This window comes from Escherichia sp. WS2035, from assembly GCF_046487065.1.
In the GTDB taxonomy this organism is placed as follows: domain Bacteria; phylum Pseudomonadota; class Gammaproteobacteria; order Enterobacterales; family Enterobacteriaceae; genus Escherichia; species Escherichia coli.
In genome coordinates, this window is the sequence record NZ_JBJQKD010000008.1 from 57672 (window position 1) to 115342 (window position 57671).

At 47.0% G+C, this 57671-nt stretch carries 46 protein-coding genes, 1 tRNA gene and 1 pseudogene (1 of these 48 only partly in view); 15 read left to right on the plus strand and 33 right to left on the minus strand.

All coding sequences use genetic code 11. The features are described from left to right. A protein-coding gene (locus ACJHX4_RS14630; RefSeq protein ID WP_001531284.1) for a glycerol dehydrogenase crosses the window boundary here: on the minus strand, positions 1–866 show its 5' portion. The gene continues 217 nt to the left of window position 1, outside the view; 866 of the gene's 1083 nt are visible here — the first part of the coding sequence; the start codon lies at positions 864–866; its stop codon lies beyond the left edge, outside the window. Between the two features lie 325 nt (positions 867–1191). On the opposite strand from ACJHX4_RS14630, the gene dhaK reads away from it, so the two are divergent. The 3 genes from dhaK to ptsP are packed head-to-tail and all read left to right on the plus strand — an operon-like array spanning position 1192 to position 5286. After that, positions 1192–2256, plus strand: coding sequence for a dihydroxyacetone kinase subunit DhaK (gene dhaK / locus ACJHX4_RS14635; protein ID WP_001531283.1), 1065 nt, complete (start codon positions 1192–1194; stop codon positions 2254–2256). A gap of 12 nt (positions 2257–2268) precedes the next feature. Beyond that, the gene (dhaL, locus tag ACJHX4_RS14640; protein ID WP_001531281.1) at positions 2269–2901 is read left to right on the plus strand and encodes a dihydroxyacetone kinase subunit DhaL; all 633 of its coding nucleotides are present in this window, start codon (positions 2269–2271) and stop codon (positions 2899–2901) included. Positions 2902–2904: 3 nt separating this feature from the next. Then, the gene (gene ptsP / locus ACJHX4_RS14645) at positions 2905–5286 is read left to right on the plus strand and encodes a phosphoenolpyruvate--protein phosphotransferase (RefSeq protein ID WP_001531280.1); all 2382 of its coding nucleotides are present in this window, start codon (positions 2905–2907) and stop codon (positions 5284–5286) included. Positions 5287–5333: 47 nt separating this feature from the next. Here ptsP and iraD read toward each other — a convergent pair whose 3' ends face one another. The 4 genes from iraD to uxuA all read right to left on the minus strand — a co-directional run bounded on the left by iraD (position 5334) and on the right by uxuA (position 9844). Next, complete coding sequence (iraD, locus tag ACJHX4_RS14650) at positions 5334–5717, minus strand: anti-adapter protein IraD (RefSeq protein WP_001531279.1); 384 nt, start codon at positions 5715–5717, stop codon at positions 5334–5336. A gap of 413 nt (positions 5718–6130) precedes the next feature. Beyond that, the gene (gene uxuR / locus ACJHX4_RS14655) at positions 6131–6904 is read right to left on the minus strand and encodes a Uxu operon transcriptional regulator (RefSeq protein ID WP_000833684.1); all 774 of its coding nucleotides are present in this window, start codon (positions 6902–6904) and stop codon (positions 6131–6133) included. Between the two features lie 214 nt (positions 6905–7118). Beyond that, complete coding sequence (locus ACJHX4_RS14660) at positions 7119–8579, minus strand: fructuronate reductase (RefSeq protein WP_000208180.1); 1461 nt, start codon at positions 8577–8579, stop codon at positions 7119–7121. Positions 8580–8659: 80 nt separating this feature from the next. After that, the gene (uxuA, locus tag ACJHX4_RS14665; RefSeq protein WP_000438571.1) at positions 8660–9844 is read right to left on the minus strand and encodes a mannonate dehydratase; all 1185 of its coding nucleotides are present in this window, start codon (positions 9842–9844) and stop codon (positions 8660–8662) included. Between the two features lie 341 nt (positions 9845–10185). Here uxuA and gntP point away from each other — a divergent pair, with 341 nt between their 5' ends. Continuing rightward, positions 10186–11529: a gluconate permease GntP gene (gene gntP, locus ACJHX4_RS14670; protein WP_000558242.1), complete on the plus strand. Its 1344-nt coding sequence runs from the start codon at positions 10186–10188 to the stop codon at positions 11527–11529. Positions 11530–11771: 242 nt separating this feature from the next. Here gntP and fimH read toward each other — a convergent pair whose 3' ends face one another. From fimH to fimB, 9 genes are all read right to left on the minus strand, one after another. After that, positions 11772–12674, minus strand: a complete 903-nt coding sequence (fimH, locus tag ACJHX4_RS14675) for a type 1 fimbria D-mannose specific adhesin FimH (protein WP_001531278.1) — start codon at positions 12672–12674, stop codon at positions 11772–11774. Positions 12675–12693: 19 nt separating this feature from the next. Beyond that, positions 12694–13137, minus strand: coding sequence for a fimbrial protein (locus tag ACJHX4_RS14680; protein ID WP_077897989.1), 444 nt, complete (start codon positions 13135–13137; stop codon positions 12694–12696). A gap of 72 nt (positions 13138–13209) precedes the next feature. Next, complete coding sequence (gene fimF / locus ACJHX4_RS14685) at positions 13210–13740, minus strand: type 1 fimbria minor subunit FimF (RefSeq protein WP_001244821.1); 531 nt, start codon at positions 13738–13740, stop codon at positions 13210–13212. A 9-nt stretch (positions 13741–13749) separates the two neighbouring features. Then, the gene (fimD, locus tag ACJHX4_RS14690) at positions 13750–16386 is read right to left on the minus strand and encodes a fimbrial usher FimD (protein WP_001531276.1); all 2637 of its coding nucleotides are present in this window, start codon (positions 16384–16386) and stop codon (positions 13750–13752) included. 65 nt (positions 16387–16451) lie between these two features. After that, the gene (fimC, locus tag ACJHX4_RS14695) at positions 16452–17177 is read right to left on the minus strand and encodes a type 1 fimbria chaperone FimC (protein WP_000066559.1); all 726 of its coding nucleotides are present in this window, start codon (positions 17175–17177) and stop codon (positions 16452–16454) included. A 36-nt stretch (positions 17178–17213) separates the two neighbouring features. After that, positions 17214–17753: a fimbrial protein gene (locus ACJHX4_RS14700; protein WP_077249425.1), complete on the minus strand. Its 540-nt coding sequence runs from the start codon at positions 17751–17753 to the stop codon at positions 17214–17216. A 64-nt stretch (positions 17754–17817) separates the two neighbouring features. After that, the gene (gene fimA, locus ACJHX4_RS14705; RefSeq protein ID WP_001531274.1) at positions 17818–18366 is read right to left on the minus strand and encodes a type 1 fimbrial major subunit FimA; all 549 of its coding nucleotides are present in this window, start codon (positions 18364–18366) and stop codon (positions 17818–17820) included. Between the two features lie 480 nt (positions 18367–18846). Next, complete coding sequence (gene fimE / locus ACJHX4_RS14710; RefSeq protein ID WP_000044708.1) at positions 18847–19443, minus strand: type 1 fimbria switch DNA invertase FimE; 597 nt, start codon at positions 19441–19443, stop codon at positions 18847–18849. A gap of 477 nt (positions 19444–19920) precedes the next feature. Continuing rightward, entirely contained in the window at positions 19921–20523 is a 603-nt protein-coding gene (gene fimB, locus ACJHX4_RS14715; protein ID WP_000790574.1) for a type 1 fimbria switch DNA invertase FimB, read from the minus strand. A gap of 1463 nt (positions 20524–21986) precedes the next feature. Here fimB and nanC point away from each other — a divergent pair. The 3 genes from nanC to ACJHX4_RS14730 all read left to right on the plus strand — a co-directional run bounded on the left by nanC (position 21987) and on the right by ACJHX4_RS14730 (position 24874). Then, on the plus strand, positions 21987–22703 hold the full coding sequence (gene nanC, locus ACJHX4_RS14720; protein ID WP_001531273.1) for an N-acetylneuraminic acid outer membrane channel NanC: 717 nt from the start codon (positions 21987–21989) through the stop codon (positions 22701–22703). A 19-nt stretch (positions 22704–22722) separates the two neighbouring features. Continuing rightward, entirely contained in the window at positions 22723–23829 is a 1107-nt protein-coding gene (nanM, locus tag ACJHX4_RS14725; protein WP_001531272.1) for an N-acetylneuraminate epimerase, read from the plus strand. Positions 23830–23893: 64 nt separating this feature from the next. Continuing rightward, positions 23894–24874 carry a sialate O-acetylesterase gene (locus ACJHX4_RS14730; protein ID WP_000338790.1) on the plus strand — a complete coding sequence of 327 codons (981 nt, stop codon included), beginning with the start codon at positions 23894–23896 and terminating at the stop codon, positions 24872–24874. 137 nt (positions 24875–25011) lie between these two features. Here ACJHX4_RS14730 and ACJHX4_RS14735 read toward each other — a convergent pair whose 3' ends face one another. From ACJHX4_RS14735 to ACJHX4_RS14790, 12 genes and pseudogenes are all read right to left on the minus strand, one after another. Then, on the minus strand, positions 25012–27243 hold the full coding sequence (locus tag ACJHX4_RS14735) for a hypothetical protein (protein ID WP_001531271.1): 2232 nt from the start codon (positions 27241–27243) through the stop codon (positions 25012–25014). After that, positions 27240–31955 carry a hypothetical protein gene (locus tag ACJHX4_RS14740; protein ID WP_001531270.1) on the minus strand — a complete coding sequence of 1572 codons (4716 nt, stop codon included), beginning with the start codon at positions 31953–31955 and terminating at the stop codon, positions 27240–27242. The genes ACJHX4_RS14735 and ACJHX4_RS14740 overlap by 4 nt, the downstream gene beginning before the upstream one ends. A gap of 985 nt (positions 31956–32940) precedes the next feature. Then, a pseudogene (locus ACJHX4_RS14745) lies at positions 32941–33112 on the minus strand (integrase); the annotation flags it as partial. 410 nt (positions 33113–33522) lie between these two features. Then, a complete protein-coding gene (locus tag ACJHX4_RS14750) occupies positions 33523–34320 on the minus strand; it encodes a helix-turn-helix transcriptional regulator (protein ID WP_001531269.1) in 798 nt (265 codons plus the stop codon). Between the two features lie 113 nt (positions 34321–34433). After that, positions 34434–34709, minus strand: coding sequence for a type II toxin-antitoxin system RelE/ParE family toxin (locus tag ACJHX4_RS14755; protein WP_001531268.1), 276 nt, complete (start codon positions 34707–34709; stop codon positions 34434–34436). Between the two features lie 3 nt (positions 34710–34712). Continuing rightward, the gene (locus ACJHX4_RS14760) at positions 34713–34961 is read right to left on the minus strand and encodes a CopG family ribbon-helix-helix protein (RefSeq protein WP_024187601.1); all 249 of its coding nucleotides are present in this window, start codon (positions 34959–34961) and stop codon (positions 34713–34715) included. Between the two features lie 76 nt (positions 34962–35037). After that, positions 35038–35871: a DUF4942 domain-containing protein gene (locus tag ACJHX4_RS14765; protein WP_001531266.1), complete on the minus strand. Its 834-nt coding sequence runs from the start codon at positions 35869–35871 to the stop codon at positions 35038–35040. Positions 35872–36001: 130 nt separating this feature from the next. After that, positions 36002–36337 (minus strand): TA system toxin CbtA family protein, encoded by a 336-nt coding sequence (locus ACJHX4_RS14770; protein WP_001531265.1) that lies wholly within the window; start codon positions 36335–36337, stop codon positions 36002–36004. Positions 36338–36367: 30 nt separating this feature from the next. Next, positions 36368–36703, minus strand: a complete 336-nt coding sequence (locus ACJHX4_RS14775) for a type IV toxin-antitoxin system YeeU family antitoxin (protein ID WP_032143152.1) — start codon at positions 36701–36703, stop codon at positions 36368–36370. Further along, positions 36703–37176, minus strand: a complete 474-nt coding sequence (gene radC, locus ACJHX4_RS14780) for a RadC family protein (protein ID WP_001531261.1) — start codon at positions 37174–37176, stop codon at positions 36703–36705. Before radC ends, ACJHX4_RS14775 begins: the two co-directional genes overlap by 1 nt. A gap of 29 nt (positions 37177–37205) precedes the next feature. Next, a complete protein-coding gene (locus ACJHX4_RS14785; protein ID WP_001531260.1) occupies positions 37206–38024 on the minus strand; it encodes a DUF932 domain-containing protein in 819 nt (272 codons plus the stop codon). 235 nt (positions 38025–38259) lie between these two features. Continuing rightward, positions 38260–39213, minus strand: coding sequence for a hypothetical protein (locus ACJHX4_RS14790; RefSeq protein WP_001531259.1), 954 nt, complete (start codon positions 39211–39213; stop codon positions 38260–38262). Between the two features lie 592 nt (positions 39214–39805). On the opposite strand from ACJHX4_RS14790, the gene ACJHX4_RS14795 reads away from it, so the two are divergent. Both ACJHX4_RS14795 and ACJHX4_RS14800 read left to right on the plus strand, forming a co-directional pair. Further along, on the plus strand, positions 39806–40420 hold the full coding sequence (locus ACJHX4_RS14795) for an inovirus Gp2 family protein (protein WP_001531257.1): 615 nt from the start codon (positions 39806–39808) through the stop codon (positions 40418–40420). A gap of 117 nt (positions 40421–40537) precedes the next feature. Next, entirely contained in the window at positions 40538–40756 is a 219-nt protein-coding gene (locus tag ACJHX4_RS14800; RefSeq protein ID WP_001531256.1) for a helix-turn-helix transcriptional regulator, read from the plus strand. A 220-nt stretch (positions 40757–40976) separates the two neighbouring features. Here ACJHX4_RS14800 and ACJHX4_RS14805 read toward each other — a convergent pair whose 3' ends face one another. The 4 genes from ACJHX4_RS14805 to ACJHX4_RS14820 all read right to left on the minus strand — a co-directional run bounded on the left by ACJHX4_RS14805 (position 40977) and on the right by ACJHX4_RS14820 (position 44804). Then, positions 40977–41762, minus strand: a complete 786-nt coding sequence (locus ACJHX4_RS14805) for a hypothetical protein (RefSeq protein ID WP_001531254.1) — start codon at positions 41760–41762, stop codon at positions 40977–40979. A 12-nt stretch (positions 41763–41774) separates the two neighbouring features. Next, positions 41775–42788: a GTPase family protein gene (locus ACJHX4_RS14810; RefSeq protein ID WP_001531253.1), complete on the minus strand. Its 1014-nt coding sequence runs from the start codon at positions 42786–42788 to the stop codon at positions 41775–41777. A gap of 39 nt (positions 42789–42827) precedes the next feature. Further along, entirely contained in the window at positions 42828–43511 is a 684-nt protein-coding gene (locus tag ACJHX4_RS14815; protein WP_001531252.1) for a WYL domain-containing protein, read from the minus strand. 315 nt (positions 43512–43826) lie between these two features. Continuing rightward, entirely contained in the window at positions 43827–44804 is a 978-nt protein-coding gene (locus tag ACJHX4_RS14820; RefSeq protein WP_001531251.1) for a toll/interleukin-1 receptor domain-containing protein, read from the minus strand. A gap of 213 nt (positions 44805–45017) precedes the next feature. Here ACJHX4_RS14820 and ACJHX4_RS14825 point away from each other — a divergent pair, with 213 nt between their 5' ends. Genes ACJHX4_RS14825 through ACJHX4_RS14845 form a run of 5 tightly spaced genes read left to right on the plus strand, consistent with a single transcriptional unit; the run spans position 45018 to position 53021 of the window. Next, positions 45018–46724: a type I restriction-modification system subunit M gene (locus ACJHX4_RS14825; protein ID WP_001531250.1), complete on the plus strand. Its 1707-nt coding sequence runs from the start codon at positions 45018–45020 to the stop codon at positions 46722–46724. Further along, complete coding sequence (locus ACJHX4_RS14830; RefSeq protein ID WP_001531249.1) at positions 46714–48138, plus strand: restriction endonuclease subunit S; 1425 nt, start codon at positions 46714–46716, stop codon at positions 48136–48138. Before ACJHX4_RS14825 ends, ACJHX4_RS14830 begins: the two co-directional genes overlap by 11 nt. Beyond that, positions 48125–49318, plus strand: coding sequence for a DUF4268 domain-containing protein (locus ACJHX4_RS14835; RefSeq protein WP_001531248.1), 1194 nt, complete (start codon positions 48125–48127; stop codon positions 49316–49318). Before ACJHX4_RS14830 ends, ACJHX4_RS14835 begins: the two co-directional genes overlap by 14 nt. Before the next feature lie 15 nt (positions 49319–49333). After that, complete coding sequence (locus ACJHX4_RS14840) at positions 49334–52468, plus strand: type I restriction endonuclease subunit R (RefSeq protein ID WP_001531245.1); 3135 nt, start codon at positions 49334–49336, stop codon at positions 52466–52468. A gap of 55 nt (positions 52469–52523) precedes the next feature. Beyond that, positions 52524–53021 (plus strand): hypothetical protein, encoded by a 498-nt coding sequence (locus tag ACJHX4_RS14845; protein WP_001531244.1) that lies wholly within the window; start codon positions 52524–52526, stop codon positions 53019–53021. A 691-nt stretch (positions 53022–53712) separates the two neighbouring features. Here the strand turns inward: ACJHX4_RS14845 and ACJHX4_RS14850 are convergent. The 3 genes from ACJHX4_RS14850 to ACJHX4_RS14860 form a co-directional block, all read right to left on the minus strand. Continuing rightward, positions 53713–54591 (minus strand): phosphorothioated DNA-binding restriction endonuclease, encoded by an 879-nt coding sequence (locus ACJHX4_RS14850; RefSeq protein ID WP_001531242.1) that lies wholly within the window; start codon positions 54589–54591, stop codon positions 53713–53715. A 215-nt stretch (positions 54592–54806) separates the two neighbouring features. Next, positions 54807–56075 (minus strand): tyrosine-type recombinase/integrase, encoded by a 1269-nt coding sequence (locus ACJHX4_RS14855; protein ID WP_001531241.1) that lies wholly within the window; start codon positions 56073–56075, stop codon positions 54807–54809. A 200-nt stretch (positions 56076–56275) separates the two neighbouring features. Then, positions 56276–56360, minus strand: a tRNA-Leu gene (locus ACJHX4_RS14860). A 195-nt stretch (positions 56361–56555) separates the two neighbouring features. Between ACJHX4_RS14860 and ahr the strand changes: the two genes are divergently transcribed. After that, on the plus strand, positions 56556–57575 hold the full coding sequence (gene ahr / locus ACJHX4_RS14865; RefSeq protein ID WP_001531240.1) for an NADPH-dependent aldehyde reductase Ahr: 1020 nt from the start codon (positions 56556–56558) through the stop codon (positions 57573–57575). Positions 57576–57671: the final 96 nt, after the last annotated feature.

Below are 57671 nucleotides of genomic sequence, written 5' to 3' on the forward strand. Positions count from 1 at the left end.
GGTGCGTTTTCCAGTACGAGCTGTACCAGGACGCCAAATGCCACTTTTTCACCGTGGTAGCAATGATGGCATTCCTCCAGTTGCGTCATGCCGTTATGAATGGCATGAGCTGCCGCCAGGCCGCTACTTTCAAATCCAATGCCGCTAAGATAGGTATTAGCTTCGATAATATTCTCTACCGCTTTGGTACTAACACATTGTTCAACCGCGACTTTTGCCTTATAGCCATCTTCCAGTAGCGTGGTATAACAGAGTCGGGCAATAGCCAGTGCCGCCAGTGTCGACGCCCCACCTGCCATTGTGGCTTTTCCTGACGCCTGATTGGCTCTCGCCTCAAACCAGGTTGACAATGCATCTCCCATACCGGCCACCAGCAGACGCACTGGCGCGGCTGAAATGACGCCAGTATCCATAATCACCATATCCGGGTTTTTCGGGAAAAACAGATATTCGCTAAACTGGCCTTCCGGGGTGTAAATTACTGCCAGAGAACTGGTTGGCGCATCTGTGGAAGCAATTGTCGGCACCACCACCACCGGAATTTTTTGGTAATACGCTACGGCTTTTGCCGTATCCAACGTTTTACCGCCGCCAATACCAATAACGACATTATATTTACGCTGATTAAATTTCTCACGAATTCGAGAAATTTCATTTTGCGAGCATTCACCGCAAAAAACATCAAAATCCGCAATAATGTTTTCTCTTGCAAAGCTCTGGCTTACTCTGTCACCAACCAGACCGGTCACAAATTCATCTGCAATAATTAATGGTTCTGTTCCCAAACTCGCCGCATACGTAGCAATATTATCCAGAGAACCATTTCCCTGGATATATTTAGCCGGACTTATAATAATCTTATCCATATCATTCCTCGCGTAACTTGTTTTGCTTCACTGTTAACCTACTCGTTGCATCCAGTGGCGGCAAACATTTCATTCGCGAAAAATTATGTTTTATGATCGCGCTGTAAAAAACATCATCTGCAGATGATAATAAAAAACACTTTTCATGCCTTAATCACAATATATCAATATCCACGCTGGTCCCATTTCATTTTGGAACAACACAATGAATTAACTGTTTCATTATGAATCTTATTATCGTGCGATTTGTTTTATTGCGGCTGGAGAATTAATCTCGAAAGCATATTTAGCGCGATTTACGTAATTTATCAGAACAGGAATGACTATGAAGAAATTAATTAACCAGATTGATTCTGTTGTCACAGAACAAATGGAAGGACTCATCGCCACCTGGCCACACCTGCAGGCAAATTACGCGCCCCGATATGTGTGGTGCAAACAAACCGATAATGCAGTGGCGCTGATTTCAGGCGGCGGCTCAGGCCATGAACCACTGCATGCAGGTTTTGTCGGTATGGGAATGTTAACCGGTGCATGTCCTGGTGAAATCTTCACATCGCCCACGCCAGATCAAATGATCGAATGTGCCAAAGCGGTTGATAATGGTTCTGGCGTTCTGTTTTTCATCAAAAATTACACTGGCGATATTCTGAATTTCGAAACGGCAGTCGAGATGTTACACGAAGAAGGCATCGCCGTTGGGACCGTCATTATTGATGATGATGTAGCGGTAAAAGATAGCCTGTATACAGCCGGACGTCGCGGTGTTGCGGGTACAGTTTTTGTTGAAAAGATTGTCGGTGCGGCTGCACTTCAGGGATATAACCTGGGGCAGTGCGAGCAACTTGGCAAAGATGTTAACAATGCCACACGTTCTTTTGGCATCGCACTGTCAGCCTGTACGGTTCCCGCCGCGGGAAAACCCTCATTTGAACTGGCTGATAATGAAATCGAATTTGGTGTCGGAATCCACGGTGAACCCGGCATTGAACGCCGCACTTTGCAAGATCTGGACACTTTAATCGACAGCGTGATAGCGCAATTACTGGATAATACCCCCTGGCGACGCACATTACGCCATTGGGATCGCCATGCGGGGGGATGGATTGACGCATCATCAATGAATGAGTCATTCGATCAAAATGCCGAATATATTGTGTTAATTAACGGACTTGGCAGCACGCCTGAATCAGAGTTATATGGTGTAGCCAGGGTATTTATGTGCGCCGCACAGCGCCAGGGAATTAAAATTAGCCGCCAGTTGGTCGGTAATTATTGTACATCATTAGATATGGCCGGATTTTCCATTAGCCTGCTGAAATGTACCCCAGAGTTTTTGCAACTTTGGGATGCCCCGGTCAATACGCCAGCGCTTCGTTGGGGATGTTAATAAGGACATTATATGAAAATTCAAAACAAACATGTTATTGCCTGGCTGGAGAGTTGTGCTGCACATCTTACTGAACAACAAGATTTTCTAACCGCACTTGACAGAGATATTGGTGATGCCGACCACGGCCTCAATATGAATCGTGGTTTCAGTGCCGTGAAAGCGACGTTGCCCGACATTGAACGTCAGCATATTGGCAATATCCTTAAAAATACTGGCATGAAACTACTTTCCAGCGTTGGCGGTGCCAGTGGTCCTCTTTACGGCACATTATTTATTCGCGCTTCTGCGGCAGTGGGAGCCAGAACAGAATTAACTCTGGAAGAGTGGCTGGCGTGTCTGGAAGAAGGGATTGCAGGCGTTATCGCACGAGGAAAAGCAGAACAAGGGGATAAAACACTGTGTGATGTCTGGGTTCCAGTCCTCCACGAAGCCAAAAAGAACCTGCAAGCCGGAATGTCGCCTTCCCTTCTGCTGAATACGATGGTGCAAGATGCGGCAACAGCCGTCGATAACACCATCAATATGCAGGCGAAAAAAGGACGTGCCAGTTATCTCGGCGCTCGCAGTGTGGGCCATCAGGATCCAGGCGCGACCTCCTCCTGGCTGATGATTAAGGCTATGCAGGAAGAATTCGCGGGATAAATTATGGTTGCCATTGTTATTGTTTCTCATAGTCTACGTCTCGCCCAGGGGATTGAGGAATTAGCACTACAGATGTCTGGAGGGGACGTTCCTCTGGCCATTGCTGCAGGTATTGATGATCCGCAAAATCCGATTGGCACTGATGCTATTGCCATTATGTCTGCGATTGAATCGGTCTGGTCACCGGATGGCGTTCTGGTACTCATGGATATGGGCAGTGCGCTGCTTAGTACCGAGATGGCGCTGGAGCTGCTTTCTGAAGAGCAAAGAAGTGCAATTTATCTGCTCGCCGCCCCTGTAGTGGAAGGTGCCATGTCAGCGGTAACGTCTGCCGCAGCGGGGCTTTCGGTGACGGAGATTATCGCTGAAGTGGATCTTGCGCTGTGCGCTAAACAGCAGCAGCTCATGCCATCCCCGCCTGCAGGCGAGGTTATTCCAGCAATATCACCAGTCAATCATTCCGGTGAATGGCAAACTTTTTGCTGGACGATATGTAATCCCCACGGCATTCATGCTCGTCCGGCAGCCAGCATCCTGAAAGTATCAGCACAATATTCGGCAAACATTATCGTCATCAAAGGCGATAAACGCGCCAGCACCCGCAGTCTCAACGAACTGGCAATGCTGGGCGTCCGCTGTGGCGATGAAATCATCTTCCAGGCCGAAGGCACCGATGCCAGTGACGCTCTCAAGGCAATTGAAACGTTGGCGAAAAATCATTTTGGTGAAGCTCACCTGCTCGCTTCTTCAGAGATTCCGCTAACGGAAACGCCGGTGGTCAGCGCCCCTGTCGATGGCGCAATATCAGGCTTGTCAGTACAAAATGGTATCGCTATTGGTCCTGTTAAATGGTTTACCTGCGAACGACCAGAAATTACGCAGCGCACCGTCGATTCTCCGCAAGAAGAGCTGTCGCGAATCGAGTCTGTTATCGACATTGTTGTTTGTGAACTTGCCGATAAAGCGGCAGGCCCTGAAGGCGATATTTTTGCCGCCCATAAAATGATGCTTGAAGATCCAGAGATTAACCGGCAACTACAACAAAGTCTGGCAAAGGGTCAACAGGCAGAATTCGCATGGTTAGAAGTCATGCAGGCACTGGCAGAGCAATATTGTCATGCGGAAACACTGTATTTACGTGAACGCGAGGCAGATATCCGTGACCTTACACGTCAGGTACTGAACCAGCTTTGCGGGGTAAGTGAACAACACTTTATCACTACCGCGCCCTGCATTTTGTTAGCCAACGATCTGTTGCCATCACAGATAACCAGCCTGAATAAAGCACACATTCTTGGCATTTGTCTTCATAATGGCGGAACAACTTCACATACAGCGATCCTTGCCAGAGCAATGGGAATCCCCGCTATTGTGAAAGCGGCGATTACCCCGCAAAACGTCCGCGATAACGATACGGTCATTCTTGATGGTGAAACAGGCCGTTTGTGGCTACAGCCGGATGAGGTCACCCGCCTGGATTTACTGCAACGCGCCGAAGCATGGCGGCAACAAAGGGATCGTCAGTTAGCTGATGCCATGCTGCCCGCTGTCACGCAAGGTGGGCGTAACATCAGCGTGCTGGCGAATATTGGTGATCTGCAAGATATTGAGGCTGCGCTATCTCACGGCGCTGAGGGCGTTGGCTTGCTGCGTACCGAGTTTTTATTCCACGATTCTGCGACATTACCTGATGAGGAAGAGCAGTTCCGTGTGTATTGTTCTGTCGCCCGAGTTTTTGGCGACAAACCAGTCACGATCCGGACTCTGGACATTGGTGGTGATAAACCGCTACCTTCATACCCTTTACCCACAGAGGACAACCCCTTCCTGGGACTTCGAGGTATCCGGTTGTGTCTGGCGCATCCACAAATATTTATTCCTCAATTGCGCGCACTTATCAGGGCCGGGAAAGAATACCCAACGTTGCAAATTATGCTGCCGATGGTTTCAACGCTCGAGGAGGTCAGGGCCGTCAAAACATTGATACATGCTCAGGCAAAACTGCTGGGACTTACTGCAGAAAATCTTCCGGCGCTGGGAATTATGATTGAGGTTCCTGCTGCAGTCATGATTGCAGAAAAATTAGCCAGTGAAGTCGATTTCTTTTCCATCGGCACCAACGATCTGACGCAATATATTATGGCGGCAGACAGAGGAAATAGCACCGTCGCGGAACTGGTCGATTATCGTAATGACGCGGTGATTAACGCTATTGCTATGGTGTGTCAGGCCGGACGTAATAATGAAATTCCGGTCAGTATGTGCGGCGAAATGGCTGGAGATATCCAGCAAACAGCACGACTGCTCACCATGGGGATTGATAAGCTCAGTGCCAGTCCATCCCGGCTTCCGGCCTTGAAAGCAGCAATCAGAACCTCCCACTAATTGTGACCTAACGCGATACGTCTTGCGCGTATCGCGTTTCCCGTCATTTACTGCGGCATCGTGCGATGCCAGCTCCCCTTCTGCCAGACCAGGTCAAACGTTAGCGGCTCATCATCGTGGTACAGCATCATCTCCAGACTAATGGCCAACTCGTGGCAATAGGCTTCTTTCAGATTGACCTGCAATGCCGCAATACGTGGATCATGAAATAAAAGCGCGGAACGCAACTGGCGGCAATACCAACTCTGGAGAAGCTTGTCGCTCTGATTATGCCCTTGCCACTCAGGCATGCCTGAAACAAGTAATATTGGTAGCGGTGAATGGGGAGAACTAAAAAGTTGAAAGAGATCCCGGCATACGGAATCACGCAGCGATAACGTATTGTTTCCTGTACTTTCAGGTAATACCGTCTGAACTGATTGGCGCATCATTTTGCGCACTCCTGACGTTTAGTGGCATCTGTATCCTGCCCTGGCTGCCGGACACCACTGGGTTGATGCTCATATTCCATAATCATTCCTTTATGCTCATTGCGTCCCTGGCACTTTCATAAGGGATTTATAAGATCCGCCAAAGATAAAACACTGTACAGAAAAGAATATCCACTGACTTTTAATTTAAAAAGGTATCATTTGACAAAAGTCATTAAACATAACGGAAATACGTTAACATATTCTGATTATTCCGAATAATTTTTCAGCGTTAAACTGATATATAATTATTCCAAAACAATATATCGTACGTAATGATTAATTTACGCATAATATATTCTGCAGAACATAATTAACTATTCAGGGAACATACATAGTGCAAAGCGGTTAAACTTTGCACCAGAAATGAGGGATCAGGCGTCGACTTTATCCAGCGGCCATGAATCAAACAGATAGCCATCGAAATAGATGTCATCAACATTAGAGAACTCCAGCAAGCGCTGCTTCACATTCTCCAGATGCTGCCACATTGCCAGCTTCGCCGCTCGGGCATCTTTTTTGATTAACGCGGCGAGGATCTGTTTGTGATCGCCCAACCACTCTTTGCGATACAGGCTGTCATCCAGGTGGCTGTGCAACTGGATCCACATTGGATTGTTTTCCCGCCACTGCCAGGACTGACGGAATAACTCCACCAGCATGCTGTTATGCGTTGCTTCGGCAATAGCGAGATGGAACTGCATGTCACCGCTTTCGCTGCTGCCCGGCGCGCTGGAAGCCAGTTCACGCTCTTCCAGTTGCAATGCCTGGCGCATTTTGACGATATCTTCGCGGGTAGCCTGCAGGGCGGCAAACTCGGCGATGTTACTTTCCAGTAACTGCCGCGCCTGTAACAGCTCAAAAGGACCGGCATCGTTGCAGACGTTGGCATCCGGACTGTCTGCGTTGTGGCTGCCTGAGCTATCAAGAACATAGATACCTGCACCCCGACGCACTTCCACCAGCCCTTTGATCTCCAGCATGATCAGCGCTTCACGTACCACCGTCCGCGTGACATCAAGCATTTCTGCAATTTCACGCTCCGGTGGCAGCCGTTCGCCAGGATTGTACGGCGTCTTTATGATCAGATCGCGGATCATCGCCCCGACTTCCTGGTAAGGTCTTTGCGCAGAGGTGGCAGATTTCATGGTGTTGTGTCCGTTAGGTGCGGTTAATCAAATTTTTTCCGGATGCGGCGTGAACGCCTTATCCGACCTACAACGGGCAATTTTACGGCACCCGTTAAGCTCAAACTATACCATTAGCACTGGATGTTGGCACGTACAGGTGGGCAAAAAAACGAAAACTGGTCAACCAAATATTAGTTTGATTGACCAGTAAGTCTGTAGGGTAATCAGTTAGTTACAGCGCAGCCACACACTCGCGCGCACCGCGCTCACACAGCTGCTGATATGCCGCCGTCACCGCGCCAACAAAGTCGGCGTTCTGCGGCAGATCATCGGCAAAGATACCGCTCAGGCCCAGCAGTGCTTTCACGCGGTCTGCACCCTGATACTGCGCGTTGATCTTCTGGAACTCCGCCAGCATCGGGTCAACCACGTCAATGGCATTACCCTGCTCATCCACGCCCTGGGTGTAGCGCATCCAGCCCGCCACGCCCAGCGCCAGGTGACGCCAGCTGCCGCCGTTTTGCAGGTGCAGACGCACAGGGTCCAACAGACGCTGCGGTAACTTCTGGCTGCCGTCCATTGCAATCTGCCAGGTACGGTGACGCAGAGACGGGTTGCTGAAACGCTCGATCAGCAGCGTCGCATAGGCGTTCAGGTCCGTACCTTCCGGCATCGACAGCGTTGGCGCTTGTTCCTGCATCATCAGGGCAAAGGCCGCTTTGCGATAAGCCGGGTTAGTCATGGTGTCGGCAATAGTTTCATAGCCGCCGAGGTAACCGAGGTACGCCAGGAAAGAGTGGCTACCGTTCAGCATACGCAGCTTCATCATTTCGAACGGTACAACATCCGCAACAAACTGCGCGCCGACTTTATCCCAGTCCGGACGACCATTAACGAAGTTATCTTCAATTACCCACTGACGGAACGGTTCGCAGGCAATGGCGCACGGGTCGTAAACACCCAGCTGGTCGGCAATTTCCTGTAAGGTTTCTGGCGTCGCCGCCGGAACGATGCGGTCAACCATGGTGCACGGGAAGGTGACGTTCTCTTCAATCCATGCCGCCAGTTGCGGGTCACGCGCCTGAGCCAGCCCAAGAACGGCAACCTTCGCCACATGACCGTTTTCACGCACGTTATCGCAGGACATCACCGTAAACGCTTTCAGCCCTTTTTCACGACGCAGACGCAGGGCTTCTACGATGTAACCAATCGCAGACTTCGGCGCAGTCGGGTTTTCCAGATCGTGCTTGATCAGCGGGTTATTGAGATCCAGCTGACCGCTTGCCGCATCAGCGCAGTAGCCTTTTTCCGTGACCGTCAGAGAGACAATCGCCGTCTGCGGACGCGCCATCGCGTTGAGAATACCTTCGCAACCGTCGATTTCCGGATGCAGCGCTTCTTTCATCGAACCGATAATTTTCAGCTCGGTGCTTTCCGCGCCTTTTTCCGCCACGGTGTACAGCAGTTGCTGTTTTTTCAGGTTTTCGATCAGCACGCGGTCGTTGCCTGGCATCAGGTTAACTTCGCAGATACCCCAGTCGCTGTCGGTACTTTCCAGCAGATGATGGGTATACAGCGCCTGGTGCGCGCGGTGAAACGCCCCGCAACCGAGATGCACAATGCGTGATTCCAGACGAGAATGATCCCATGACGGGCGGGCAACCGGCAGATTGCTGTCAACAATAGTAGTCATCGTAAACTCCAGAATCCGTCTTCAGAGAGTGACGGCAAGGAAGAAGGAACCGGCACGGCGCGCAGCCATGCCGGTGGATATTAACGGCTAAAGAAAGCGCGCTGGATCGCCAGTTCGACACCGCGAACTTCGGCCAGGCCTTTCAGACGACCAATTGCGGAGTAACCAGGATTGGTTTTCTTCTTCAGGTCGTCCAGCATCTGATGACCGTGGTCCGGACGCATCGGGATCAGGTCTTCTTTGCCTTCAGCTTTACGACGGTGTTCTTCTTCAACAATCGCTTTCACCACTTCGTACATATCAACGTCACCGTTCAGGTGCGCCGCTTCGTGGAAGGTTTTCGGGTTATCTTCACGCATGGTGGAGCGCAGATGGGTGAAGTAAATACGCGGACCGAACTGCTTGATCATATCAACCAGATCGTTGTCAGCACGCACGCCGTAGGAACCGGTGCACATGGTGAAACCGTTCGCCATGCTGTTTACGGTATCAACCATCCACTGCATATCTTCAATGGTGGAAACAATGCGCGGCAGGCCGAGGATCGGGCGCGGCGGATCGTCCGGGTGAACAGCCATACGGACGCCAACTTCTTCGGCAACCGGAATAATGGCTTTCAGGAAGACAGCAAAGTTTTCGCGCAGTTTGGCTTTGTCGATATCTTTGTACAGCTCCAGGTGCTTACGGAACTGGTCGAGGGTATAACCTTCTTCCGCGCCCGGCAGACCGGCGATGATGTTACGGGTCAGACGCGCTTTGTCTTCGTCGCTCATGGTAGCGAAGCGAACTGCTGCCTGAGCAATTTCTTCTTCGGTGTAATCCGCTTCTGCGCCTGGACGCTTCAGGATGTGCAGTTCAAATGCTGCAAATTCGATCTGGTCGAAACGCAGCGCTTTGGAGCCGTCTGGCAGCACGTATTCGAGGTCAGTACGAGTCCAGTCGAGCACCGGCATGAAGTTGTAGCACACGGTGCGAATGCCGCACTGCGCCAGGTTGCGCAGAGTCTGCTGATAGTTAGCGATCCACTGCTCATAGTTGCCGGTGTGGGTTTTGATATCTTCGTGAATTGGCACGCTTTCTACGACAGACCATACCAGGCCTGCGTCTTCAACGATCGCCTTGCGTTTGAGGATCTCTTCAACGGACCATACTTCGCCATTCGGGATATGGTGCAGCGCGGTAACCACGCCAGTTGCGCCCGCCTGACGGACATCAGCTAAAGAAACCGGATCGTTTGGGCCGTACCAGCGCCAGGTCTGTTCCATGATTTTTCCTCTTTCACATAGTGGGTTCAACAGCGAAGAGACGCGGAACCCCGGAGTTGTTTAGGTATCCGGATGAACAACCCGGCCACAGCCGTAGCGTCGCATCGGATGAGATGGCGTATAAGTTCTACCTTTTGGTAAGACATGTCAACCCGAATTCTAAAATTGGTTAACCACATCACAAGAATTTTACTCTCACGGTTGTTGCTGCAAATTGCAGCAAAGGGTAATCGATGGTTATTGATCAGAGGATGTGACATTCACCGCAACAATGGTTGACCAATTTACATAACATGTCGCCCAAAATAACAACGGTTCAACCAGGTAAAAGGTAAAACGTTATGCATGTGCTTAACATTCTCTGGGTGGTATTCGGCATTGGCCTGATGCTGGTACTGAATTTGAAGTTCAAAATCAATTCGATGGTGGCTTTGTTGGTGGCGGCGCTGTCCGTCGGGATGCTGGCCGGTATGGATTTGATGTCGCTGCTGCACACCATGAAAGCAGGTTTCGGCAACACGCTGGGGGAACTGGCGATCATCGTGGTGTTTGGTGCGGTCATCGGTAAATTGATGGTCGACTCCGGCGCTGCTCACCAGATAGCGCATACCCTGCTGGCACGTCTCGGCCTGCGCTATGTTCAGATATCAGTGATTATCATCGGACTTATTTTTGGTCTGGCGATGTTCTATGAAGTGGCCTTTATTATGCTGGCGCCGCTGGTGATCGTAATTGCCGCCGAAGCCAAAATACCGTTCCTGAAACTGGCTATTCCGGCAGTAGCGGCGGCCACCACCGCACATTCACTGTTCCCTCCGCAACCGGGTCCGGTGGCGCTGGTGAATGCTTACGGCGCAGATATGGGGATGGTTTATATCTATGGCGTCCTGGTGACTATTCCCAGCGTAATCTGTGCGGGACTGATCTTGCCGAAATTCCTCGGCAACCTTGAGCGCCCGACACCGTCATTTCTGAAAGCGGATCAACCGGTTGATATGAACAACCTGCCCTCTTTTGGTGTCTCGATTCTGGTGCCGCTGATCCCGGCGATCATTATGATCTCCACCACCATCGCCAATATCTGGCTGGTAAAAGATACCCCTGCCTGGGAAGTGGTTAACTTTATCGGTTCCTCGCCGATTGCAATGTTTATTGCGATGGTGGTTGCATTCGTACTCTTTGGTACCGCGCGTGGTCATGACATGCAGTGGGTGATGAACGCTTTTGAAAGCGCGGTGAAGAGCATTGCAATGGTGATTCTGATCATCGGTGCGGGTGGCGTGCTGAAGCAGACCATCATCGACACCGGCATTGGTGACACCATCGGCATGTTGATGTCCCACGGCAATATCTCGCCCTACATTATGGCATGGCTGATCACTGTGCTAATTCGTCTGGCGACGGGTCAGGGTGTCGTTTCGGCGATGACCGCCGCCGGGATTATCAGTGCTGCAATCCTTGATCCAGCAACTGGTCAGCTGATTGGCGTGAATCCGGCGCTGCTGGTGCTGGCGACGGCTGCGGGTTCCAACACCCTCACCCACATTAATGATGCCTCATTCTGGCTGTTCAAAGGTTACTTTGACCTGTCAGTAAAAGACACGTTGAAAACCTGGGGTCTGCTGGAGCTGGTCAACTCCGTGGTTGGGCTGATTATTGTGTTGATTATCAGCATGGTAGCGTAAAAGAGCACCAGAGCCTGCCATTGGCAGGCTCTGACTGATGACAAAGTCTAAAAATGTGCCCGGCCAGTCCCCTCGCCCCTCCGGGGAGAGGGTTAGGGTGAGGGGAACAGACCAGCAAAGTGCGCTTTGTTTATGCCAGATGCGACGCTGACGCGTCTTATCTGGCCTACAAAGGGCTAACGTGCAGGTTTTTAGCTTCAGGCAATATTGCGTACCTGCATTAGCAATGCCCTGTGATTTCTTTATTGATAAACAAAAGTTACGCCAATAATCGATTGCACATTCCCTGCAGTCACCTGCCCTCCGGTACGTGCGTAATTTGCCGTTAATCCCAGACTTACCGCCGAAGTCCCTACTACTCCTAACGATACCGTGTTATTCGCTGGAATAATCGTACCGTTGCGCGTCAACTGTACGCCGACGCCCTGCGCTGGTGAAAACGACGCGGTATTGGTGAAAATCGAGTTGCCCGCATCTGCGGTTGTGCCGGAGAGGTAATACCCCAGGTTTTGGCTTTTCGCACAATAAACGGTAAGAGGAATCGGCACTGAACCAGGGTAGTCCGGCAGAGTAACGGTGACATCACGAGCAGAAACATCACAGCCGCCAGTAGGCACCACCACATCATTATTGGCGTAAATATTCCACACAAACTGGAAATCATCGCTGTTATAGTTGTTGGTCTGTCGCAAAATTAGCACGGCAATTAATGAGCCAGCTTTAATCGCCACTCCCCCCGCACTGCTCACAGGCGTCAAATAAAGCGCCACCGGCCACGGCTTATCCGTTCTCGAATTATAAACAACCCGCGGCGTTTCGCTGGTAGTAGGGAAAGGATAGCTACTGCCATTATATTTTACGGTCCCGGAAAAATTAGATAACACGCCGCCATAAGCCGAGCCTCGTTGCAGTGTGACATAATCTGTAATGGTTTCCGGGTAATCGTTATGGCAAAAGATTTGCGTCGAAAGATCCACGACCAGGTTTTGCCCCACATTCACGGCAGGCGCAAGGTTTACATAAACATTGGCGCTGCCACCGCCAATAGGGATTGCGGTACCATTGGCGGTTTTACAGGCGAATGACCAGGCATTTACCGACCAGCCCATCAGCAGTACAGCAAACAGGGTAATAACTCGTTTCATTACAATCATCTCTTTGGGTTCAGCTGTAGGTATAGGTAATGCTAATCACTGCCTGAATGGTTCCCTGAGTGGCTCCGCCATTTACCGTCAATGCTCTGACCTGTAACGGGAAGTGCGCTGATTGTGAGGAATCATCCACCTGAACTGTTTTGGTTGCGCCAGTATTCAATGTGTTGCCACTGTCATCCTGTAGCTCTAACTGGATGTTTTGCGCGGTCCCCTGATTTTTATAATATCCGGTACTGTCGGCTGCCCCGCTGAAGCTGGCAGTGACCCTCGACGTTCCCACCGGACAATTAGTCAACTCAAGCGCAACATCATGCCAGGCCGATGCCGCCCCGGCAGACATCAGACTGAAAGAATAAAGATCGCCGAGATCAACCGTGGCATTGGTGGTGGAAACCGTACACGGTTTGGCGACGACCTTACCGTTCACCGTGATGGTGACATCGGCTGCCTGTATCGTCGCACTTGCGAACGCCAACATTGCCGCCAATAAATACCCACGTTTGCGCCATTTCATGAGCATCTCCAGTTACTGATATTCAAGAGTGAAGGTAGCCGTGGCATTGATATGCCCCGCAGTGACAGGCACCTGTGTCGCCATTAGCCGGGCGTAAAAATTCAACGTATTTGGTTTACCCGGCGTCAGGGTCGTCCACGAAATCGCGGACGATGGGGCATTAAGGGGTATCTCATTTTGCTGCTCATTCAGAAGCTGTATTCCCAGTCCCGCAGCCGCTGACACCGTATTTTCAAGTGCAAGCAGGTTGGCATTGTGGCTATCTGCAACGCCAGTAAACCCAACCTTTACGGCAGAAACAGCGTTACCACAGGGTGACAGCAAAATACGAAATGGAACGACAGGAGTCGTCGCGCCAATGTTGTTAAATTGCTTCGCCGCGTTTTCCATCAAATCAACAGTAAAATTGGTTGATTCAGCGGCCACACTACAGCCGTTATCTCTGACATAGCCGCGGATAGTAATCGTGCTATCCGCAGCCAAAGCGTGACTCACCGCCAGCCACAAAAAAGCGCACAGAAGATAAAAAGGTTTGTTTCTCATCACGCCCCCTTAACGACATTCAGCTGATAGCTGGGTTAATAACTGCTGCTGACTCTCTGGTGGCAGTTGATAATTGGCGACACAGTGAGCATTTTCCTCTTCTCCCCATTTCACCTGAACTTTTCCCGCTAAAGGCATTCCGCTGAGGTAAACCTGACCATTATCCGCAACAATGCCGCTACTCTGGCTACTCTCTGATGTCACCATCGCCCCAAACGGCAGCGGCTTATTATTGTGGGTTAGCGTCATGAGCAGTTTTATCCCAACGCGCGCTTTAAACTCTGCTCGCACGATCGCCCCACGGGTGGGAACAACGTTAGCGACCGCATTATCTAAATCGACGTTATCAGCCAGGGTATTGGTATCCAGCGCCACTCTGTTTTCCCGATATTCAGTGGCATATGGCAGCACGGCATAACCCCGCCAGTCGGTACGCACTCCTGTCTGGTTTTCGACTTTTGCATCTTTTGCGCCAGGCGCTTTAACAAGCACCACCGTATCGTTTAACGGCTGCCCCAGCGTTACGCCATTGGCATGAGCCAGTACCCCACCGCTGACTCCGTAATAGAGCTGCTTAATATCATCGCTATGGCTGTAACCGATGTTGGCATTGCCGTAGCCACCGCGATAATTCAGCGTGGCGTAGCCTGTACTTCCGCTATTTCCATCGCCTCCCCCGACATAACCGGTTTGCACGCTATAGCTGAGGTTGTTGTCTTCCAGCAACGTACCGTATACACCGGCCAGATTGGTCATCCGACCGTTGAGATCGTGTGACATGCTGTAGCTGGCACTGGCATGTCGCCACTGAGATTTACTGTCAGAACGCAGCCAGTGGCTGAAAGGAATATTGACGTTAAGAGCTAACATCTGATCCCGTCCTTTTTGCCAGGCGTTTTTCGTCAGGCTATAGCTGAGCGTCCAGTTAATATCTTCGAACGCAGTATTTAATCCAGCCTGGAATTGCTCATCGACATTACTCGTTCCCCAATAAGTTTGATGGCTACCACTCAAATACAGTGTTGATGTGCGCCCGAGTTGCTGAGTAACGGTGAGTTGTAATTTCCCGCGTTTGTTATAAGCGAGATTGTAATAGTCGGTGAATTTCGGCTTAACCTGAATAACACCATCCTGTGTTTCGATGTTGTAGCCATTCATTCGACTGTATGTTGTATCAGCGAAATTAAAATACCCACTGGTCGAATAACGGTAACCCACTAACTGAATATTCGTGCCTGACTCATTGAGCGATTTGTTATAAAGAAAACGCACCGATTGTCCGTCATGCTGACTGTCATCGGGAAGTGTGGAATTAGCCTGCGTCATATCCACAGACAGAGCGCCCAGTGCCCCCATATTTTTCCCGATACCGAAATTAAACGCACGATAACGATCCGCCAGTTGCGTTCCACCATATATTGTCCAGCCAGCCGGAAGGCCGTGGAGTAATGTACTCTGGAAAAAGCGGGGTTTTTCCTGTTGCGCATTTCCACTACGGTATTCTCCTGCCGTAATGGAATAACGTGTATGCCCTTCACGTTGCAAAAGCGGGACTGACGAATAGGGTACGGTAAAAATCTGCGTGCTGCCGTCAGCCTCTTTAATCGTTACCTGCAAGTCACCACTATTACCTGCGGCATAGATATCGTTGATGGTAAAAGGCCCCGGTGGCACCGTACTATTATAAATGTCATACCCATTTTGTTTAATAGTGACCTGTGCGGTACCACGAGCAATACCGTGGATCACCGGGGCAAATCCTCTTTGGCTATCGGGTAACATATTGTCATCTGAGGCCAATTGTGCGCCGCGAAAGTTAATACCATCGAAAATATCGCCCTGAGTATAACCATCACCCAGCGTCAGCCGGGAACGTAACGGAATTATGTCTCGCTCAAGCCAGGTATTGATATGCTGCCATTTATTTTTGCTACCTGATGAACTGTCGCTACTGTTATAACTCCAGGTGGTATTGTCGCGTAAACGCCACGCACCAATATTTAACCCACTCTGTAGGTTTAAATATGCATAATGGCTGTTACCCCCAATTCGATTCTGTACACTATTTCCGCTGAAATTATAATTGAGCAATCCGGCATTAATACCGGGATCCCATAACTCAGGAGGAATATAACCACGCGCGCGATTACTCATAAATGCCTGAGGGATCGTCAGGTTGAGTCGCTGCTGACCCACATCCAGTTGCGCAGTAGCGTCATGGATCATTGAGGTTAATGGCACGCAGGCATCATCCGCCAGCAGATTCATACCGGAGACAGAAGCCGTATTCAGCCCCATACTGGCAAGTTGCGCGCGTGTCAGGCAGGGAACAATCCCTTGTTCGCTGTCGCCCGTATTAAATGTGACATCACGCGTTGCCATATAACCATTATTCAAATAGATATCAACACGATACGTCCCTGGCGGTAATTCTTGCCCATTTTCAAAACGCGATAAATCAGCCACAGCCTGGGGATCATCCGCTAAAAAACGCGGGTTAAAATAGAGTTCGGCAGATGACAAAGGTGCCTGTGCGGTAAAAGCACAGGCAACAAAGAGTCGGACAAAAAAACCAGCCAAACGATGCCTACGAATATGCAAGCATTGTGTGTTTCGCTGGTAAAGTCTTAAATTCAGATATGACATTATTCCTCCGGTTTAAATCACCCGGCAGTCAATTCTTTTTATTCAGGCGAAAAAATCCCCCTGCGTTATTCCATTACGCCCGTCATTTTGGGGGTAAGTGCGCCATAATCATTTATTGTTCGGTAAGTAATATTGCTTCCTGCATCAGAAGGCAATTTAACCGCGCTTTCGCCCATTGGAGGCACCAATGCATTTTCAAGAACCCGAGTTCCGGCATTCAACTCTGTTACCGTCAGGTAATAGGGTGTCGGGTTAATCAGCGTCAGAGAATTCGCGCTACGACGAAATCTTAATTTTTCTGCGGCCTGATCGGGTGGCAACGCTAATTTAGCCGGACGATAGTACAGTTTAATGCGGCTGATAATTGCGAGCTGTAGCGTATTCTCAGTCAATTTTGATTTATCCATTGACGGAATCGCTTTAACATTCATCCAGAATAAACTTTCCCGATCCTGTGGTAATTGGTTATTTGTTGCATCAAGAATACGCAAGGTATTCTCTTTTTTTCCTTTCATCGCAAACAGAGGTGGCGTCACGATAAAACGGCCATCCTTTACACCATCGGCATTTTCTACCCATGATTGAATTAAATAGGTGCTATTTTCATCATTATTTGTCACGGCAAGTTGCACTTGTTTTTGCCCTGCCGGATAAATTACGCGAGTCGCACCTAAGGCCACTCCCGCTTCAGCGCGTCCGGCAACCATCATTGCCATGAACATCAGGATACCTGCCAGCAAGCAGAATGTTATTTCCTGCGATTTCCTTACATTGACGTTTTTATTACTCACTGTCCTGTTCCTGTTATCACATTATCTGCTGAACAATTACTGATAGGTTAAAGAGAACCAGGCCTGGGCATTGGCGATGCCGCCAGTAACCCGACGCCCGGTAGCACGATATTTGGCGATGAAATGTAGCGAAGTAGAGCCTGAGTAAAGCCGTTTCCAGTTTACTGGAGGACGATTAATCGGTACGAGGTTTCCTTCATCATCAAACAACGCTACGCCAATATTGGTGGCTATCCCTGGCCCCTCTCCCACGGAAAGCACATCCGGATTTTTACCATCCGCGACACCGTGAAACGCCACACCCACACGTTCACTCACCACCGTGCTACATTCCCGTAAATGAATAACAAAAGGCACCGGTGCGCTATCTTCCCCTACCGCATGAAACCGGTTACTGCTGATTTGCCCCATATTGACCGTCATTTGTTTATCACCGGCTTCAATCCGGCAAGCTTCCGCAATAATGACGCCCTGAAATTGCATATTTCCGCCGGGCAGCGTGGTATTCCATTTATTTCCGGCCAGAGCAAACATTGGCAGCAACGACGCTAACAGAAATAATCTCTTCCTTTTCATCGTTATTTTTATCGCACAAGGGTGGGCATCCCTGCCCGTAATGACGTCCCTGAACCTGGGTAGGTTATTGATACTGAACCTTGAAGGTCGCATCCGCATTAGCTGCGCCAGGGGTTGCGGCACCAATGGCATAATAACGCGCCTGGAACGGAATGGTGTTGGTTCCGTTATTCAGGGTGGTTTGTGCACTAAATGACGCACCATCCAAAGCCAACGCAGTCCCTGTTTTATCCAGGATCTGCACACCAACGTTTGTTGCGCTACCCGCAGCAGAACTTTGCAGAGCCAGTACGTTGGTATGATTCGTGTCAATTGTTGTACCTAAGAAGGCAACAGCAGCTTTGCTTGCAACATCGGTATCGCAATCATTCAGTTGAATGTTAAAACCGACAGCAGAGCTGGTCGCTCCATCCTGGTCCAGCGATGCGGTACGAACCTGTCCTAACTGAACGGTTTGATCAACAGAGCCTGCATCAACTGCGCAAGCGGCGTTAACAACTTCCCCTTTAAAGTGAACGGTCCCACCATTTACCGTCGTAGTATCGGCCAGAGCCGCTGCGGAACTGAGGGACAGAGCCGACAGAACAACGATTGCCAGAGTTTTAATTTTCATGCTGCTTTCCTTTAAAAAAACTATTTCTAAATCGACATGGGCAGTCGTTCTGTACACTTTGTTTTGTCAACGAGTTTGACTGCCAACACTGCACAGTTTTCCCCCAAAAGATGAAACATTTGGGGCCATTTTGACTCATAGAGGAAAGCATCGCGCACAAACTTTTTCAGTTTATTTGTTGGCTTAATGTTCTATAGTTATCTTTATTTGCAGTTTTTTATATTGTATGAGGTGGTTTTTGGAGAGAAGAATGAGGAAGTTGCGTCGAGCTACAGAAACGTTAGCTTTACATATAGCGGAGGTGATGTGAAATTAATTTACAAGAGAAATAATTTATATATCAAACAGTTAGATGCTTTTTGTCGTTTTTTAATATTTTTATGCTTGAGAAAAAATACGTAACTTATTTATGATATAGACAGTTTGGCCCCAATTGTCTTGTATTTATTTGTTTTTTAACTTTATTATCAATAAGTTAAATCAAGCTTCTTCTCTTTTTAATTTTTCGTTTATGAGATTATTTCTTTCCCATAATCCGGCAAAACGAGCAGCATTACTGGCGGTATAACGCACAGTATGGCGAATATTTCGATGCCCGAGATAATCCTGAATTAAACGGGTATCTGCACCACGCTCAGCCAGTTCATAACCACAAGCATGCCTTAACATATGAGGATGAGTCTGCGTTACGGTTCCAGCTTCAATACCGGCATCGCGAATAATGCGATAGGCCTGCTGGCGAGAAAGCCGACTCCCACGGCGAGAAATAAATATAGCGTCGGTCCGGTCAGCGCCTTTCCAGTTAGCACGTTCCTGGGTCCAGCGTTCCACGGCTTCACGCTCATCAAAACGTAACGGGTGAACGGTAGAAAATCCGTTCTTCAGTCGGCGAATATTTATTCGACCTTCATTAAGGTCAAGATCCTGATAATGCAGATCAAGCAGTTCACTAATACGCATCCCATGCCGATATGCCAACAGAATAAGACAATAATCTCTGGCTCCCGTTGCCCCGTAACACACCGCCTGCATCATGGCCTGAACTTCTTTACCGGTAAGATAACGACGTTTACTCACAATAGTAGTACTCCTGACTGAGATATATTTGAATGAATACCTATAGGAAACCTCAATCGGTCAAAATTAGCCCAATAGATAAAAAGATAACCACACCCGAAGTGATGTGGCTATCAGTCAATTACATTAAATATCATACAAAAATAAAATATCACTGATGTGACAACATCTATTTTCATTGATTTGATTCAATATAACAATAGATTGCAGTGGATTAACTTCCAGTTGCTTAAAAAATAAAGAAAAAAGTATGAAAACAGGCGAATTTAAGTGATGTGTAAATTTATGAATGATTTTGTTTATTTATTTTGAAGAACATAAACCATTGTATTTTGTATGGATATGGTTAACTTAATGTTTATTATGATAATTAAGAATCATACTTACAATAACATCAATTAATAAATGGTTAATCATTTTTGATATATCGTAAGAATAATGTAGTTTTTAACACCATCCCTGGTATCTCAACTATCTCTATAAAACAGCGTGACGCTGTCGTCCTCTGGCTCTATCCCAGATGCCGTAAAAACGCCCTGCATTGCTGGCGGTATACCAGACAGTATGACGAATATTGCGATGCCCAAGATAATCCTGGATAAGTCGCGTATCTATTCCCATATTCGCCAAAGCAAAACCACACGAATGGCGTAACATGTGCGGATGAATCTCCAGTGACAACCCGGCATTACCACCGGAAGTCGAGATAATATGGTAAAACTGTTGCCGAGAAAGTGGATTCCCCTTACGTGATAAAAATACCCACTCGCTCTCAGCATGCGGATAAGAAGTACGGATACTCAACCAGTTTTTTAAAGCCTGAATTTCTTTGTTCAATAGCGGGTGCGTTGTTGAAAAGCCTTTTTTTAATCGATGGATATATATACACTTTGCCTTAAGATCAATATCCGAAATCCTCAATCGGCAAATTTCACTCGCCCGGAAACCATGAATAAAACAAAGTAATGTCAGACAATAATTACGTGCAGCATGAGGCCCGGTATTTGCTGCTTTAAGGAGTGATTCGATTTCACTATGGGTCAGGAAGTTCCTTTTTTTGTTATCAGCCTTATTCTTCATCGTTTTCCCTTATAATTACAGACGCGCACTAGCTGTGCTGGGTTAGCAATAATCCAACATTTTAATCCTGATTATGTTTATAAAAGCGAACGTTTGCTTAATAACTAACGTAAGTGGACCAGTTCTTCTGAGTGAACTTAAATGGAGTAGCGATAGTTACTTATAATAACTTTGCCATACAAACGCCATGCTCTTGCATGCTATGTACCTTTATATATTTATCAATCTGATACGAATCGAATAATAACCCTCATCATTAATGCAACTAATCTTATCTATATATCATGTGATATGTTCTGTAACAAGTAAAATCAACATAAAAAATTCAGCAAAATTTAATATTTGTTCAACTAGCCGTCTCACATATGACATTATTAGTCAACTGCATTTGCCACAAAATGGCTATTTCATGGAACGCAGTAATTTCTTAGTGGCTATTATCATGCTAATGCTTAGGTCCCTAGCGATTATTCCTGCCTGGTTCGTCAGCTTACGCCATGAGATTGTTACATTCCTTTTTCAGACTGTGTATTTCCTGGAGATATGGGGGAACGCAGGAGACGCTTTTTCATCTACATTCGTTGGTAAATATGGCTTTGGTCACTGCGACTTAAATCTTCCTCAATCACAGCTATTCGCCGGGCGATACGGCAAACAAACTATCTGAAACATCATCCTGAAAACACCAACATCTACAAGCCTTTCCAGATCGACTTCAGGGGTGACCACTTACAAGCCAAAACCAGGAAACATATTTCATGATGAGAATTATGATCATCCTGATGGCGGGTAAACACTTGTTTTCACCACGCTCACTGAGTTAGCTTGCAAAGCTTCCCTTGTTTAGACCCTAAATAAATTTTTTATAAAACAAACTGTTAAAAGAAATCATTTAGTTTTTGAAGACCACCGCAAGTGTTCGTCTGGCTTCACATGGCATCTTCCTCTTAGAAAAAGATCGACATATTTTGTGACACGAATTGCAAATCTCGTTTTGTTGTATGGATTGCGTGATTTTTGATCTGGTATAACAGGTATAAAGGTGCACCGCGATAGTCAATGAGACAGGGCATCTCGCAATCTATGGCAAACATCACTTCAGTTCTTTCTCATCGGGTGATGAAAACGCACTTCAGTCTGAAAGGAATATGAAAATGAGATCAACAGACACTCTATTTTATGACTCTGGGTAAAATGGATTGAGTAAGTGATATAGCTTACGAACATTCAAATCAATTAAACATCAGAAGAGATTTTATACTCAGGTATTTAATCTGGTTCTCTGTTTATTTAAATAATGTGGAAAGAGAATTTTCACAGGAGACCTTATACAAAAAATATAAAATACAGCTACTCGTTGCCAAAGACACTATAAGCCTGGCAAAAAATATTACACAACATAAATGCTAATTGTTTATGCGGGCTTTGTATTGCTTTCTGTATCCTACAAATGAGTGAAATATATGAAAAAGGCTAAAATACTTTCTGGCGCATTATTACTGTGCTTTTCGTCACCACTGATTTCTCAGGCTGCGACACTGGACGTACGTGGTGGATATCGTAGTGGAAGCCACGCCTATGAGACTCGACTCAAAGTCAGTGAGGGATGGCAAAATGGATGGTGGGCAAGTATGGAAAGTAATACCTGGAATACCATTCATGATAATAAAAAGGAAAATGCCGCACTCAATGATGTTCAGGTGGAAGTTAATTACGCGATTAAACTTGATGATCAATGGACGGTGCGCCCGGGAATGTTAACGCATTTTAGCAGCAACGGCACACGCTACGGACCCTACGTAAAACTGTCCTGGGACGCGACAAAAGATCTTAATTTTGGCATTCGCTATCGTTACGACTGGAAAGCTTACCGACAACAAGACTTATCCGGTGATATGTCTCGTGATAACGTTCATCGTTGGGATGGATATGTCACTTACCATATTAATAGTGATTTCACCTTCGCATGGCAAACGACGCTATACAGCAAACAGAACGATTATCGCTATGCAAACCATAAGAAATGGGCGACGGAAAATGCATTTGTTCTACAATACCATATGACGCCCGATATTACGCCATACATAGAATATGACTACCTGGACCGTCAGGGTGTTTACAACGGCAGAGATAATTTATCGGAAAACAGTTATCGCATTGGTGTGTCATTTAAACTGTAGTAGACAGGAGACAGTCACAATGAATAAAACAATAACGGCGCTTGCTATCCTAATGGCTTCATTTGCCGCAAACGCGTCTGTATTACCGGAAACTCCTGTGCCATTTAAAAGTGGTACCGGAGTAATTGATAACGACACTGTCTACATTGGTTTAGGTAGCGCAGGTACGGCATGGTACAAGCTGGATACAAAGGCCAAAGATAAAAGATGGACAGCGTTAGCTGCATTCCCTGGCGGACCGAGAGATCAAGCAACCTCGGCATTTATTGATGGCAATCTGTATGTGTTTGGCGGCATTGGCAAAAACAGCGAGGGCTTGACTCAGGTATTTAATGACGTACACAAATACAACCCCAAAACCAATAGCTGGGTTAAATTGATGTCGCACGCGCCGATGGGCATGGCGGGCCATGTGACTTTTGTACACAACGGCAAGGCTTATGTTACTGGCGGTGTTAACCAGAATATCTTCAATGGCTATTTTGAAGATCTCAACGAAGCTGGAAAAGATTCAACCACTATAGATAAAATCAACGCCCACTATTTTGACAAAAAAGCAGAAAATTATTTCTTCAATAAGTTTCTGTTGTCTTTTGATCCCTCTACACAGCAATGGAGTTACGCTGGCGAATCTCCCTGGTACGGAACGGCTGGTGCGGCGGTTGTGAATAAAGGTGATAAAACCTGGCTTATTAATGGCGAAGCCAAACCAGGATTGCGAACGGATGCCGTATTTGAACTTGATTTCACCGGTAATAATTTAAAATGGAATAAGCTTGCTCCCGTCGCATCACCAGATGGCGTCGCTGGCGGTTTTGCAGGCATGAGCAATGACTCACTTATATTTGCCGGAGGGGCCGGATTCAAAGGTTCACGAGAAAATTACCAGAACGGTAAGAACTATGCGCATGAAGGCCTGAAAAAATCATATAGCGCTGATATTCATCTTTGGCATAACGGGAAATGGGATAAATCTGGCGAATTATCGCAAGGTCGGGCCTACGGAGTATCATTGCCCTGGAATAATAGTTTATTAATTATTGGCGGTGAAACTGCAGGCGGCAAAGCAGTGACTGATTCAGTTTTGATTTCTGTGAAGGATAATAAAGTCGCAGTACAAAACTAACGCTTCAGGGCCCCAGTAAAGGGGCCCTGCTACCAATTTGTCATTTCAATTACGCGAAAATTATATGGACGCAATAATATCGCCCGATTATTACTATGTTCTTACCGTTGCTGGTCAGTCTAATGCCATGGCGTATGGCGAAGGACTGCCATTACCGGACGGGGAAGATGCGCCTCATCCCAGAATTAAACAATTAGCGAGATTTGCGCATACGCATCCCGGAGGCCCGTCATGTCACTTTAACGACATTATTCCACTGACTCACTGCCCACACGATGTTCAGGATATGCTGGGTTATCACCATCCTCTGGCAACGAATCATCAAACACAGTACGGCACCGTTGGCCAGGCACTGCATATAGCACGGAAATTACTGCCCTTTATTCCTGATAATGCAGGGGTTCTCATCGTTCCGTGTTGCCGTGGCGGATCGGCTTTTACCGCGGGCAGCGAAGGGACATATTCAGAACGGCACGGAGCCAGCCATGATGCTTGTCGTTGGGGAACGGATACTCCGCTATACCAGGATTTAGTCAGCAGAACGCGAGCCGCACTGGCAAAAAATCCGCAGAACAAATTCCTCGGCGTATGCTGGATGCAAGGCGAATTTGACTTAATGACCAGTGACTACGCGTCACACCCTCAACACTTTAATCATATGGTTGAAGCCTTTCGTAGGGATCTAAAACAATACCATTCTCAGCTTAATAATATTACTGACGCACCGTGGTTTTGCGGCGATACCACCTGGTACTGGAAAGAAAATTTCCCTCATGCGTATGAAGTTATTTATGGCAATTATCAAAATAATGTTTTAGCCAATATTATTTTCGTCGACTTCCAGCAACAAGGTGAAAGAGGACTGACGAACGCGCCTGATGAAGATCCGGACGATTTAAGCACGGGATATTACGGTTCAGCGTACCGCTCACCGGAGAACTGGACGACGGCACTGCGAAGCAGTCATTTCAGCGCGGCAGCCCGTCGAGGGATTATTTCTGACAGGTTTGTAGAAGCAATTTTGCAGTTTTGGCGCGAAAGATGAGCGTTCATTAATTTGATTTATTCGCATCCATCAGCGCTTTTAACTCCTCCGGCGTTGAACTGCACCCCAAAAGTTGGACACCCAACTGAGTCGGTGGAGGAGTATTCGTGATTAAGGGGCGGAGATTATAGACCGTGTTAATTCTCAACCATCAATCGGGAAAGCTTAGCAAAAATCGAACTCTTACTACTTTCGCCGCTCCTGAGCATATCCAGGGTGAAGCTATTGAGGTAAGCACCAGTTAACGGGTGGTTAAATACATCGACGGCCTTACCTTGAGCATCCCATATCAGCAGATTTTCTACCAGCTTAGGCCGTGCAATAGTAGGATTTGTAGGCTGAGCATCGCTTACCAGAACAAACACTCCATTCTCATGCGGTTGCAGGTAAATATGGTGATGCTTCATCTTTTGAGTTTTGGTCAACGAGTCGTATTTCGAGCGGCCCGGTGATATCAGATAGGGCAGTACGTTTTGCTCCAATTTTGCTGAGCGGGTAATGGTATACCCGTTAAATTTGTCACCTTGACGCTCCGCTAGCGCTTTTTTTTGTTCCTGATAATCGTATGAATCGACGATATTAAATTGCGCCGGGCCAATCAGGCGCGGTACGCGGGAGCTGTTATAGGTGGTAAGCAGCACATCTGCTGTATGGTCGTAGAGATAGAAGCTTTTATCGAATAATTTCTTTAGTCGTCCCAGAGCTGGATGATCAACTAATAGATACTCGAATTCACCTTCGACGACCCCGGTATCAACCCCCCTAAGTTGGCCGTGATCTATTTTTAGTTCAACATACCCAAGCAGATGGATATTACTTTTCGTTTTGCGTACCGCATAAGCGGTATAGTGCCCGTTCGCCAATTCTGGCAGTGGTATGTTATGTTGATTGAGTAAGCTCTCTTTGAACCATAGCTCGGTTTTTGTTCGACGTACCTTACTTTTCAATAAGGTAACTGCTGACTTGAGACGACTGTGTGGTTTCGTAAGTTCGATTTCGTATTGCGCAGGGTTGCTTACCAATTGTTCATTAATAAAATCAATCGCATCCAGCAACTTACGATCAATGTTCATTCCTTGTAAAACCACAGGCAGCGGTTGCTGATTTAGCCACCCTTGCAAACGATCTAGCTTAAGCTTGGTATAAATATCCCAGTTGAGTTCAGGTTGTTTTCGGACGTCGGCAAAGGCTGCATAGAAATCATTGTACTCAACAGATTCATTCTCTTGCTGCCGGATGCTGTTGCTTCGTTCTTCATCTACCGCATTGAGTACAAGAATAGATGTATTGACAGGCAGCCCGGCAAATCTGGTTTGCTGAGAATGTTTAAGCGATGCCAGCGGCCAGAGTTTGTACCCGGGGAACTGGTTGGCTAATGCGTCAAAGAAATAAGCTTCTTGCGTGGCGCTGAATTCGACGCCGTTATTAACCACCAACAGCGTATTAGCCAGCTGTTGATCGAGGTCGGTAGCAAACTGATCGACCTCGTGTGTAGCCTGAAATGGGATAGGTTGATGGGGGATCTCTAGTTCACTGAGCCGCTCGCAGGCAGCATTCATGACCACGTTATAGGTATAGGCCTGGCATTCGCCATAGCCGCTGCGCTCACGAAAGAATTCCAGTTTGCTATCCCGGGCATCGAGTTTGCGCCGGGCTTTAAGCCGACGATTATCGATGTTAAACCACATGCTGATATCGTCCAGAGATAGATGCATCTCATCCGCCAGTTCGACCAGGAATTTTCGTTTGTGCAGGGTAAAGGCGAGCTCGTTATATTCTGATGCATAAATGTCGAGCTCAAAGGCTTCCATCACCCCGGTGCCTTTTTTTTGCGTGACGGGCTGACTCAGGCGAGCGTTAAGGTAAAGCGTTGAGTTGAAGTAAGTCGGCGATACCGAAAAGCGCTCACTGGCTTTTTCCAGCATTACCATTTTCAAATGCAGACTAAATAATCCCTGAATCAAGCGAGATAGGTCATAATTTTCAGCAGTGAGTTGCTGACAAAGCGTTTCAATACGTTCTGCCAACGTCCTGTGAACCGGGCTGTTCGGCGCAGTTGCAGGCGCCAGGAAAAAAAAGACGTGATGGTAATTTGGTAAGCAATGCAGTTCATATTTTACCTCCTGCCCGGCCTCCAGCCCAAGCTTCTGCCGCACGCAAGATTTTACCTCCTGATGAATTCGCGCATAGTAATCAGCGGATTTTTCTTTTCGCTCTTTAGTAAAGCGCTGAACCATAAAGTCTATCGTATAGATATTAGATACAGGGACCAATAGACGCTGGATGGTCGTCAGCTGATCTTCTTCAAGCTTGATCAAATTGGTTCGGGCAATCGGAGTATCCGTCAGTTCATTCAAATTAGGGATCATGAGACTTTTCCTTTAGTCGGCAACTTTTCTACACCCAGCAGGGTTAGTAACATTGGGTTAATGTCCAATGTCATGCTCAGTTTCGAGTTTTCCTGAGCTCGCCCGCTCTCTCTATTTTTGGGCTGATAGTACTGGTAGTCGGTTTGCAACAGGTTAAGGTAGTGGATCGTGTGATCCACGTTATCTTGCCACATCAGATTATTGGGGTTCTGGCTGTAGGCGACGTTCAGATAGATAAATCGAATACGCTCATAATGGCCTGCCAGTGCCGTCTGGATCTGTTTCTGCCCCTCTGTATCCGCCTTTTGGCTGGTGATATTACGGATCTCGCGAATCTTGTTGTTGCTTTTCTCAAGCGTTTCTTCTGCCCGCGTTAAATCATCCAACTGCGTCGCCCAGCGTTTAACGTCGATGCAGAGCAGGTCGTTACCCACTTCAATAAAGCGGTCAAAAAACTCATATACTAGCGGTTCAAGGCGTTCAAACACCCGTTGATCAGAAAGTGGGGTAACGCCATAGCTTTTTAGCACTTTATCGAAGAGATATTCACCGACATTGCCTTTGAGCAACGGAACTAGCCTGGGGTTGGGTACCCATTTTTTGAATGCCGTTTCCTGGATGTTGTCACATTCACGAATCAACTCACCGACCAGGTTGCCGGGGGTAAAATCGACATCGTTTCTATACTGCGGAAAGAGGGTGAGCTCAGGCCGGTACTCTCTTGCGCCGCCAGCGAAATCCGACAGGGCGGCATAATCTCTGTGGACAAGTCCATCCGGGCCGCGTTTGTGGCAAAGTAAAATAGTTTGGTTGCCCTGATGGCGGTCGATAAACAGGGCGTGGTGGATTGATTGCATTTGCCGATTGGCGGCATACAAGGAATTAGCCTGAAGTTTTTCCAGCCAACGCATGGGATCGGTAAAGGAGTCAGAATCGCGGAATAAATTACACAATTCGAGATATTCAAGGTTGCCGGCGCGTACCTGATTTATCCAGTCGGTTTTCAGGACTCGCTTATGAACAGCATCGATGCGGCGACCATTTTCTACGATGGCCTGTTCAAACGCATACCGCTGTTCTGCATCACTAAATGACTGGTTCTGACTCAGCTTTTCGCACTCCTCCATTAGGCGGTGGTTAAGCAAGGACATGCTTTCTGATACTACCTCGTTACCGCTATCTTCACTGAGAGCGGCGAACTGGAATGCAACATTACGGAACACATCGCGGGGTAAAAAGATTTCTGTTTTCAATAGAGTGTCACGACGCTCGACTCGCCCTACGGCCTGCACGACGACTTTGAATAAGCTCATATCATGTTCGGCTATTAACAGGCGATAGTTTTCGCCGTGGGCGAAATTGACGTTGAAATCGGCCAGCTTGTGGACGGTAATATCGTCATCGGCGTAGTGTTTAAGCACGGTAACGTAGTTAGGTAATGTATTGAGGTTGCCGCTGTTGTCCTTTACTTCGCTGTAAAACGAGGAGTTGATGAGTACTAAGCGCTCAAAATCGACATCCAGACGTGGTGCATTGATATCATTAAGATCGCCGTCATGGTATTTAACAAAGTAGTTGAGGCCGGTGCCTGCACTTTTGTAGCTGCTCATAAATACCAGTACGGTATTGCTGTCCTGGAGATAGGTTTCTTGCCTGATATCTTCGACATTGGCCAGTGGTGAATCGAAAAAGACCAAATGGACTGTGTGACGCCCTTTGAATGGGGTAAAGGTCAGGATCTGGTCATGTTTCTTATCATTATCCGTTTTTTCATCGCACCGGGAGCGCATACCGTACTGCTGACGCCAGGCTGATTGATGAGTGCGCCAGGCGCTGATAAAGGCCCGCTTAAATGTCCCTGAAAGTGACAAAATCAGGCTGTTTTTACCCTCCCAGGCGGCAAGCAGTAACGCTTCCAGTTCCCGCTGGTACTGACGCCGTTTATAGGTATTTTTCAGGTCGTATTCCAGCGGTTTCTTCAGCGCGTCGAAAAAGTTGTCATACGTCCTGCGATAGAGCTCACAATTTTGGTAGATATCGGTCAATTTTAACTGCTTATCATCGAACACCCTGAAGTCGACGTTGCGGATACTGGCTCTCAACTTGCGTAGTGCTCTAAGCGTATCGATATCTGTTTTTTTGCGTTCAACGACTCGATAGCCAAGATCACGACTATAACGCGCCAAGAATTGACGATTGAAGTTACCGTTTTTGGTGTGGCTAAAACCGCTGGTGGCGCTAAGCCCAATTACTTTATTGTGCGTGCTGGTTAATAAACGCAGCAGCATGGCTTCGGGCAACTCTTGTATCAGATCCATCTCGAACGCCAGGATAATTGTGCGCTCGGCTCCGCTGTTCACGTAATTGAGTTCAGCTATCGGCGTCATCGTGAATACGGTTTTGGGTTGCAGGTAAGTATAGAAATGATCAATCAACAAGTTTTCATCGGTGGTGCGATCGAAGATGTGGCGTACCACGCCAGCTACGTTATTGGCTGCGTCAACAAACTGGCCCAAAGGGGTATTCTGGCTGCTGGAGTTATCCTGGCCGCCATTCTTTACCCAGCGCTTAAAGTGTCGGTTGGTGATATCAGAACAGGCGGCGAGGATGACGGAGACCAACTGGAACAGATCGTGCAGGGTGGGATTGGTGTCGCTGGCATCATTTTCGACTTCGTAATACAGCTCGGTGCGCGTTATGTCGCCTTCGCTGTTGCGCATACGAATGCGTTTCAGCCCCTCTTCATTGACGTACATTTTGGGGTTAAAGCTGAACACGTTCCGGGTGATTGAGATGATGCGTTCAGCGGCGTCGCCGTTGACTTCAAATGCCCCTAACTGGTCGCGAAACATCTCCAGTATCGATCCCAGCGTTGTGCCGGGTGATAGTTCGCACTTTTCTGCCAGTAAATGGCGCAGAGTCGTGATGAATTTGACCATCTCTTGTTCAAAGGTCGTTTGCGATTCTTTGGGCTTGTTCCGGCGCTCAAGGCTGAGTACCGCGTTGTAAATACGTCCCGCGACAGAGATAACGTGCGCCAGGTTGTTTTCCTGTGTGATCAGCTTTACATGGCATGTTTCTTCAAGGCGAGTGTAGGCTTCATGTAGTTCATCAATGATCACCGTAAAGCGAATATTTTTCTTGCGAAAAGGACAATCTGGATTGTGTCTGAAGTGTTCGTCACGAAGATAGGCAACCTGCCCGGTATGACCGGCTGCCGCAACGGCGCTAATCTGTGGATCTTTGGGAGTCAGCTTACCACCAACCAGCAAGTCGAAACCTACGGACTCAAAACGCACGCCTTCGCCTCGCTGGCGAGGCACCAGTCGGTAAGTTGATGTGTCGAACTTATTCGTGGTCATTAATAGCACCGACGGGCGGTACTGGCAAACTTCGAAAGGCAATACCTGTTTGATAAGCTCGAAATAGACTTCGTGTACGCTTATCTTAGGTTCAGGCTTCCCTGGTTTTCGTGCTGTCTCCGCGTTTTGCATTCGCTCTTGGCGCGCCTGGAGCCCGCGACGAATGTACTCTTTAATGGAAGTTTTTTCACTATCTGGTCCAAATAGTAATTTACAGGCTGACTCAATCGTATTGCGGATACTGTGACGACAGTTTTTTAGCTGCTCTTCGATAATTTCTCTTTCGTAGTTGGTATCCTGAGAACCGTATGTTGTCAGCTTTTTTAACTGCTCTTCACAGCGATCAATTTGTGAAACATGATAATTGAGCGAACGCATAGCGCCGCCGATATATTTGCTACCTTTTGCACCTTCGTACCACTGAATATAGCGGTCGCGGTTTTTCAGGCCAGAGGCCCAGTCCATAAAGTCGAGATCGGCAATATCCTTACGAGAGAGAACGCAAATGAATTCGCCGCCAGCAGCCAGAATTTTGTCTTTCTGGCTGCTGTCCAGGTCGATTTGTGATTTTTGCGGCGACATGAACAGCAGGTTGGTAAAGCCACCTTCGGGAAACAGATCATCTGACTTTCGGTTTTTGGCGAAACGCTCCAGATATTCGACATACCCTTGAATTACGCCATAGCTTTTGCCGAATCCCGTGCCATCGGAACTGAAGATGACCTCAGCACCATCACATTCATGCACGTGGTAAAGTTGAGAGACTTGGGCACGGCAAGCGTTAATATCTTCAACCAGCGTTATGTCAGGAATTTGCCTGGAGATGAGATCTTGCAGATTATTATTTATAGTTATCTCTCCAACACGCTCACACTCACGGTAACTATTGATGGTTATTTGGCCACTATCGATCAGAAGCTTTTCTATCTGCATGGAGGAAAGATGCAAGGCTTTTGCAATTTCATTGATAGTATTGGACAGTGGTTCGTGTGGATTGCTATTCGTGAAGTGGTTTAGTGCTGCTGCAACGGTATCTGGATGCAATGCTTTTCTGAGAGAGGGAAAGGTGAGGCTGTAATCGTATAGCGCCAAATCATTGTTTATCAGACAGCGAAACAGCTGTTTAGTGGGATCGCCTCCAGGACGGCTGGCAAATCCCAGGATTTTTGCCTGTTCGAGTCGATACAACAATGCTGCGGCATCGCGATCAGGTGAGTCAAATGCATCGTGAAGCTGCTGGCTAAATGGCATTGTGGCATTCAGCCGGTTATGGCTGACCAACGCGGAAAAGTGCTGACGTACCAAGGTAAGCAGCTTACAATCTTCCTTTATAGTCCAGCTTTTTCTCATTCTTCTTCCCCTTAATATAAATGCACCTGCAACCACTCAGCCAAACGCTCAACGTCAAAAAACCGTAATCCATACTCCCACGCCAAAAACGTCTTCGATAAATATTCATCATATTTTCGAGGCACTTTTCAGCGATGCTCTTGGCAAGACGGGACTCAGGGGGTAAGCATCTGCTTAATTTCCCGAGCGTGTTTTTTCAATTTCAACTACGGCACAACAATATGAACGCACATCTCTTCATCGCCTGATCAAAGTAGCTGCCAACTATTTTTCGCCTCAACATTGATGTTTTTTTACTAACGATTTCGACTACCTTCCGAAGCGACCACAACAAATAAAATATTGGTTACATATCAGTCTTATATCACCGGAGCAAGTTGACTTTTGATAAGCTATTTCAAGATATTAATAGCTGATCATGCTTCCCCAAATTGCTTACTTATAGCAAAGTCATATAGCATAAACTGAAGGGCGAATTGTTAAATCATACCGTGACTGAGCTGAAGAACAAGCATAAAAATTATATCATTTACATAGCTTATGTATTTTAGTTAAATAATAAATAGGCAGTATACAATCCAATTCAACAGCCGAGTTCAAGCGATTAATTTTTTAATGAGCTTATCAAGCACGAGCAGCGATACCAGCAAATCCACTTAGTTGCTGGAAGATTATGAGTCCTTCAACACATAGCAGATTATCTCCGCCGTTGGTAGAGAACCGTTCACCGTTGTTAGCCCACAGTTATAAATTTATATTAATGACTTGAAGAATCTATCTTGGGTAGAGCATCAACATTACTTATTCTAAACCACGTTACACATGATCTCCGGGGCAGCGAAGTCATCAAAAAAGAGTATTATAAAACTCCGCCCTTAAGGAGAAAGGTTTCCTGGCAGTTGTAATGCCGTTGACGATACAGCGCACAACACGGATATAAACAGCCATTTGATTGATAAATATCTGAAGGGCTGTTTATATTCAATCAAGCTAACGATTCATTAATCTTTACATAGAGATGAGGTAATGTGGCCTCATTGCGATTCGCATCCAGATAATCCGCCCCCACTGCAGCATCTGCCGCTCTACCGCATCTCTCGGCCATAGCCCCGACTCAATCAACGACTACACGCCATTGCCCTGAAACCATGCCCACAAAAAGCAGCTCTCAATTTCCATTCATGCTTTATACCTTTTCTAATAGGCTTTTGCTTCAGGCTTAGCCGAACGAACCTTCACATCACTCAAAGCCATGATGAATACCCTTTCAAGGGTTTTGTGTGGCTACAAACATTATCGAATCGGGATATACCCGCAGCTGTAGCTGTACCTGCATCAGTAAGTTGATGTAGGTTGGCTTATGTTGAGCGAAAAATAGCGGAAACCCTGTGTGACACTGATTTCAGGCACAAAAAAAGACGTCTATTGATGTTCCGATGGTGCGAAGGCCGGACCGTGATTCCAACCTCAACAATATGAAATTAATGGATTTTTAAAAATGCGAAGTTACTTTGTATACTCACATGTATACTCAGTACTATTTCTTAAGAAACCAATTCATTCAATACTACTCATCATCGTCCTCCACTGGTTCCAGCACATCAAGCGCGACTCGCACCATAGCGATAGAACCAATACGAATGAAAGCATCTTCTCCATCTTCGTCGGTTATCATAAAACGATCCGTGGTTTCAGGCTCGCAATCCAGCGCGTCAAAAAAAGCATTCAACTGGCCGATATCATCCGTCTCTTCGTTTTGCGGCGCATCTGGCTCAACACTCAGTGGAATCACTGGTCCGCCGTTTACCAGCGTGATATGGACATTAAAATAATCGTCTTCGTAGGCATCATCCTCTTCGTCAACGATTGGCCGCAGACCATCAGAAAGGAACTGATGAAATACCACTTCACGCATATTTAACGCATAACGATACTCGGAAGAATCAAAAACGAAGAAGCGTTCTATGTTTGGAGTGTTTTTTTCCTGAAAATAATAATAAAACCTCCGCTTATCCGCTGCTGAAATGGGCAACAGCAAATAGTCCCGCTGCCCCTGTAGCCAAAGTTTTACGGTCCAGAGACCGCTATCCATTTCAATGCCGCTTGTGGCTATAGCCTCAAGATCTTCATCAGTTTTACGACGCTTTTTGCGGAAGTTGTTTATCAACCGATCGCTTTCCGGGAACACTACGTTTAGAGGCTTATCCAGAGCATTGCATATTGCCTGTGCGAGACCCAGCTTTGCAGCAACCTTCCCGGTTTCGATACGCTGAATTTGCTGCTGGCTGGTGCCAACCATAAACGCCAGCTCGCGCTGGGTGATAGATAGCTGGGTACGGAGCTGTTTGATGTTGTTCTGTAACATGGCATCCTCCTGCAGAAGGAGTGGAAAGTGCCATTAAAACACAAAATTGAGTATAAACACATAATCGTGTTTATACTCACTAATTAACACCCTTGAACGAAAAGAAAATCTCTTCATCGTTCTTCTCTGGTATGCCAGAGATCCACGATATAAATGTCATTGTCACAAAGTTCGTAGTGAACCTCATAGTCATCAAATAACACTTTTCGGACTTCCCGAGGTTCATACCGAGTCTGCTGTACACCAATTGCCGGATGTGCTGTAAGACCAGCACAACCAGTAATCAGGCGATCCAAAACGTCATCGGCGTGCTGGCGGCTATACTGAAGGGCAAAACGGTAGATACGCTCAAGGTCATCCTGAGCTTTAAGCGTCCAGTAAATTTCCATTTATCAGGATTTCTTTAAGCGATTAGCAAAATCCACCATGTCCGAGTGACTCATCACGCGACCGGCATCCACATCCGCAAGACCGGCCTGGATGCTCTGGTGACGCCGTTCTCTTTCGGCCAGCATACTGGTCAACGCTTCCTTAATAATCCAGCTTTTAGAACGATCTAACTCAATTGCCAGATTCTCAACAGCAGCGGCCAATTCAATAGGTATCTGTGCGCTGATGGTTTGTTTAGTAAGCGAACCCATAGGGATTACCTCGTTTAATAACATTTAATAACTCCTATTAATATTAGCATAGAGGTGCCTATAAAAACATCACATCTCATTTCGCAGGTAACATCCCCGGAAAGTGCTTCGCCACGATATCATTCATCTTATCCACCAGATCCAGTCGCTTGAATGTGATATGCCCACTGCCCTTCTGAAAGTAGCGAATAGTGAACAACTCATCTTCGAAAATCTGCTGATGCGGATTATCGCGCACAAAATCCATAAACCGGATGGAGATATCATGCCGGTTATCGGGAATGGCCTTCCCATCCAGCAGGTAGAACATACGTTCCAGATCGGCAAGCTGATCTCGCCGCCAGCACCAGTTCAGGCTGTAGCCCCATCTGTCATGCTTCACCAGATTGTTAACGATAATCTTCTTACCGAAATAACAGGGATTATTGGTTTTGTAGTCCCAGCTCAATCCCTTAAATACATTGATAATCCCACGTTCGAAAACGTCCTGCTTATTGTGGTGAAGTTGTTCAAAGGTACTCAGGATGTTGGCTTCGCTAATCGCCGGGAGATCGCCCTCCTCCAGGTTCTTTGCCCACTGACTGCGAGCTTCGGCATCCATCAGAGTCAACATCCCGGACTTCAGCATGAGATCGCGCCAGATGCTGCGATCGATATTGCGGGTGATCACCGGCATGGCTTTATCCACCGGCTGCACTAGCCAGCAGTCGAAGGAATGGCCCTGACGCATCGCCCAATGCTCCGCCACATCACCACCGATGCTGGAGGTTAGCCGTGAGATATCATCAAGCTTATGGATCAGGATTTCAATCAGACTCAACGCAGCATCACGACCCGTCACGATACGCTCAATACTGGTCGAGCAAATTAGCTCGTTATGATCGGTTAAGACTTCAGCTTCTGTTTGCATAATCTTTTGTCCGTATAAAAGCAAATGCGCCAGCCATGAACAGCAGGCGCATTATGCAGGGAGTTATGAGGGAAGTAATTTTGGCGATGTAAATCGGGAAGGAGACTCGCAGATTCACCGTGCCGTGGTGTTATGGCGTGTTATGGCGGCGGCGCAGCAGACCTGTAGCCTGCCGCGCCCGTAAAATATCGACCGCACGAAGATAAGGCGTCTGTTCCTGCCAGCTAAATCCTTTCCTGTCGATACGGATCAATTCGTACTTCTCCACCAGAAAATTGACGGCATCGACCAGAGTGATCCCGGCGTCTATGTGTTCCTGAATCACCTTTTCATTGTTGAATGGTGTGTCATTAAGATTCAGCCCGTAGTGCTGCTCCAGCAGGCGGGCCAGTAATATTTGCCAGACCACGACGGGCGACAGATATGACGTAGTCGCCCGCAGCGTCGTTGCAGGAATAATTTTCATAACGATGTTCCGTATTAAGGAGGTTAAAACTCAGCGTTGAGTGGGATAAATAGCGATATAGACGTAACCACAGGAACCCAGCGTATCGGCTTCGCAGGTTAGTCCTTTGGCGTATAGTGTGACGGTACGTTGTTGGCAGGCGGAGAGTTCATCGTCAGCCAGTTTCAGCTCCAGTTGTTTCATCAGCACCGGAAAAGCCTGGTCGATATGCAGCAGATCCGGGGAGCTGAATTTCCCGGTGATTGCGGCCCGATCAGCCAGGTAATGCAGGTTATGTCTTTCCTGTACCAGTCGAGCAGTGAAGCGTGGTGTTACGGTACAGGGAAGCCCACATTCTTGTTGCATGACCTTATCCTTTTGCAGCATTACAGCCAGCCCCGTTCGGCAAAAGAGAGGATATCCCCCGCCCCAATAATGAAATGATCCAGCACCCTCACTTTCACCAAATCCAGTGTCTTAACAATATTCGTTGTAATAAGTCTGTCGGCCCGACTGGGTTCCGCCACGCCGGAGGGATGGTTATGCGCAAGGATCACTGCTGCGGCATTGTGCCGTAGCGCAGATTTCACAATCTCACGGGGATGTACTTCTGTGCTGTTAATCGTGCCGAGAAATAGCGTTTCGTGTTCCAGCAGTCGGTTCTGGTTATCGAGGTAGAGCACAACAAACATTTCCCGCTCCTGTCGTGCCAGATGCAGTTGCAGCCAGGTTTTTGTGGCGTCAGAGGAAAGAAAAGATTCGCCAGGATTGCGTTGATATTTCTCCAGCAGGCGCATCGCACGGCGGATAACGCGTTGTTCACTCACCGAAAATACCGGTGTTAGCATCAGTTCAGACATCGTGTTTCCTTTACTATTAATAGCGTTGTTTATGAGGCCAGTTGCAACATGTTTTCAGCCATCACCCACAGGGCGCGGTTGAGCCTGACATCGCCGTCGATGCCTTTAATGGCGCGGGTGTGCGTGCGACCACCTTTTGCCGTCCGCCCGTTTAAACCACCTTTGATCAGGTTCTCCTGAATACGCTGGTAGGTCGTCCACAGATCGCCGGATTCATCCTGCCAGCGGCGGGGAGCCAGCAACTGGGATTCCGTCACCGGCTGGTGCTCTTCGCCAAAGCGGTAAGTCAGCGCCGCCTTTGCCAGCGCCTGTTGCGCAGGGGGTGGCAGCATCAGCGACTGCATGGCATCGCGTTTCTCTTCAACCTGGTCAAAAACACTGAGGACTTCATAAGCGCCTTCAATCACTTTCTCCACCACATTGCCTTTATGCGGTACCCGTACTTCACCAAACGACTCGCCACAGACCAGCCCGTTACAACAAACAGAACGGAACAGCCCTGGCAGCATCTGATAAGAACTGGAACCGTCATGGCTATTGAGCAGAATAATTTCCGGCACCTGGTTGCGATTGATCTGGTCTTCCCGGCGCAGACGCAGCATGTGTTTTGTATGTTCACGTTTACCCACATCACGAACACGGGTCTGGCAGGCAAAGAAAGGATGAAATCCTTCACGCTGGAGGTTATCGAGCAGGGTAATGGTGGGAATATAGGTATAGCGTTCGCTGCGTGATTCGTGCTTATTTTCCCCAAATACGCTGGGGACATACTGCATCAATTCGTCATGCGTTAATGGGCGATCGCGACGGATTTGATTTACGCGACCAAAGCGGCTGGCTAATTTCATAGTAAATTCCTTAATAAAGAATATAAAAAACAGGCCGCATCTTCTGAAAAATTGCGGCTAATTTAATGCGTGATTAAAACGGACGGTAGTATAGGTGGGATAAAATAATAGGTGCGAGCAGATATTAAATTACATTCCGGCAGTACATATATGAGCGTGATATAGTGCTGAAATAATACATATCTGAATTCTCCCGGTGATTATCACCGGGAGAATTTAAGTTTGAAATGACACCTCAACCACGGGATAATCTTGTTTCTATTCCCTGAACCCTTTCGTCTATTAACCTTTCAATAACGGATATTTTATCTGACTTGTAAAATTTAACCAGAAAATCCAGACGCTCTTTATGCGTATCACTGATAGACTCCCGTTCCCGTTTTTCAGAAAGTTTACGTCTGAAGTTTTTTTGGTAAAATGCTTTATTTATTTTCTTTACCGCTTTCTGCTGGAGATCATCATCCGCTGACCATAAATCCAGCATGGCATAAACGGCGTGATAGGTTTCTACACAATTAAGTGGTTCCGGGATCTGAACGGGGTCTAAATGGTTTCCTGTATTACCACCGTGCTCTTTCTGGAATTTATTAATGTAATTATAAGCCCATATACAGACTTCGTCATTATCCTCATTAAGCCAGCGTAATTTTATTCTCTGATGTTCATTTTTCCTCCAGAATACAAGCCTCTCATATAGCCACTTTCTCATCAACGGTGCCTGATTAGTCTCAATATTGATATAGTCCAGTAATGCAACGATGATTGAGTATCTTTCGTTATGGCTTGCAGGAGAATCTGTTATTCCAGCTTTCTGATACCAGTTAGTGTTTAAATTTGTGCCCAGCTTTTCGTTAATTGACTCCATACAGCGGTAATCAAGACACATCACGCCCCATAGCCAGAACGTCGCTCTTTCATTTTCTTTTAACCAACTAAAATATTTCTCCGGCAGAAGCGTCGTATTAATCGACAGCTCCAGTGAGCGAATAAAATTACTTCGCTGAATGGGATCGGGATACCCGGCCTCGAGGGCTGTATTAATAATTCTCTCCGAAAGGGATGTATCTGGATTGTTCCCGTCAAACGCGAATTGATTTGCTCCCTGAATGTTTTTCCTGATGTACCAGAAGAGGAACCTGCTGGTTCGGATGTCCTTCACTGCTATTGATGAGCGCACATTAACGGCCATTGTTCTACCTCGTCATCCTTGTTAAATCAGTCGAAATCAATAGCGTAATTATGATGTGTTTTCGAAGTAAAACCGTAGCAATAAATCAATAAAAGTGGAAAACACGTAGCAATATCGTGTTATTCCATAGTAATAGAGTACCATTAACGTAGTTTTTTATTTATCACCATACTCACAGATCCCGCCTGTAGAAAACGGCTGGATAGTCTTAAATTTTTCCACGTATAGCCCTGGTGGCTTTACGGGTGAAACCTCCCAGGATAACGAGTTGACATCTGGAAGATGTCATTCATGACCGCAACTCATAGATTAGGTCGATGTATTAATTATAACTTAAGAGTAAAACTCTTTGTCTTCAAGAACAGATAATTAACTACGAACACCAGTAAATACCGGGCTTCTACTCTTTTTATCACCCTTTCTTTATGAATCAACATTGCCGGTATTAATATTATGTTTATCACTCATTCATTAGATTCAGCATATAGAGGGATGACACCAGAGACAGGGAAAAGTAATCCAGATCGGCATAGCTCAGTGAAAAGTTACTACAGCACTTATGGATATGTAACCAACCACAAGGAACTGAAGCATGAAACTGAATGAACGATATGGCAAGCCTAATGCACACTATATGAAACGTCTGGAAGAGATTACTCGCTATGCGATGGATGATTACGCCAGAATACTGGCTTTCAGAGTGGATTTATTACTGCCAGTGGATAATAGCCATAAAGGGTATGACTCAGCGGTTATTACCCGTTTTATAGCCTCACTGAAAGCACAGATAGCCGCATATTTACAACGGCGCAGGAGAGACGGTAAACGTGTTTACCCCTGTAAGCTGCGATATGCATGGGTAAGAGAATTTGGTGAACTGAATGGCAACAAACATTATCACATGCTGTTGCTGGTTAATCGGGAGGTATTCAGGAACACCATGCTGAACACGGAGAATTCAGCGCAACCTCGCGGATTGCTGGCGGGAATGGTAGCGCGTGCATGGGCTGTGGCGCTTAGACGTACCGGAGATATGGCAAATAAAGCCCCCTTTCATTTACCGGGCGTCTCTTATGAACTGGACCGCAGAAATGGCACAAATACGGACTTTTTCCGCAGCTACATATACCACATCAGTTATCTGGCGAAGGAGTACACCAAAAAACACGATGATGGTGAACGTAACTTTGGTTGTAGTCAGGGATAAGTAATTTATTGCCGGAGAAGTGATTGTAATGGCGGAGTATGCAACATCATCTTAAATCAACGGGTTAGTGTTGCTGCTCCTGTCTTTTATCAACGTAAAGACAGAAGGACAATCGTCATGAACAATCAACCGAATACCGATACTGACCTGATGAATGACAAACTGGTGACGATGGCATTTATTACCACGATTACTGGCCTGACCGACAAATGGTTTTATAAACTGATTAGTGAAGGCAAGTTTCCAAAGCCTATCAAACTGGGGCGTAGTTCCCGCTGGCGGGAAAGTGAAGTTAAACGCTGGCTGACGGAACGTATTGCAGAATCCCGCTATTAATTCCTCTGATATCATCTCCACACGCTTTACCCGTAAACATTAATTCAGCACAAACGCTATATCAGTAAGCGCCTGACAGGGCCGTTGCTGTGCATCTTTCGGCGCGTAACTTCATTATACCCGGATGAAATACGTTTCATTTAACGTTGTCGAAAAATAATTAACCGGGGAATAGCCTGCTTATTTAGCAGGAATTCCCCGGATGCTGCTAAAGGTAAAATTAGGAATTAAATGTCCAGCTACCCGTATCGGTCACAATGTCAGCTTCAATGATACGGTCACACTTCATATATTTGAACGTAGCCACATCACCGAATTTATATTTAGCTGGCAGGGTTCTGTTACCGACGCTCTCCATTTTACAGTTCCCTCTGTTTACCCGAATGGATTTCAGCACCACGTTGTCATCAGTGATAGTGAGCTGAATAACACCATATCTGGTATTCCAGCCTTCATTGCTGACAGAGCTGCCGAACTGAACTTTAAATGGTGGTGTCGTAGATTGCTGTGCCTGCTGTTGTTGAGAGGGAGCAGGTTTATTAGCCTGCTGGCTACCAACGCCATTAATGCCATTCTGAAGGAGGCTCCTGGAAACCTTAATGGTACCCGGCTTGCATGATACTGTGCTGGTTTCCTGCCCCATTGCATTCATGGCAGTGTAATAAGCATCACCTGTACCATCATATTCTGAGTAATTGACGGCAACCGCGCCTTCGATATCTTCATTTTCTCCACGTAATGTGAAAGAAGCAATTCCTGCTCCCGGATTAGCCGCCAGAGTCTGTTTCGCTTCGCCGGAAGGAATATCCAGTTTGATAACGGAACCACCTTCTTCGGAGTCACCACCTGGCGTTTCAAAACTGATATAAACGGTATTGCTGACGTGGCTGAGTGTCATTTGCTCACCGTTATCAAGCAGACATTGCAGGTCATAGGCCCCGACAGCATAAGCAGGGTGGAATGCAAATAAAGATACAAACAATACAGGTATAATGATTGGTTTCATTAAGCACTTTCCCTATCCAAAAAAATGGTCCCAGGCATTACCAGCCCACTCGATAAGTTTGTCTTTCCCCTTTCGGGTAAGCTCTTTGACAGGCTTTGGTAACGGAAAAGAATCAATAACGTCGTCGAGTATCCCGGAGATTACGCTGCCAAAGCCGTTTTTTGCTTCCGTCTTTACTTCGTCGGTTTTGAACTCATCCTTAACCTGCGAAGCCGTGCTACTTTTAGCCCGATCAGGCAAAGCCCGAATAATAGTCTCTACCAGACGAAGAATGTTGTAGCCCTCATCGGCGGAGACAGGTGTCACCGGATAGTGCGTAAAACCAAATCGTTCAGTAATGTAGGCTTCTTTCTTTTCGATGTTGATGCGCTGTGCAGGAGATGGCTGATGCAGATGAGTATCCCACTCGCGGAATGGCTCAATTTTATCAACCTGGTTAAGGACGAATAAAACGCGCTCACCCCCACCAGCAGGGAGCAGAACATTGTTGTAGAAATGCTCATCCGCAGAAAAGGCCCGATCGTCTCCTTTTATTACCCACAGGATAAGATCCAGGGAGGGAAGCAAATTGCGGTATAAATCTTCATACTCCTTATCCCGCCGGGCATTCTCACCGACACCAGGTATATCAATGATCTTTAGCGAATGTTTGCCGAAGCGTATACGCAATTCCTGAACTTCGCGAGTACATGCCTCAACGTCGCTAACTGCACAAACCTCCCCTTTAAACAGCGCATTACATACGCTGCTTTTCCCCGCGCCTGTTTTTCCCATGACACCAATCACGGGTTCATAGTCGATGGCTTCACTGATTTTGTTCAACAGCTTTTCCCGCAGTGGCTGAGGGAAAATATCAAGAATATCCCTGATGTCGGGTATGTGCGGTTTGCTATCACCTTTTTGCTCGTTGCTACCATTACGTTCTGGAAATATATTGCCCCACATTCCAAAAATCCCGCCTTCCCTTCTGGTGACGCCACTGGCATCAGTAATCATCCGGCCTTCGCCCTTTACCGGGTCATCCATACGAGGTCTCCTTTTTTAATTTGAAATAAACGTTGTCTGTTACTCTCTGAAGGTCTGAATTACGTCACTTATGAAACGAAAGTGTGGGAGGGCTGAAATGAACTCTTCACTGGCAGTCAGAGCATCAAGTTCAGGCTTTCTGCGAAAAGAAGTATCCAGAACGGTTACAGCGTTAACGTCTTCCATCCGAAACACCTGTAGATTTCTGGTGCGGGTAGCAACAAGAAACCAGTTTTTGGACTGAAATATCAGACGGCGGGGAGCTACTGCTTCGTAGCTTTTACCGTTAACTAATAATGTAACGGCGCGGTAGTCGCGGATAGCTTCCGCCAGTTCCAGAAAACAGGCGGTTTGTGTAACTGGAGATGGCAGCCCTCCATGCCCTATAAGGCACGGTGAGCTTCCGGAGTTACTGGTAATCAGTCGAATTAACCTGCGATTCTGAGCCGGAATAATCCCCGAAATCCCGGAATTACGGATAAACGCAAAGGTGTTGGGTGAGTGCTCCCGGCCCGTTCGGCGGGTAAGTCGGTAGCTTCCGCTGGAATGCTCGAGATCCAGATGGATTAGGCGTTGCTGAAAATCCCGCTGTAGGGTGCGCTCTGAAACACCAAACTCATCTGCTAACGCTTTAAGCTCCAGAGATTCGCCAGCCAGTAAGCGGGTGATAATGACTGATAGCCTGACAGACAGGCGGTCATAATGATCATGCAGTGTTTTCATGGTGGGGACAGTCCTGTTCTCCCAAAATATCATGGTATTGATACGGGAGATTATGCCGTACAGGTACGACACTTTATGTCGTACCAGAGGGGAGTGGATAGAAAAAATGGCGAAGATGCGAAGAGTTGATTAATTCATTGAAACAAAATGAATTAATAATGATTTTGGGTAAAAGCGACGTCAAAATACGACACAACCTGTCGTATTTTGTGTTAGCCGGGAAAAGATATCTGCTACTTACTAAAATGATTTAGTGCTGAAAATATTTATAAGCCAATAAATAGACAGGTATTACGGAGTAACGCCCAGGCTATGTTAACGAGCCTGCTGTTTTATTGGCTCAAAAAACATATCCCATAGATGATCAGCCATACCCTCGTTAGTGAGCAAGGTATCCCTTGAGTAGCCAGGGCTGAAGACGCCCATTGATGGGCGAAAACCAAGGATCTGGCCGTTATTGTCAATGGTTAAGATTTCATTGTAAGCATTGCCAATCACGCCATCCTGGCTATAACCAATATCGCCTATCCCCATATTTCGCCCGCTATTAAGCCAGATTGCACATTGACCTACTTTGCTTCCCCCAATGTAGATCGCACAAGTGAAGGCATTTGCGTCACGCTTATTAAAATCAACCTCTAACCCGGCATGGCGTTTTTTGAGTTCAGTCAGCGAGCCTTCAAAATAACGGGCGACATATTCAAAACCGTCACGGCAGGCACGATCTTTATCAAGGTCTGTAAAATGCTTTGGCAAAGAAAGATTGCTGGAACGTGGCGTAAAAACGGTATCCGTCGCCTGAAACATTGGATTAGCCGGAACTGGGGTGTGCACAATCTGTTGCGGCTTTTTCGCTTCCAAATTGGCAATAGCGCGGGAAACGGCATCGACAACCTGAACATAACCCTCATCGTGGCTGGCAAACCTGGTGATAGGTTTACCATCAATTGTCGCTGCCATAATGCTGCCGAACGGTAACTGATGCCAGGCACACTCTCTTAAGATCACAGGAATGACCACAGCCTCGCCCCGGTTATGACGCTCCAGAGCGTTGGTCATTTCTACCTGATAGCAATAGTCAGAAGCGATGAAATCACTGCTAATCAACAACAGGATGATATCAGCCTGAGAAAAGTAATGATCTATTTGGTTCTCAAACTCTTGTCCTGGAATGATGCGACGATCATGCCATGTCGTGATCTTGCCCGTGCGCTTCAGGGGGGAAAGATGCTTCTCAAGCTCATTGCGCAGTGCTTCGTCTGCATGAGAATAGGAAAAAACGAGAGAGGTCATAGTGCGTAAGATGCTCCGATAGGGAGGTGGAAAATACCGTTATTTTGCATCTACAAGTGTAAAAATGTAATCCCCCTTGCCGCAAGGTATTGATGCGGAAATCAGTCCTTCATCTTGGTATCACTCTGACGTCAGGGTATGATCTCTGGCAATTTCCCCGATTTTACACAACCTGGACATCGAACCAGGCATAAATGATTTTTTGAGGTTTTGATGGACAACGCTGAACAGCAATTTCTGAACGATCTGGATACTAAGTTCTGGAAAGCCGCAGACAAGCTACGCGCCAATATGGACGCAGCCAACTACAAGCATGTGGTACTGGGGCTTATCTTTCTGAAGTATGTTTCAGATGCCTTTGACGCCCGCCAGAAGGAACTGAAAGGACTGTTTGAAGACAAGTTCAACCCGGACAACATTTACGCGCTGTCTCGTGACGATTACGACACAGAAGAGGCGTACCAGCAGGCGATCGCAGAAGAGCTGGAAGTTCAGGATTACTACACTGAGAAAAACGTCTTCTGGGTACCCAAACTGGCTCGCTGGGAAACGCTTAAAACCAATGCTGCTCTGCCTGTAGGGACGGTTCTGGGGAAAGACGATAGCGGCAAAGATATCGTCATGACGTCAGTATCGAAGCTGATTGATATCGCTCTGGATACTATCGAAAACAGTAACCCGAAACTGAAAAACATCCTTAACCGTATCGGGCATTATCAGCTTGGTAACGACTTGCTAATCAGCCTGATTAACGTTTTCTCCGATACCAGTTTCAGCGAACCTAAATACAATGGCGTGAAGCTCAATTTGAAGAGCAAAGATATTCTCGGCCACGTTTACGAATACTTCCTTGGTCAGTTTGCACTGGCGGAAGGCAAACAGGGCGGCCAGTATTACACGCCGAAAAGCATCGTTACGCTGATTGTTGAAATGCTCCAGCCCTACAATGGCCGCGTGTATGACCCGGCGATGGGGTCTGGTGGGTTCTTCGTTTCCAGCGATCGCTTTATCGAAGCGCACGCAGATGAAAAGCATTACAACGCTGCTGAACAAAAACGCAATATCTCCGTTTATGGGCAGGAGTCCAACCCTACTACCTGGCGTCTGGCTGCGATGAACATGGTGATTCGCGGTATTGATTTTAACTTCGGTAAACAGAACGCCGATACGTTCCTGAACGATCAGCACCCGGATTTACGTGCCGATTTTGTTATGGCTAACCCACCCTTCAATATGAAAGAGTGGTGGAATGCGAAGCTAGAAGATGACGTGCGCTGGCAGTACGGTACACCACCGCAGGGTAACGCCAACTTTGCCTGGATGCAGCACATGATCCACCACCTGGCACCGAAAGGTTCGATGGCGTTGTTGTTGGCAAATGGTTCGATGAGCTCTAACAGTAATACGGAAGGTGATATACGCCGTCAGATTATCGAAGCTGATTTGGTTGAATGTATGGTAGCTTTGCCAGGTCAACTCTTCACTAACACGCAGATCCCCGCTTGTATCTGGTTGTTGACGAAAGATAAATCTGGAGGTAATGGTAAAGCGCATCGTAAGGGTGAGGTGCTGTTTATTGATGCCCGACAGATTGGGTTTATGAAAGATCGCGTATTACGTGATTTCTCAACGGATGATATCAAAAAGATTGCCAATACTTTCCATGCCTGGCAGACAGATAAAGATTATGAAGATGAGGCCGGTTTCTGTTTTGCAGCCACACTAGACGATATAAAGAAAAACGATTTTGTTCTAACACCAGGACGCTATGTTGGTGCGGTTGAGCAGGAAGAAGATGACGAGCCATTTGCAGAAAAGATGGCACGGTTAGCTATACAGCTAAAAGATCAACTAGAGGATAGTGCAAGACTGGAGGCACAAATTAAAGCAAATTTTGGGGGGCTGGGTTATGAGATCTAATATAACTTATACTCTTGATGAAATTGCCGAGATTTATGATGGCCCTCATGCAACGCCTAAAAAGTTAGAGACAGGGGATGCTATTTTTTTAAGTATCTCTTCTATTGAGAATGGAAGATTAAATTTGGAAAAATCATCCTTCATTTCCGAAGATGATTTTGTTAAATGGACACGTAGAGTAACACCTCAAGCCGGAGATGTCGTTTTTTCTTATGAAACGAAAATTGGCGAAGCATCAATTATTCCTGAAGGGTTACGTTGCTGTTTAGGTAGACGTATGGGATTGCTGAGAGCCAAACAAGATAAGGTATTACCTCAGTATTTGTTATATGCTTATTTATCTCCAACATTTCAGGATGTGATTAGAGAAAAAACGATCCACGGTAGTACTACTGATCGTATTTCAATCAGAGAGATGCCTTCTTTCGAGATACAACTACCTGATATACATACACAAAAAAAAGTAATTCAGATTTTAAGTTCAATTGATAATAAGTTATCTAAAAATGCTGAAATAAATCAAACCTTAGAACAAATGGTACAAGCCCTTTTCAAAAGTTGGTTTGTCAATTTTGAACCGGTAAAAGCCAAAATCGCGGTGCTGGAAGCAGGTGGTTCGCAAAAAGATGCAACGCTTGCTGCCATGACAGCGATTTCTGGGAAAGATGCTGATTCTTTAGCTGTATTTCAGCGAGAGTATCCTGAAAAATATGCCGAACTTAGAGCTATAGCAGAGTTGTTCCCGCTAGCGATGCAAGACAGCGAATTAGGAGAGATTCCTGTTGGATGGTTTTGTACGGACTTATCATATCTTGCATTACTTAATAACTCTTCCTGGTCAAAGAAGAATGCTCCAGAATCATTAAAGTATGTTGATTTAGCAAACACAAAATGGGGCATTATTCATTCAACTGAAGATTTCTTATTTTCTGATGCGCCAAGTCGTGCCCGTAGAATATTAAAACCCGGTGACACTATTGTAGGAACTGTGAGGCCAGGAAATGGTTCATATGCCTTTATTGCTGAAGAGGGCCTGACTGGGAGCACCGGTTTTGCAGTATTAACGCCAAAACATGAACACTTTAGTTCGTTTATTTATATCTGTGCAACGTCTAAGGATAATATCGAACGTCTGGCCCATTTAGCCGATGGCGGAGCATATCCAGCAGTTAATGCTGAGGTTATACTATCTACTCCGTGTATCATTCCTATTGATCATAGCAGCAGCAAAAACCTAATAGAATGCTTCCACTATTATGTCAGAGAGTTATTTGCTTATAAGCATAACAATCTTAGACAAAATAAATCACTGGAACAACTCCGCGACACCCTCCTCCCCAAACTCCTCTCCGGAGAAATTACGTTACCGGACGCCGAGGAAATAGCCAAGGAAGCTGACTATGTTCAAAGTTGATCAGCCCAGTAATAGCCTGCAACCGCTCCAAGAAACCACCTTCACTAACGCGGGTTTCACCGAACGCTACCACTTACAGGAATGGTTGGCGAAGCATCCGCAGGCATTGACCCGCAGCAGCGATGATGAATTACTTATTATTCAGAAAGAATTTGCCGGGTTTGACGACACCAAAGAGCGGTTAGATCTGCTGGCGATCGACAAAGACGGTAATCTGGTGATCATCGAGAACAAGCTCGATGATTCCGGGCGTGATGTCGTGTGGCAGGCGCTGAAGTACGCGGGCTACTGCGCGAATCTACGCAAAGAACATATTGTTGAGATCTTCCAGCGTTACCTCGATCAGAACGATCCAGAAGAAAGCCGCCCGGCTTCTGACGTGCTGGCAGAATTCCTTGAACATGAAAGCCTGGATGAAGTGCAAATTAACCAAAGCCGTTCCCAGCGCGTAATGATGGTTGCGGCAAATTTCCGCAAGGAAGTCACTAATACTGCGCTCTGGCTGATGCAGTTCAATATCCGTGTCCAGTGCTTTAAGGTCACGCCTTACCGTTATGGAAATGATGTATTCATCGACATCCGCCAGGTTATTCCCACACCGGAAGCCGAATCCTACATGATCGGTATGGCGCAGAAGGAAGCAGAAGAACAATCAACCAGCGGTGAACTGAAACAGAGCCAACGCCTGCGCAAGGCCTTCTGGACGCAGATGCTGGAGAAATTTCATGCCAGCGACTGTACGCTGTATAACAACATCAGCCCGTCTATGGATCACTGGTTATGTGCAGGCTCTGGCATAAGTGGTATGCCTTATAGCCTAATATTCAGCAAGAAGGAAATCCGCGTAGAATTATGGATTTCGCGAGCATCGGCAGACATCAACACCATGGCGTTGAACTGGCTTGAACAACACCGCACATCTGTCGAAGAGGTATTCGGCAACCCACTGGAGTGGCTATCGCTACCTGGTAAAAAAGCCTGCCGTATTCAATACCGCCAAAAAATAGATGGCTTCCAGCAGGAAAATTGGCCGCAAATGATCGACTGGCTGGTGGAACATATGACCCGTTTTGAGAATGCGCTTTCGCCGTATCTGCCACAGCTTAACCAGTTGATCAAGCAGACCTTTAACGGGCATGATGAAGCTGAAAATACAACAGAAGAAGCCGAACACGTATAACACAGGACGTTACCGATGCTTACCGAAGACGACTTAGAACAGCTTTGCCTGGGCTGGTTTGCCGAACAAGGTTGGGAAATTCATCACGGGCCGGATATTGCCCCCGATGGCAGTAACCCGCAACGCGCCAGCTATCATGATGTATTCCTGACACCCGTGCTGAACGCCTGCCTGCAAAAAATCAACCCGCATCTGCCTGCTGACGTCTTCGAACAGGTCATCTCCCGTATTACTCGCGCTGAAAGCCCGGATCTGATTGCCAGTAACAAAACTTTCCATCACTGGCTGCTGGAAGGGGTTCCGGTACAGTACCGTCGCGACGAAGAACTCATCCACGACCACGCTCTGCTGGTGGATTTTAGCCAGCCGCAAAACAACCGTTTTATGGTGGTCAATCAAATGACTATCAGCGGAACGAAACAGCCTCGCCGCCCAGATATCATCTGCTTTATTAACGGAATACCACTGGCGGTTGTGGAACTAAAAAGCCCTGTCGATGACAAGGTAGATATCTGGGATGCCTACCATCAGTTACAGACCTATAAAGACGAAATACGCGACCTGTTTATCAGCAATGAAGCGTTGATTGTCAGTGATGGTTATCTGGCGCGTGTGGGGTCCCTGACCGCCACGGAAGAACGTTTTATGCCGTGGAAAGCCATAAGCAATGAAAACGATAAGCCGTTGCTGGAATGGCAACTGGAAACTATGGTACGGGGTTTCTTCAACCGGGAATTGCTGCTCGACTATATCCGCTATTTCGTTCTGTTTGAAAATAACGATGAAAGGCTAATTAAGAAAATAGCTGGTTATCACCAGTTCCACGCGGTGCGTGAGGCCGTGCAGGCGACGATCGTTGCTTCGACCGGTAAGCAACTGGTACTGCACAGCAATATTCAGCCAGGCAGTAAGAAAGCGGGCGTGGTCTGGCATACGCAGGGTTCCGGTAAAAGCATCTCCATGTGTTGCTATGTCAGCAAACTGTTGCAACAGCCGGAGATGGGCAACCCGACGATTGTTGTTGTGACCGATCGTAACGATCTGGATGGCCAGCTTTACGGTACATTCTGCCAGGCACAGGAGCTACTCAAGCAAATGCCGGTACAGGCAGATGACCGTGAAACATTGCGTGATCTGCTTGCAACTCGCGATGCTGGCGGCATTATCTTTACCACCGTGCAGAAATTCTCCCCGGAAGAAGGGGAAAACGCCCATCCGATTCTCAATGGACGCAGCAATATCGTTGTTATTTCCGATGAAGCGCACCGCAGCCAGTACGGCATGAAAGCCAACCTGGATCGTAAAACCGGCGTCTATAAATACGGTTACGCTAAACATATGCGCGACGCGCTACCTAACGCCTCGTTTCTGGGATTTACCGGTACACCGGTTTCGGCAGAGGATCGCGATACTCGCGCTGTATTTGGCGATTACGTCTCAATTTATGATATTCAGGACGCTGTGGACGATGGCGCAACGGTGCCTATTCACTATGAATCCCGGCTGGCAAAACTCGATCTCAATCATGAAGAGCTGGCGGCGCTGTCCGATCAGGTTGAAGAACTGATTGAGGACGATGAGCTGGATCAGAGAGAAAAAACCAAAGGTGAATGGAGCCGCCTGGAGAAACTGGTTGGTGCTAAACCACGTCTTCAGCAGATCGCTGCCGATCTGATTTCTCACTTTGAGAAGCGCAATACCGTAATGGACGGCAAGGCGATGATTGTCGCCATGAGCCGTGAAATCTGCGTCCATCTTTACGATGAAATTATTGCGTTGCGTCCGGAGTGGCACGATGACGATCCTGAAAAAGGGCAAATCAAAATCGTGATGACCGGTACAGCATCTGATAAGGCAATGCTGCAACCGCATATCTACAACAAACGGACTAAAAAACGGCTGGAGTCCCGCTTTAAGAATGTGAACGACCCGCTGAAGCTGGTGATAGTGCGCGATATGTGGCTGACCGGCTTTGATGCCCCTTGCTGTCACACTATGTATATCGACAAACCGATGCGCGGCCATAACCTGATGCAGGCTATTGCCCGTGTCAACCGGGTATTCAAAGACAAGCCCGGCGGGCTGGTGGTGGATTATATTGGTATCGCCAATGAGCTGAAACTGGCGCTGAAAACTTATACCGATGCAAACGGTAAAGGTGATGCGACCGTCAACGCTGAAGAAGCACTGGCAATCATGCTGGAAAAGCTGGACATCATCCACGGTATGTTTGCCAAAACGGCAACGTCAGCGGGTTTTGATTACACCGGCTTTGAAGCTCATGCGCAGAAGTTGCTAGTACCAGTTGCAAACTATGTGCTCGGCCTTGAAGACGGTAAGAAGCGTTTTCTCGATAACGTACTGGCAATTACTAAAGCCTGGTCGCTTTGCTGTACGCTGGATGCGGCACAGCCTTATAAACTAGAGATTGCTTTCTTGTCGGCGGTAAAAGCCGCTATCAGCAAATTCACCAGCGTGGACAAAAAAATAAGCCAAGCTGAGAAGAACTCCGCGCTGAAACAGATTCTGGATAATGCCGTTATTGCTAACGGCGTGGATGATATTTTCACGCTGGCTGGTCTGGATAAACCGAATATTGGCTTGCTTTCAGATGAATTCTTGCAGGAAGTCCGCGATATGCCATATCGAAATCTGGCGGTAGAGCTGCTGGAAAAACTGATTAATGACGGTATCCAGTCCCGTACAAAAAACAATGTAGTGCAGGAGAGGAAATATTCAGAACGTCTTCAGGCTGTATTGATTAAATACAACAACCGGGCTATTGAGACGGCGCAGGTGATTGAAGAGCTGATCCAGATGGCGAAGGATTTTCAGTCTGCAATGGAGCGTGACGATGCGCTTGGCCTGAATCCTGACGAAATCGCTTTCTACGATGCACTGGCAGAAAATGAAAGCGCCGTCCGGGAGTTAGGAGATGAGGTACTTAAGAAACTGGCGATAGAAGTCACCTTAAAGTTGAGGCAATCCACTACCGTTGACTGGCAGGTGCGCGAGAGCGTGCGTGCGAGATTGCGTATCCTGGTTCGCCAGACTCTGCGCCGTTATAAGTATCCGCCTGACAAAACGCCTGGGGCGGTAGAGTTAATTTTAAAACAAGCGGAAGTTATTTCGAATCACTGGACGATGTAAATTTCATGTTGACAGCTTCTTGCTGTCAACATCGTTACTCATTTTTTGTGATAATATGAATACAGCACAATTACCTAAAAAAGCAAATATTTATAAAGCAATGTTTTATTTTTTCTTCAACAAGGAAAAATTTATTACGCTTGGTGCTATCAATAAGATGGCTTTTGAACTTGAGAAGGATGAATATAAGAGAAAACTTGAGGCGGGGAAATACAGTCTAAATCCAGATGATCACAAACACTCCCTCGAAGAGTATTGTGATGACTTAAGAAAGTCCATTCTTGCGTCAGTGCTAATAATGTTGGGTGTGCTTTTTATAGTAATTGCGATTGGATTTTACTCAGGGAAATTTCGGATTATCTATCCATTAGAATGGAAAGACGCCGTTAGCGCCACCGGAATATTTATTCTATCATGGTCAACATTGTTTCAGCTAGGCTGGAGGAATGCATCATGGAAAGGCTGTCGCCTTGATGAACTGGTTGGATTAGCAATATTTAGACGTTTTTTTATTTTCGGCTCGTTCCTTAGCTTATTATACTTCGCAATATAATACAGGATTTTAAAAATGCCAAATAAGATTAGGTCGTATCTTTATAAAGATACATAGCATTGAGGAAAGATGCTAACAAAGAAAAAACATTAATAATTGAAGAACCCTATAAACCGTGAACAACTTCAAATTTTATTAAAGGAGAGACAATTTATCAGCCAATACTTATTTAAGAACAAAAAATTATTTTCGGCACATTGAAGCAGCAGAACGACAAATTTAACCAATAAAACTGGAATGACACCTATGAATTAGTTATATAAACCCACATTTAACCATTTATTAATGACATGCATTTTACCTAATATAAGCACATGATAAGCAGACAAGGTATATAAACAGAAAAAAAGACAATATTTCTTTCCAGAATAGTGAGCTTAGTCCCTTGCTTAAAAAACAAAACAAATTTCTTCAACCTAAGAAAAACAATGAATTTATTATTTAACTCCATCTTATTTACAAAATTTGAAATTCTTATATAGCTATACAACGCATAAATAAATACAGCAAGTACAGTAAATGCCGACAGATGAAACTGTTTAATAAACGACCACCCGCGAAATAAAGACAGAATAGAAATAAAAATAAAGAAAGACAACCATTTCACATTACGCCTAACCATATACCCTCCACATAATAAAGCCGTTATCAATAACTAACTTAATAATCTAAAGAAAAAAATCAATCTATTTCAGATTCCCTCTCCTCTGAACACCTCTTTTCTGTGCCATTCAACAAACTGCTCGCCCGGATAATTTTCTTTAACCGGTGGCAACGCAATCGCCTTTCCCGCAAAATCCCAGAACAGTCGCTGTACCACTCCACCACCATTTACCGCACCGGAAACCACCACACGCATATTTTCATCCAGGCCAATCGAACCACGATCAAACGCTTTATGGTGGATTGCACACAATGCCAGGCCATTAGGTACTTCACAAGGGCCATGGTGCTGCTTCCATCTGATATGAGCGGCTTCCAGAGCAATCGGCGCATTGTCGTGGCGCATGTTAAAGCCGCAGATAGCGCACTGATAATTGTAAGCACGTAGCACCATCTGGCGAAACTTCGGATCGCGTTGACGGAGAGAGGTGCGAATATCAAAACCCATCTCGTCAGCGATCTCTTCCTGAATACTGGCCGGGAAATGCGCCCCCAGGAGCTGCTGCGCCAGCGTATCAATTAACCTGTGATTTTTTGCCACCAACGCAAAATTATCGGCATCAAATCCACCAGCTACATTATATTCAATGAGTTCACGTCGGGGCGGCTGGCGGCTACCACTGGTTGAGCACAATTCCGCGTTTTGTAGTTCCCAGAAGCCATCACCCTTCAAACGCCAGAACGGCATGTCCGGGCGCTGGTCACGGCGCTGCGGTCCATAACGTTCCAGAAGATCCAACAGGGGCTCGTAGATTTCAGAACCATAGTTAAACAGGCGACCATGACCCTGCCGATAGAGTGAGAGAACGTACAGCAGCAATAATGGCTTATGTGGCGCACGTTGTTCGCCTTTGCGCCAGATGGTGATATTTGATATCGCTTGTTTTATGGTTTTGTCAGAGGTCATTGCGTTGGAGAATCCATGAGCACATATTTGCGATGATGCTCGCAACTATATGTACATTCAAGGCATTATTGCAGACATCCTTTTTCTCTGGCGGTTCTGTACCTGGCAGATAGAATTCTGATAACAACGGTAAAAAATACAGCGACCAACCAGTCCTAAGCGGGCTGGTTGGTCTTTTAAATTTAAACATCAGCCGAGGAATAACGGCATTCAACTCACTTGCCATTACCCCGATTGATCTTCGCATAGTCAAACGGCGTAATCGCTCTATCCCGATTGGCATCCAGAAAATCCGCCCACCACTGCAACATCAGCTTGCGCTCATCCAGATGTTCCGCTTTATGGATATACGCCGCCCTCACCGAATTGCGTTCCATATGGCTCATCTGCCTTTCCACCGCATCCTTCGACCATAGCCCTGACTCAATTAACGAACTACAGGCCATTGTGCGGAAGCCGTGACCACAAACCTCAACCTTAGTGTCATACCCCATCACCCGTAACGCACTGTTTACCGTGTTCTCGCTCATGGGCTTACGCGGATCATGATCGCCAATAAAAATCAGCTCATGTTCGCCACAGAACTGTTTTATCTGCTTCAGGATCGCCAGCGCCTGCTTTGAAAGCGGCACCAGATGCGGTGTATGCATCTTTGATCCTCGCTGAGAATGTTTCACGCCGGGAATAGGCTCTCGCTCAGGCGGGATGGTCCACATTGACGTTTCAAAATCGATCTCTGACCAGCGAGCAAAACGCAGCTCACTGGACCGAATAAAGATAAGCAGAGTAAGTTCCGTTGCCCAGCGAGTTAGCGGCCTGCCGGTATAGCTGTCTATTTTCTCAAGTAACTCAGGGATGCGCTTTAACTCCAGCGCCGGACGATGCTGTCGATTACTGGAAGCAACCGCCCCCGCCATCTCTTGCGCCGGATTGTAATCAATTAACCCGCTTTGCACTGCATAACGCATGATGGCCGTGGTGCGCTGTTGAAGGCGGGAAGCCACTTCAAGACGTCCGGATTTCTCCACGGCTTTAATAGGAATTAACAGATCGCGGGTGCCCAGTTCAGCAATATTGCGAGCACCAATTGCCGGGAAGATATTGTCCTCCAGGCTCTTTTTTACACGATTAGCATGATCTTCCGACCATTTTTGGTTGGTTACGAGCCACTCTCTGGCAACCTTCTCGAAAGTAATAATCTCTTTCGCCTGCTCTTCTTTCACAGCACGCTTATGCTCACGAGGATCGATACCAGCAGCTACCAGCTTTCTGGCCTCTTCCCTTTTCTTCCGCGCATCCGCCAGTGAAACATCCGGGTAAACGCCGAACGCCATCAAATGTTGTTTACCGCCAAAGCGGAAACGAAATCGCCAATACTTTGAACCGCCAGGTTTTACAAGTAAGGACATGCCGTCGCCGTCAACAAGTGAATACTCTTTCTCCTCTGGTTTCGCAGAACGAACTTTAGTATCCGTTAGGGCCATAATGGTCTTCCTTCCATTGGTATCTCGTGAGTATACAAGCAATATCGAATCGGCAAATATACTCATTAGTATACTCACAAGCCTGTTGATGTGGGTTGAGTCAGGTTGACTTCAGTTGAGGAGAAAAGCTGGAAAAGCCTTGCGTGGCGCGGATTTCAGGCATAAAAAAAGACCTCAGTTGAGGTCTATTTACATACTTTTGGTGCCGAAGGCCGGACTCGAACCGGCACGTATTTCTACGGTTGATTTTGAATCAACTGCGTCTACCGATTTCGCCACTTCGGCACTGAAGAGGTATGCGGAAAACGATGTGGATTATACCTGTCGCACGCCACCATGCAAGCGCCAGCTTGCTCGCATCTCGCTAAGTGCTGAAATTTTCAGCATTGCATACAGCGATGTGTAACCTTTGTCACACTCCAGGCACCCCGCCCTGCCATGCTCTACACTTCCCAGACAACACCAGAGAAGGACAAAAATATGTCGATGATAAAAAGCTATGCCGCAAAAGAGGCTGGCGGCGAACTGGAAGTTTATGAGTACGATCCCGGTGAGCTGAAGCCACAAGATGTTGAAGTGCAGGTGGATTACTGCGGGATCTGCCATTCCGATCTGTCGATGATCGACAACGAATGGGGATTTTCACAATATCCGCTGGTTGCCGGGCATGAGGTGATTGGTCGCGTGGTGGCGCTCGGGAGCGCCGCGCAGGATAAAGGTTTGCAGGTCGGTCAGCGTGTCGGGATTGGCTGGACGGCGCGTAGCTGTGGTCACTGCGATGCCTGTATTAGCGGTAATCAGATCAACTGCGAGCAAGGCGCGGTGCCAACAATTATGAATCGCGGTGGCTTTGCCGAGAAGCTGCGTGCAGACTGGCAATGGGTGATCCCACTGCCAGAAAATATTGATATCGAATCTGCCGGGCCGCTATTGTGCGGCGGTATCACGGTCTTTAAGCCACTGTTAATGCACCATATCACCGCCACCAGCCGCGTCGGGGTCATTGGTATAGGCGGGCTGGGGCATATCGCTATAAAACTTCTGCACGCAATGGGATGCGAGGTGACAGCCTTTAGTTCAAATCCGGCGAAAGAGCAGGAAGTACTGGCGATGGGTGCCGATAAAGTGGTGAATAGCCGCGATCCGCAGGCACTGAAAACTCTGGCGGGGCAGTTTGATCTCATTATCAATACTGTGAACGTCAGCCTCGACTGGCAGCCTTATTTTGAGGCGCTGACGTACGGCGGTAATTTCCATACGGTCGGTGCAGTTCTCACGCCGCTGTCTGTTCCGGCCTTTACGTTAATTGCGGGCGACCGCAGCGTCTCTGGTTCAGCAACCGGTACACCTTATGAGCTGCGTAAGCTGATGCACTTTGCCGCCCGCAGCAAGGTTGCGCCGACCACCGAACTGTTCCCAATGTCGAAAATTAACGACGCCATTCAGCATGTACGCGATGGTAAAGCGCGCTACCGAGTGGTCCTGAAAGCCGACTTCTGATCCCTTTGCCGGGTGCCTGTCGCCCGGCTTTTAAATCTCTTTGGAAGGCGTCTCGCAATCTGCTGAATTTAGCGGTGAAGAGTGCACAGCCGTTGC

Coding starts and splice junctions, on each gene's coding strand:
- nanM (WP_001531272.1), top strand. CDS start 22,723: ATGAATAAAACAATAACGGCGCTTGCTATCCTAATGGCTTCATTTGCC.
- ACJHX4_RS14820 (WP_001531251.1), bottom strand. CDS start 44,804: ATGACCTCTCTCGTTTTTTCCTATTCTCATGCAGACGAAGCACTGCGC.
- ACJHX4_RS14785 (WP_001531260.1), bottom strand. CDS start 38,024: ATGAAATTAGCCAGCCGCTTTGGTCGCGTAAATCAAATCCGTCGCGAT.
- radC (WP_001531261.1), bottom strand. CDS start 37,176: ATGTCTGAACTGATGCTAACACCGGTATTTTCGGTGAGTGAACAACGC.
- dhaL (WP_001531281.1), top strand. CDS start 2,269: ATGAAAATTCAAAACAAACATGTTATTGCCTGGCTGGAGAGTTGTGCT.
- ACJHX4_RS14800 (WP_001531256.1), top strand. CDS start 40,538: ATGAACAATCAACCGAATACCGATACTGACCTGATGAATGACAAACTG.
- ACJHX4_RS14765 (WP_001531266.1), bottom strand. CDS start 35,871: ATGCAAACAGAAGCTGAAGTCTTAACCGATCATAACGAGCTAATTTGC.
- iraD (WP_001531279.1), bottom strand. CDS start 5,717: ATGATGCGCCAATCAGTTCAGACGGTATTACCTGAAAGTACAGGAAAC.
- gntP (WP_000558242.1), top strand. CDS start 10,186: ATGCATGTGCTTAACATTCTCTGGGTGGTATTCGGCATTGGCCTGATG.
- ACJHX4_RS14795 (WP_001531257.1), top strand. CDS start 39,806: ATGAAACTGAATGAACGATATGGCAAGCCTAATGCACACTATATGAAA.
- ACJHX4_RS14735 (WP_001531271.1), bottom strand. CDS start 27,243: ATGATCCCTAATTTGAATGAACTGACGGATACTCCGATTGCCCGAACC.
- fimF (WP_001244821.1), bottom strand. CDS start 13,740: ATGAGAAACAAACCTTTTTATCTTCTGTGCGCTTTTTTGTGGCTGGCG.
- ACJHX4_RS14770 (WP_001531265.1), bottom strand. CDS start 36,337: ATGAAAATTATTCCTGCAACGACGCTGCGGGCGACTACGTCATATCTG.
- ACJHX4_RS14700 (WP_077249425.1), bottom strand. CDS start 17,753: ATGAAAAGGAAGAGATTATTTCTGTTAGCGTCGTTGCTGCCAATGTTT.
- ahr (WP_001531240.1), top strand. CDS start 56,556: ATGTCGATGATAAAAAGCTATGCCGCAAAAGAGGCTGGCGGCGAACTG.
- ACJHX4_RS14850 (WP_001531242.1), bottom strand. CDS start 54,591: ATGACCTCTGACAAAACCATAAAACAAGCGATATCAAATATCACCATC.
- ACJHX4_RS14660 (WP_000208180.1), bottom strand. CDS start 8,579: ATGACTACTATTGTTGACAGCAATCTGCCGGTTGCCCGCCCGTCATGG.
- ACJHX4_RS14760 (WP_024187601.1), bottom strand. CDS start 34,961: ATGGGTTCGCTTACTAAACAAACCATCAGCGCACAGATACCTATTGAA.
- uxuA (WP_000438571.1), bottom strand. CDS start 9,844: ATGGAACAGACCTGGCGCTGGTACGGCCCAAACGATCCGGTTTCTTTA.
- ACJHX4_RS14755 (WP_001531268.1), bottom strand. CDS start 34,709: ATGGAAATTTACTGGACGCTTAAAGCTCAGGATGACCTTGAGCGTATC.
- ACJHX4_RS14810 (WP_001531253.1), bottom strand. CDS start 42,788: ATGGATGACCCGGTAAAGGGCGAAGGCCGGATGATTACTGATGCCAGT.
- ACJHX4_RS14815 (WP_001531252.1), bottom strand. CDS start 43,511: ATGAAAACACTGCATGATCATTATGACCGCCTGTCTGTCAGGCTATCA.
- ACJHX4_RS14790 (WP_001531259.1), bottom strand. CDS start 39,213: ATGGCCGTTAATGTGCGCTCATCAATAGCAGTGAAGGACATCCGAACC.
- nanC (WP_001531273.1), top strand. CDS start 21,987: ATGAAAAAGGCTAAAATACTTTCTGGCGCATTATTACTGTGCTTTTCG.
- fimD (WP_001531276.1), bottom strand. CDS start 16,386: ATGTCATATCTGAATTTAAGACTTTACCAGCGAAACACACAATGCTTG.
- ACJHX4_RS14825 (WP_001531250.1), top strand. CDS start 45,018: ATGGACAACGCTGAACAGCAATTTCTGAACGATCTGGATACTAAGTTC.
- dhaK (WP_001531283.1), top strand. CDS start 1,192: ATGAAGAAATTAATTAACCAGATTGATTCTGTTGTCACAGAACAAATG.
- fimB (WP_000790574.1), bottom strand. CDS start 20,523: ATGAAGAATAAGGCTGATAACAAAAAAAGGAACTTCCTGACCCATAGT.
- uxuR (WP_000833684.1), bottom strand. CDS start 6,904: ATGAAATCTGCCACCTCTGCGCAAAGACCTTACCAGGAAGTCGGGGCG.
- ACJHX4_RS14730 (WP_000338790.1), top strand. CDS start 23,894: ATGGACGCAATAATATCGCCCGATTATTACTATGTTCTTACCGTTGCT.
- ACJHX4_RS14855 (WP_001531241.1), bottom strand. CDS start 56,075: ATGGCCCTAACGGATACTAAAGTTCGTTCTGCGAAACCAGAGGAGAAA.
- ACJHX4_RS14805 (WP_001531254.1), bottom strand. CDS start 41,762: ATGAAACCAATCATTATACCTGTATTGTTTGTATCTTTATTTGCATTC.
- ACJHX4_RS14740 (WP_001531270.1), bottom strand. CDS start 31,955: ATGAGAAAAAGCTGGACTATAAAGGAAGATTGTAAGCTGCTTACCTTG.
- ACJHX4_RS14775 (WP_032143152.1), bottom strand. CDS start 36,703: ATGCTGCAAAAGGATAAGGTCATGCAACAAGAATGTGGGCTTCCCTGT.
- fimA (WP_001531274.1), bottom strand. CDS start 18,366: ATGAAAATTAAAACTCTGGCAATCGTTGTTCTGTCGGCTCTGTCCCTC.
- ACJHX4_RS14830 (WP_001531249.1), top strand. CDS start 46,714: ATGAGATCTAATATAACTTATACTCTTGATGAAATTGCCGAGATTTAT.
- ACJHX4_RS14840 (WP_001531245.1), top strand. CDS start 49,334: ATGCTTACCGAAGACGACTTAGAACAGCTTTGCCTGGGCTGGTTTGCC.
- ACJHX4_RS14750 (WP_001531269.1), bottom strand. CDS start 34,320: ATGTTACAGAACAACATCAAACAGCTCCGTACCCAGCTATCTATCACC.
- ACJHX4_RS14835 (WP_001531248.1), top strand. CDS start 48,125: ATGTTCAAAGTTGATCAGCCCAGTAATAGCCTGCAACCGCTCCAAGAA.
- ptsP (WP_001531280.1), top strand. CDS start 2,905: ATGGTTGCCATTGTTATTGTTTCTCATAGTCTACGTCTCGCCCAGGGG.
- ACJHX4_RS14845 (WP_001531244.1), top strand. CDS start 52,524: ATGAATACAGCACAATTACCTAAAAAAGCAAATATTTATAAAGCAATG.
- fimH (WP_001531278.1), bottom strand. CDS start 12,674: ATGAAACGAGTTATTACCCTGTTTGCTGTACTGCTGATGGGCTGGTCG.